Below are 57,671 nucleotides of genomic sequence, written 5' to 3'. Positions count from 1 at the left end.
GTCGTCCCCGCGCCCGCGGGGGGGGTGGCTCGGACTTCAAGGACTGGCTGTGCCCCGCCTGCCAGTCGTCCCCGCGTCCGCGGGGGTTGCTCGAGATCGGCCCACTTCACGCCTCGGACAGGCTGTCGTCCCCGCGACCGCGGGGGTTGCTCCCACTACTGGGAGAACGTCTATCTCGGCCTCCCGTCGTCCCCGCGCCCGCGGGGTCCCTCCACGCAGCCGACCGCGAGCCCGAGGGCCGCGTTGGCCGCGCCCCCACTGGGATGGTCCCCGGCCACGTACCCCCAGCAAGACCCTGAGCAAGACGTCCCGTCAGAACCCGGCGCCTGCGTTCCGTGACGGTCTCAGCGACCGCCGCGTGATCGCGCCTGGATCGCCTCCCATCATGGGGGGACGCGCCTTGGTCCACCGGGTTGAGTCCTGCCTTGGCCTCACCGATAGCGACTATGCGCTTCTCACCGCGTGGCTGGGATAACCGTCCGGGGCGGGCGCCCGTCAACGGAGCGACAGGCCAACACCCCAACGGCAGCGGACCGTTCAGCGAGAACTTGGACTAGCCAGCCGGCCTTGGCTGCTTTCTCAACCAGGGCTCAGGTACAGGCCAGGCGGTTGAACCACCCCCTCAGGCGAGGAAAGCAGCATCTGATGCGGCTTCGGGCCCGGGGTTCGGTTATGCAGCCTGGAGGCCGGTGCGTGCACTGCGAAAGCTGGCCGTGCTACCCGTTCGTGGGCCTCCAGGACTGCCCGCTCTGACGGGGGCGGGCCATCAAGGTGAGGCCATCAAAATCCACAGGCATCCAGCGTTCGCGGCCGGCAGTGCGGGTGGTCCAGCCTTGTTCAGTCGTTGCGGGTTCGATCATGACTGCTTGGCCGTCATGGATTCGTTCGGCGAGGACGTTCCACAGTCTGTCGCGGATGCGGGGGTTCGGGTTTCCCACGTAAACGCCGGCGGCGACTTCGACGAGCCACCGGGTGAGGTGTCCGCGCAGGCCGGGCGGGGCTGCGACGAGGACCACCACGGTCGTGCCGGCGTTCATGCTGTCTCCTCGTTGGCGGAGGTGTCCGGTTCGGCGAGTTCCGGGAGGATGTCGAGGTGCGCTGTGGCGCTCCAGTTACGGCCGCAGCTGACGACGGTGTCACCGTCGTCCCAGAGGGCGCCTAGGTCCTCGTCGGAGATGTCGCTGCCTTGGGGTACGAGGAGCTGTTTGATGTCGGCGACGATGCGGGGCAGGAGCTTGCCCTGGACGACGGCGTCGCGCAGGGCGGTGCGGGCGTCGCGTTCCGAGGTCAAGCCCTGGGCGGCGAGGTCGAAGGCCAGCGGGATGGTGTATTCGGCCTTGTAGAGGTCGGCGATGTCCAGCACGAAGGAGAGTGCGTTGCCGGTGTGGACGAAGCCGAGCGCGGGGCTGGCACCGAGTCCGGTGATCGCGGCGTGGCTGATGCCGTAAAGGGCGGAATTGGCAGCGGACAGGAGGCGGTTGACGTCGTCGCCCGCGGCGAAAGCGTCTCCCGGCTTGTAGTCACGCTTGGTCCATGGCACGCCGGTGCGCTGTGAGTGCTGGGCGTAGAGGCGGCGGATGCGGGTGCCTTCTCGGCCCCGGAGTTGTTGCAGGGTCAGACCGGTCGTGTCTTCCCCGGGGAAGCGCATCTCGTACATGCGGCGTGCTACGGCGACGCGTTCTTTGGGGCGGGTGACCAGCCATGCCTGGCGGAGTTGGAGCTGGGATCCGCGGGCGATGCCGGTGCCGGTGGCGTAGAGGCGTACGCCGTGCTCGCCGACCCAGCACACGGCGGTGCCGGAGTCGGCGAGCAGGGTGACGGCGGGGTGGGTGATGCGGCTGCCGGGGCCTATCAGGAGGACTGCGAGCCAGGCGGCCGGGACGTGGATGGTGCGGGCCTTGTTGACCAGGACGATGGCGTTGTCATCGCGGTCGATGTGGCAGCGTTCGGCGTAGAGGCTGCTGATGCGGTCCTCGAGCCGGTGGACGTCATGTGGGCCGGTGCGCCACCACGGTTCAGCCACGGCCGGCATCCTCGGTGGGGCGGAGCGGGGCCAGGGTGAGGAGCCCCTGCCCGTAGCCCTTGGCGGGACCGATGCCGCCGAGGAGGGTGGCGCGCAGGGCGTCGGGGTCGGTGACGCGCAGCCGCCCTTCGAAGGTGGCGGTCGACAGAGTGACGCGGGGTCCGGCCTTGCCCTTGCTGAAGCGCAGGATGTCGTGGCTGACGACGGTGACCGCCGGCCCCGCCGACAGGTCCAGGTCGTCTGCGCCGGCCGGCTTCAGGCCGGGGGCGGGCGGCGTGGCGGTGGCGTCGGGGATGGCGAAGCCGTGGCGTTCGCACCGCTTGAGGAGCCACTGGAGCTGCTGGGGCACGGTGCGGTGGGCGACGCGGAAGCCGCGGGGGCGGTTGCCGTTGTCGGCGCCTTCCTTCAGGCGGGCAGCCTGCTGCTCGCTGGGCCGGGTAGGTCGGGCGACGCTTTGGACGGGGTTGGCGGTGAGGCGGAAGCCGAACTCGCGGCCGCGGGCGATGCGCTCGAGCAGGGGCGTGTAGTCGGCGATGAGTGGGTCGCCTCCGTCGGCTCCGGGCCAGCCGGCGTCGTCGACGAGGTGGGCCCAGGAGGGGCGGCTCTCGGTGAGGACGAGGACTTCGGCGCGACTGGGGTTGTTGTTCTCCAGACGCCACAGGACGCGCTCGGTGACGGGCTGGACGGCCAGTCCGGCCAGGATGGCGGCGTGCAGACGGTGGGGGCTGGAGAGCAGGGAGATGGCGGCCCGGCGGCGCGGGTTGAGGGCGATCTTCGACAGGTAGGGCATGTGGTCACCAGCCCAGAAGGGCGAACGGGTCGTGGCCGGACTGTCCGGCGCCGGAGTCCGGTGCGGGGTGGGGTGGCCGGGGGCGGCCGGTGGGCACGGTGACCCAGAGGTGGCGCACGGTACGGCGGCCGAAGGTGGTTCCGGTTTTGAGGTCGTAGGTGTCGGGGACGTCGACGGCGAGGTGGTCGCCGGCCGGGTCCTCTACGGTGGCCTCCAGGGACACGATGGTGTCCTGGACCTGGCGGCGGCGGTGGCTGCCCGCCTGCCACGGCACCTCGTTCAGCGCGAACTCCAGGGCCGTGTCGGGCCGCAGGCCGAGACTGACGGGGCCGGTGGGCGGGCAGGAGCGGCGGCCCAGGGACAGCGGGTGGACGGGATGCCGGACGGCCTCTTCCAGGCTCTCCATGAGGGTCTTCGGGCCGCGGAGGGCTGCGACGAAGACGGCGTCTTGGAGGTAGAAGCGCTGGGTGATGCCGGTGTATTTGGGGGGTGTGGTCCGGGTCTGCTGTCCCTTGGCGTTGGTCTTGGCTGACAGCAGCGGGAGCCCCCGGTAGTCGCTGTAGGTGTGGTAGTCGCGCAGGAGGGTGCCCGGCTGGTCGGCCCGGACGCCGAGCTCAAGTCCGAGCAGGTCGGCGATGGACGCCTCCCGGTCGCGTCCCTCGGCGGCGGCCAGGAGGCCGAGGACTCCGGACTTGGTGGGCTGGGGGCGGGTTTCGCGCCGGTTGTAGCGGGACGGTCCGCCCCAGGACTGCAGGGGGGCGGCCAGGCGCAGCACCAGGACCGCGTGCTCGGTGCCGGTCATCAGAGATCGGCCTCCACGCTGTTGCCAGCCTCCGCGGTCGTGGGCGGGGCCAGTTCTTTGCCGTCGAGCCAGTCGCCGACCAGGGTGGCCATGGAGTCGAGGAGGGCGGGGAAGGGCAGGGAGGAGCCGAACGCCTCGTTGATCTTGTCGTTTTCGGTGGTGTAGGTGGCCAGCGTCCGCAGCGGCCTTGTGCCCCATGTCTGGCCGACGGCCGTGAGTTCGTCGGCGAGGCGCACGACGGATTCCGCGGCCAGGCCGGTGACGCCGGTGACGGGCTCCTCGTATGCGGAGACCAGGTTGACCGGCTGGTCGGTGCGGACGGTCAGCAGTACCAGGTGCGGCAGGGTGCGGTGGGCGAAGGAGTTCTGGTGGCCGGTGGGCATGGAGCGTGCGAAGGCGTCGACGAAGCGGACGGCTGTCTCGCGGGTCTCGGCGGCGTCGGAGAGGTTGTCGCGGAGCTGGTGTACGCCCAGGACGGCGTACCGGTACAGGGTGGAGGAGTTGAACTCGACGGTGCCGATCATTCCGGCGCCGTGGTCCTCGGTGTTCTCGTCGTCGACCGCGGTGTAGTAGTCGAACTCGGTGCGCACGGCGTGGGTGGACAGGGCGTGCGCGACCTGGACGGAGGCGTCCACGTTCAGCGTGGGCAGGTCGGCGACCATGCGGCCGAACAGAGCGACCTCTGCCGGGTGTCCGGTGGACAGCGTCTGTACGACGGAGAGCTTCTTCACCTCGTCCTTCAGCTCGTCGTCGGGCAGGGCGGCCAGTGCGGCGGCACGGCCGTCGAGCTGCTTCACCAGGGCGTCGAGCTGCTTTTTGCCGAAGAACAGCAGGTACGCAGACTGGTCTTCCTTCTTCGAGGACTTGGTGATGCCGAGCGGCTCCAGCAGTGCGGCGGCCAGGCGGTCGGCCTGCTCCTCCGTAAGGCCGGCGCCGCCCTTGTCGGCAGGGCGGGCGAGGCGCTGGGCGAGCAGGGTGGAGATTCGTTTGGTGCGAGTGGCCCGGTCGGCCTCGGGCACCTGCCGGGCGTACTCGATGCGGGTCGCGCGCTTCCACGCCTGCGAGGAGACGCGGGCACGGCGGGCACCGCCGAAGACGGCTTGCTTGGGCGTGCCGGAGTCATCCCGGTTGACGTTGGACGGCGGCAGGCTCTGCAGGATGTGCACCTCGACGAACAGGTTCGGCTGGTTCATGGCCTGGCTCCTTGGGGGCAGGGGCGCCGCCGAGGCGGCACTCAGGTGTGAGGGTCGAAAGGGCGGGAGGAGAGGGGGGTTTCGGGCGGGCCGCGAACGCGGTGCGGCCGTGTGGCCGGCTGTCTTGGGCAGTGGCGTCAGGACGTCGCCGCGGTGTGGAAGTCGCGGTCCCAGCGCTGCCGGAAAAACGTGGCGGTGCCGGGGCGGCGAGGGTCGTCCCAGGTACGCAGGGCGTTGCGGAGCAGGTCATAGTCGAGTGCGACGCCGGCCTGGTTCAGCAACGGGATGAGGGATCGCAGATGCATGACGAGTTCGTCGACGTCGACGGAGGTGAGCAGGACACCGAAGCGCCTGTGCAGCGCCACGGTGGCGCTCTTGCCCGCGCCGTCGGCGGCCGCCTTCTTGGCGAGCAGGCCGGCGGCGGTGCCCGGGCTGTTGCCGGCGACGTGCATCGGGCGCACGTGCGTCTGCTGGTGACGGGCGAAGAGGGTGAGCGCTGCATGTTCGGCCGCCAGGTCCCGCGTGAGGGCTCCCTTGTCACGCAACTCGAACGTCATGCGGGTGCGATAGAACGCCCACATGGCGGCCACCGTCCCTGCCTCGCGTCCGGTGCCTGAGCCCAGCGCGGCCAGTTCCGCACCCATCTCCCCGCCGGGGCCGAACGTCGTCCAGTACGGTGCGGGCTCACGGCCCGTCCCGGCGCCATGCTCGTCCTCGTCCTCGCCGCTGCGGGGAAGGGGGATGCCCGGGTCGGTGTACTGCAGGCCCCAGGCCCGCAGGGTGCGGTTCCTTTCCGGCCCGTCCCACCGGGCCAGCTCCCAGAACAGGCGGGTGTAGTCCAGGCCGACGCCCGCCCGCGCCAGCAGCGGTACGAGCCGCTGCAGGTGCTGTGCTAATTCGTGCAGGTCCTGGGCCGTGGCGGCCGCGGTCAGCCGCCGTTCCACCGCGGACTGCGTCAGGGCTTCGCTTTGGCGCAGCCGCAGACATGCGGTGCCCAGCCCGATGCCGCTCTGGTGGACGAGTTCGGACGCGGCGTGCTGGTGCAGGCCGAACAGGGTCAGTGCGTAGTGCTCGGCGACGTAGGCGTCGTCTAGAAGGTCCGCGCCCTCGTCCGGGAGAAAGACACGGTGGAGGGTGCGCATGGACGCGGCGGTGCCGGCCTCTTGGCCCACGCCTTCACGCACGGCCCTCAGGCTGCGCGCGATGTACTCGCAGAACTCCGGGCGCCGTCGTTCAACGCGCCGCACCTGCCAGTCCCTGGCAGCCTCCTCCCAGAAGAACGGCCGCGCCCGGCCCGTCGAGAAACGCCTCGTGCGCGTGCTGGGAAGAGAGGTCATAGCGCCGCCTCCGTCGTCGTGGCGCGGCGTTCTTCAGCGGCCCGCTGCAGAATCTCGGCGAGTTGCGCCCGGAAGATGCCGATGGCCTTGCCGCTGCGGTACACGAACTCCCTCTCCCCGTTCCTGACGGTGCGGCCCACGACGGCGCGCGGCGGGGCGGCGGCGAGCAGCAGGTCGGCTTCCCTGTTCGCGGCGATCTGCACGGACTGCTCCCAGGCCAGCTGGGCGCGCTCGAGGAGGTCGCCGTCGTCCTCGCCGACAGTCCGCAGCCCGACGAGGAGGCGGCGCATGGTGCGGTCCAGGGAGTGCAGGAACTGGGCGGAGGGCCTGCTGCCTTTGTCCCTGGGCAGTGGATCGCCGCCCGCGGCGCGCCGCAGGTCGTTGTTGAGGGCGTCGAGCGCGCGGGCGACCCGGTCGGCCTGCTCGACGCATTCCAGCAGGGCTTCGCGCAGCCACTTGTCCTGGGCGAGCAGGGCGTTGACGGGCAGGGGCAGGTCGTCTCCGATGGCGTTCTCCACCACGGCGGACTGCGTGCCGTACTCAAGACCCGAGGTCTCCACACCGAGTGGGTAGCGTGGGGAGAGCACCTTCTCGGCCTGCAGATTCCCGATCTGCTGCAGCAGCAGTGACGTGTAGGGTCCGTCGCCCTGCTCGGGCAGGGTCATGGCCAGGAGGGTGCTCAGTCCCTGCCAGGGCTGCCCGGCCCGAGGTGTGCCGGCGGGGCCGTTGGTGCGGCTGGTCCTTCTTCGGTTTGGCCGTGTGCTGCCATGCGGTGTGCGGCTCGTCCTGGGGGGTGCGCGCCAGGCGGTCGCCGGCGGACACGATCACCCGGTTCACCCGCAGCCCCTGCTGCGTCTCGCAGGTGAACAGGCGCACCCTGCGCGCCTGGAAGGTCAGGAGGTCCAGCAGCCCGCTCGCCGGGCGCTCCGACCAGGTGGGGGTGGCCGGCGACGTGCAGCCGAGGCTCGCCGGACGCTCGTCCCAGGCCCACTGCGGTCGGTCACCGGGCTTGAGACCGTCGGGCAGCACCGGCGTGTTCAGCAGCAGCGTCTCGTACAGCGTCGCTCCGGTGGGGACGATGACACCGAGCTGGCCGCAAGGCCCGGTCGGGTTGCCGGTTGTCTTGCCGTTCTTCGCCTGCGGGTCGCCCTCGGCGCCGGTCTTGATTGACGCCGTGTCCCAGCAGTGCGCATGCAGCAGCCACAGTGCGGCGTCGCCGGGCGTCAGCAGCAGTTCGTCCGTCTCACACAGCGCGCTGAACAGGGGCACGTTGTTTCCGGACGCGATCGACGGCACCAACTGCGCTGCGGACTTGGTCTCGCCGTTCAGCGCTTTCAACTCTGCGACCTGTGCGAACGGGCGCACCGTGTCGAAAAGCCGGAACCTGTCCCCGTAACGGCCGGGACCCAGGTACTGGCTGATGCGCGTGAGTTCCTCCGTCGAGAACCTCCCGCGGCAAAACCGCTCCCCCCACTCCTGCCGGCTCTGTGGCACCCCGAGGGCGTCGAACATGACCGGCAGTAGCAACTGACGGAGCACCACTGGCAGCATCGTGTGCACCGGCAGCTCCAGGCGCCGGATCCTGTGTGCTTCGGATAACGCGCCCAGCAGACCGACGTGCCGAGTGGACCCATCCACATCGACCACGGTCAGCATCGCGCCGTGGACCAAGTCTCCGTTGACGTCCATGGCGGCTCCCCCCTCCATGAGGTTGGCCCCACGTCCCCCCGGACATGAGGACGGCAGTTTGATGCAATTCCCCCCGGCACGCATCGCTTTGTCGTGCATCACGGTTCCACACAACTTTCAATGCTTGCAAGCTGATTGGCCGTTCTCGTGGCGGCGAATTCTCGCCAACTCCTCAGCTGTGGCCAAAGGCTCAGTAGGCTCTTGGTGGGCGTGCGGAGCGCTCCCGCTTCCCCGCAATGCCGGGGGTGTTCCCTTTCACTGCTTCATGTGGTCCCCGCACGAGCGGGGTCGATGGATGCCGCGGGAACGCTCCGCACACTCCTCCCGCTCACCCTCGCTCGACGACCAGGCCCAGCACGTCGTCGTAGGAGACCCGGTCTGCCCCCAACAAGGCGGTGCCGCCGTCCTCCAGCACCAGCGCCAACCGGTACTTGAGCCACGGACGGTCCAACCACCCCGGCAGAGGGCGCAGCTCGGCCTGAACGGCTGCGGTGAGCCGTGCCGGAAGCCGGATGATCCCGCCCATCAGCCGGTCGGTCACCTCGTCGTCGTCCACCTCGCCGTTAACGCCGAGCCAGGTGCCGTCGTAGGCCCGGTAGCCGCCGGGAACCCGGCGGACGATCACCGCCTCGACGGTAGGGTCGCCGTCCCGGACGACGGCGTCGAGCTGTTCCTCGGTAGCGGCCCGACTGCCCGCGTAGTGCAGGCCCTCGAGGGTGGGAAAGGCCCACTCCCGCTGACGGCACAGGAGAAACTCCTCCGCCTTCGCCTGCCGCTTCAGCTCCTTCGCCTGCCACTGCTCCAGGGCTTCGGCCTCGTGCCAGCCGGCCGGGCAGATCTCATCGCTGCCGTAGGCCCGGGCCACCAGCCCTGGCACGTCGGCGGGAATGCTCCACCCCGCCCCCTGCTCCGGCCGCGGATGCGCGTTCTGCGCTTCCGCGGTGGCCGGAAGAGATCCTGCGCTCTGCGTGACGAGAGCCGCCGCCCGCAGCAAAGACCACCTGCCGTAGATCGCCTCCGAGGCTTGGAGAAACCGCGGGACGCCGTCCCCGCCTGCCGCCACACCGGTGACCACAACCCGCGGCACCCTGTGGGCGTCGGGGCGGCGCGTGCCGCTGTGACGGTGCAGCCGGCCGATGCGCTGCAAGAGCAGATCGGTGGGAGCCAGGTCGGTGATCAGAACGTCAGCGTCCACGTCGAAGGACTGCTCCGCGAGCTGCGTGGCAATCACCACCATGCGCTCCGGCCGCTCCGCACCGGCCTGCGGCCCCATCAGACGCAGACACTGCGCCGTCCGCTCGGCACGGTGCGCGGCACACAGTCGTGCATGCAGCAGATGCAGTTCCCCCTCGAAGCCGCCCGCGCACAGTTCGTCGTAGACCGCCTGTGCACGGGCGACCTGATTGACCACCACCAGGGCCACACCGCCGTCGGCGACAAAGGTGCGCACCTCCTTCGCCACCCGCGCACCGGAGATCTCGACATCGGGCAGCCAGGCGAGGTTCACCGGCATCGATTCCCGCCAGGACTGCACCACCTCACGCGAGGTCTCGGCCACAGCCTGACCGGCCACGCCGTAGGCGACCGTGACGCATGGGTAGCCGGCCGGCTCCGGTACCGGCTGATGCACCTCCGCCGTCCCCAGCACGCCGGACAGGTAGGCGTCCACGAACAACTGCCGCTGAGCGGGCGGCAACGTCGCCGACAGCAGCACCACCGGAACGCGCGCCTGCCCCAGCCAGCGCAGCGCCTCCACGAGGAACTGCCGCATGTAGACGTCCGCGGCATGCACCTCGTCAACGATCACGACCTTCCCCGCCAGCCCAGCGAACCGGAGCATGACATGGCGAGTACGGGTCGCCGCATGCAGCAGATGGTCGACCGTACCGACGGCGAACGCGGTGAGCAGGCCCCGCTTGTGGCCGAGAAACCAGTGCGCAGGACCGTCCGCCCCGGAGGCTGAGCCGCCTCCCGCCAGCGGCTCAGCCAGAGCCATCCCGTAATCGGCATCCTCGTCGATGGCTCCGAAGTCATCCCCCTCCCCGGCCCCGAAGTCGCTTGCCTGGCACTCGCAGCCGTCACCATCGCCATCACTGTCGCTGTCCGGGCGCGGCTTTCCCTCCCAGATCGCCCGCCACCAGGCGTTGAACCGCCGGCGTCCATGCAGGAGCGCAACCTGCGACTCAAGCTCCGGGTCGAACGTGCGCACCCACTGCAGCACCTGCTCGTACATCGGGTCGCACGTCGCCTGCGTCGGCATCGCCACGAACACACCGTCGAGACCGAACCGAGCCGCCAGCACCTCGGCGGCCGCCAGCGCCGCCTTCGTCTTGCCCTCCCCCATGGGCGCCTCCGCGACCAGGACCCCCGGCACCGGCATCGACCACGCCCGCTCCACCAGCTCCCGCTGCGACGCCCGGGCAGTAACTCCCAGCCGGTCCGCCAGCGGGGCCAGTTGCGTCGGCGGCAGCGCAAGATCCCGCCAGCCACCACGTAAGCGCAGCCGTGCCCACTGCTCCTCCATACAGCGCCGGGCCTCGTCGAACGAGACCGCCTCCGCGTCCGCAAGTCCCCGGCCCATACGGCCGGCGCTCGCGATCCAGTCCGCCATCACGATCAGACCCGACAGTGCAAGCTGCTCCGCCTTCCTCAAATCGGCCACCGGCCGCACGTCCGCCAAGTCCTGGAAACCGACAGCACAGGTGAACACGTCCACCACCGCACGCTGCGCCTCAGCCCAAGCAGGCCCCCGGCCCTGTACCTCTCGGTGCGGCGGCTCAAGACCACCCACGGACGGAAACGCACCGTGGTGACCGGCCACCAGCGGCCATATCCATCCGGCAGCTTCCTCGCTTCCCCACTCGGCAACCAGCCGCGGCTTCAGCAACGCGGCGCCGGCGACATCGTGACGCCACCTCTTTCGCCGGTCGGTCGGCAGCCGCCCCCACGTCAGCCCCGACGCCAGCACTGGAGCAGCCTCAACCGCGTCCACGGCCTGGAACGCCGGGCACGCCTTCCCACAGTCGTGAATACCGCACACCCACATGAACCACAGCCGGCCCCGGCCCCCGCTGATCTCATCCAGCCTCTGCCTAAACGCCCGCGACAGATACTGATCCCACATCAGCCCTGCTACCGCTGCCGTGTCCAGCAGATGCCCCAGCAACAGATGGCTCCGCCCACCGTTCTTCGCCGCCGACTTCCCCCAAAGCCGCGACACCCGTTCAACAGCCTCCGGCGACAGCCCCATCGCCTCCATCAGCCGGACGACGGACCCCTCACGCTCCACCACGGACCCCCTCCACTCAGGCGCCCTGGCACACTAGACCCCGCCACTGACAACGCCCCCGAACGAAGACACAGACGCGGAATGCAGGTAAACGAAAACCAGCCCCCTCGCTAGCATCACCGCAGATCACAAAGAGTCGTCCCCGCGCCTGCGGGGGTTGCTCTCACCGTCTGACAGCTGCCGGCACCCAGGAGGAGTCGTCCCCGCGCCTGCGGGGGTTGCTCCCTGGTCCAGGCCCTTGGGGTCAGTGACCTTTTGTCGTCCCCGCGCCTGCGGGGGTTGCTCCGGGGACAGCTTGTTGCTGGAGCCGTTCTGCGGGTCGTCCCCGCGCCTGCGGGGGTTGCTCCCCTGAGAGCGAGAACGAATGCCAAGCCGGTTCGTCGTCCCCGCGCCTGCGGGGGTTGCTCCCTGATGAAGGTCACCGGCCTGTCGACTCCGGAGTCGTCCCCGCGCCTGCGGGGGTTGCTCGACGAACAGCGACGCCAAGCCCGCGCCCTCGGTGTCGTCCCCGCGCCTGCGGGGGTTGCTCCTCCGGCCGGGCGTGGTTCTCGGTGTTCCCGAGGTCGTCCCCGCGCCTGCGGGGGTTGCTCCGGCCGGCCCTACCCCACCCGCAACCCGGCCCCGTCGTCCCCGCGCCTGCGGGGGTTGCTCCCCGCACAACCACAAGTACACGCTGAGCCTGACGTCGTCCCCGCGCCTGCGGGGGTTGCTCTCGGTCAGATCCTGCGCGTTGACGACGTGGCGCGTCGTCCCCGCGCCTGCGGGGGTTGCTCGTGGTTGAGGGTGCGGCGTCGGCCGAGGGTGGTGTCGTCCCCGCGCCTGCGGGGGTTGCTCCTCGCCGCCATGGGCTACGGCGACCTCGCCGCCCGTCGTCCCCGCGCCTGCGGGGGTTGCTCCGACTGCCCGGAGCTGCTGGACCTCGGCCACGCGTCGTCCCCGCGCCTGCGGGGGTTGCTCCCGTCACCGCGCTGCAAGGCACCGTCACCGCCAGTCGTCCCCGCGCCTGCGGGGGTTGCTCCCCGCACTACTGGGCGGAGAAGCTCGGCGGTGGGTCGTCCCCGCGCCTGCGGGGGTTGCTCCCTCAAGACGGCCCACTTCTACTGCAACAGCGTGTCGTCCCCGCGCCTGCGGGGGTTGCTCCGGTGTGCCGGCCTCGCGCGGGGATGGCGATGGGTCGTCCCCGCGCCTGCGGGGGTTGCTCTCGAACGAGATCATCGGCAGGTCGCACGGAGGCGTCGTCCCCGCGCCTGCGGGGGTTGCTCCCCGCAGCACTCCAGCCCGCACCCTGCCGAAGCGTCGTCCCCGCGCCTGCGGGGGTTGCTCCTGGCTGAGACGGACAGTGTGGTGCACAGCGAAGTCGTCCCCGCGCCTGCGGGGGTTGCTCGCTCTGGGTCCCGCTCGACCAGCGCGTCGCGCAGTCGTCCCCGCGCCTGCGGGGGTTGCTCCGAGCACAGCAGCAGAGCGCATGGTCCCCCCCAAGTCGTCCCCGCGCCTGCGGGGGTTGCTCCGAGCTCGTCGACGCGGGCCGGTTGGAGATCGGGTCGTCCCCGCGCCTGCGGGGGTTGCTCCGCCAGCAGGCCCGTGCCCGCACCGGCGGCCGCGTCGTCCCCGCGCCTGCGGGGGTTGCTCCTCCCGGAGCCACGTCGGGTCTATCCGGACCTCGTCGTCCCCGCGCCTGCGGGGGTTGCTCCACGTCGCCAAGATGTACGGCACCCCCCGCATGGTCGTCCCCGCGCCTGCGGGGGTTGCTCGTGCTGGTAGGGATGGAGCTGGAACCTGTAGTGGTCGTCCCCGCGCCTGCGGGGGTTGCTCTCCGCAGCAGGTGTCCTACGAGACGATCGGCCCGTCGTCCCCGCGCCTGCGGGGGTTGCTCTGCGGGTGGACTCTATGAGTCCGTTTGTGGTGTGTCGTCCCCGCGCCTGCGGGGGTTGCTCGCGCGGGGTGCCGACGGAGAAGGCCGGCAAGGAGTCGTCCCCGCGCCTGCGGGGGTTGCTCCTCCGTTCCCTGGGACGAACTGACTCCCGAGGAGTCGTCCCCGCGCCTGCGGGGGTTGCTCCCAGAACAGTGGGGAGTCCGGGGACCACGGCGGGTCGTCCCCGCGCCTGCGGGGGTTGCTCCCCGCGCAGTCTGGCGGGCAGTTGTCACATGTCGTCGTCCCCGCGCCTGCGGGGGTTGCTCCCCCTACAGCTTCGGGATCGAGCACGTGGCCGCGTCGTCCCCGCGCCTGCGGGGGTTGCTCGACGAACTCCACCCGATCCCCTCTCCCCGCGCCGTCGTCCCCGCGCCTGCGGGGGTTGCTCCATCCGCTCCAAGGCGATCCCGGCGGACGTCACGTCGTCCCCGCGCCTGCGGGGGTTGCTCCGCCTCGCCGACGTCTGGCACGCCGTCGAATGGGTCGTCCCCTCGCCTGCGGGGGTTGCTCCTGATCCAGACCCGCAGCGTCCCCGTTCTCGTCGTCGTCCCCGCGCCTGCGGGGGTTGCTCCCTACTGGCGAGTCCCCGGTGGGCACACGTCATGTCGTCCCCGCGCCTGCGGGGGTTGCTCCCGCCATGACCACCACCCGCACCGCGCCCCGCAGTCGTCCCCGCGCCTGCGGGGGTTGCTCCGCGAACAGACTGCTGCCGACGGCACACGCTGGGTCGTCCCCGCGCCTGCGGGGGTTGCTCCAAGATCCCGGAGCACATCGCCCGCATGGTCGGGTCGTCCCCGCGCCTGCGGGGGTTGCTCCTCGGCTCCCCTCGTCGGGTCGTTCTCCCTGTCGTCGTCCCCGCGCCTGCGGGGGTTGCTCCGAGCCATCGGCCGGCGGGGTGTTCCTGCACGAGTCGTCCCCGCGCCTGCGGGGGTTGCTCCTCCAACATCCGGTTCTTCCTCACCACCACCGAGTCGTCCCCGCGCCTGCGGGGGTTGCTCGCTCCGTCGCGACCTGGGCGCGGTGCTCGACGCGTCGTCCCCGCGCCTGCGGGGGTTGCTCCCGCCTGACACTGGGCCACCACGCGGCGGACCGGTCGTCCCCGCGCCTGCGGGGGTTGCTCGTTCCTCAGCCAGGCCGGGATTGCCTGCGAGGGGTCGTCCCCGCGCCTGCGGGGGTTGCTCGCCTGATGGACATCGACCCCGCAGACATCGTCGGTCGTCCCCGCGCCTGCGGGGGTTGCTCCCAGAACAACGCCGTCACCGTCACTGTCCAGTCGTCGTCCCCGCGCCTGCGGGGGTTGTTCCCCCGCGCTGGCCGCCTACGAGGGGTTCGGCGCGTCGTCCCCGCGCCTGCGGGGGTTGCTCCCGCCCGACTCCTGCCGCGGCTCCTGAAGGGGCGTCGTCCCCGCGCCTGCGGGGGTTGCTCCCAGAACAACGCCGTCACCGTCACTGTCCAGTCGTCGTCCCCGCGCCTGCGGGGGTTGCTCCCCCGCGCTGGCCGCCTACGAGGGGTTCGGCGCGTCGTCCCCGCGCCTGCGGGGGTTGCTCCCGCCCGACTCCTGCCGCGGCTCCTGAAGGGGCGTCGTCCCCGCGCCTGCGGGGGTTGCTCGGCAGCCAGCATCGAGGCGGCGGCCGACACCACGTCGTCCCCGCGCCTGCGGGGGTTGCTCCCGGACGCCCTCACCACGCAGGCAACCCACGCCGTCGTCCCCGCGCCTGCGGGGGTTGCTCCGAGCTTCTTGTTCACGTCATCACCTCAGACGAGTCGTCCCCGCGCCTGCGGGGGTTGCTCGCTCAAGGAGCGCTGGAGTTGGTACCGGGGCCCGTCGTCCCCGCGCCTGCGGGGGTTGCTCGCTGGCCTGAGCCGTGCCGCTCGACGACGCGTCGTCGTCCCCGCGCCTGCGGGGGTTGCTCCTCCGGGCCCTTGGCGAGCACGTACGCGGCTTCGTCGTCCCCGCGCCTGCGGGGGTTGCTCCTGCGCGAGGGGGACGTCGTCCTCGACCAGGGCGTCGTCCCCGCGCCTGCGGGGGTTGCTCGGACAGGGCCTGATCATGACCGCCATCCTCAGCGTCGTCCCCGCGCCTGCGGGGGTTGCTCGACTCACTCAGGTGCATAGAGCATGGGCGAAACGTCGTCCCCGCGCCTGCGGGGGTTGCTCTGCTGGCTGGCCGTCAGCTGGGCCGCCGTACACGTCGTCCCCGCGCCTGCGGGGGTTGCTCGGTTTTCCTCGTCACCGGGCTGTTGGTCGGCTACGTCGTCCCCGCGCCTGCGGGGGTTGCTCCTCCAACGGGCCGGCGGCCTGACCTACATCAACGTCGTCCCCGCGCCTGCGGGGGTTGCTCGTGGTGCCCGGGTTGCGCCAAGTGCTCGTGCGTGTCGTCCCCGCGCCTGCGGGGGTTGCTCGCAGCGGCTGCCCTGCGCTGCTTGCTCCCGCAGGTCGCCCCCGCGCCTGCGGGGGTTGCTCGTCGCGGCACACAAGTACTCCGGCCTGTTCGTGGTCGTCCCCGCGCCTGCGGGGGTTGCTCGGCGGAGGAGGAGAAGGCGAAGCAGGCGGAGGTGTCGTCCCCGCGCCTGCGGGGGTTGCTCATGACCCGCGCTGACCTGAAGGTGGCGCGCGGGGTCGTCCCCGCGCCTGCGGGGGTTGCTCCTCGCCGCGCTCGGCGAGCGGGAGGACATCCGCGTCGTCCCCGCGCCTGCGGGGGTTGCTCCCTCGGCGGAGAGGTCGTCAGGGTGTACGGGCAGTCGTCCCCGCGCCTGCGGGGGTTGCTCCCCAACCCGCATGACCCGCTGCGCCCCGCCGGCGTCGTCCCCGCGCCTGCGGGGGTTGCTCCCGACATCGGATCAACTCCAGGACCTGCACGACGTCGTCCCCGCGCCTGCGGGGGTTGCTCCGCCGTTCAACTCACCCGTCTATCCGCATCTGGGTCGTCCCCGCGCCTGCGGGGGTTGCTCGTCGGCGAGCCATTCCGCGTACGTCTGCTTGTGGTCGTCCCCGCGCCTGCGGGGGTTGCTCGACGCGGCGCAGCCGGAATCCGATCAGGCCGACGTCGTCCCCGCGCCTGCGGGGGTTGCTCCCGGACCCGGGCGAGCCGTTGGGGACGTTCGTGGTCGTCCCCGCGCCTGCGGGGGTTGCTCCCGCGGCACCATCTACGACCCACGCTGTGCCTGGTCGTCCCCGCGCCTGCGGGGGTTGCTCTCCGAGACGACGACGCGCGTCTTCGCCGCCCTCGTCGTCCCCGCGCCTGCGGGGGTTGCTCGCTGGGGTCGACCTTGCCGGGCTGGACCTCTTTGTCGTCCCCGCGCCTGCGGGGGTTGCTCCGAACACCTGCATCAATCTCCTCCTCACGCCGCGTCGTCCCCGCGCCTGCGGGGGTTGCTCCCATCGACTGAGAGGACACCATGACCCGCGACCGTCGTCCCCGCGCCTGCGGGGGTTGCTCTTCAGCGATGGCCACCTCGGGGCCGGCGGGGGCGTCGTCCCCGCGCCTGCGGGGGTTGCTCGATCTGGTGGCGCCTGAGCGTGGCCAGATTCAGGTCGTCCCCGCGCCTGCGGGGATTGCTCCCCGGAAACGGCGTCTGGTTACGCTCCCCTCACGTCGTCCCCGCGCCTGCGGGGGTTGCTCGGGCAGCTGGTCACCTGGATGCCCGGCATGGACGTCGTCCCCGCGCCTGCGGGGGTTGCTCGCTGCGCCAGATCGACGCCCGAGATCGTGCCCTGTCGTCCCCGCGCCTGCGGGGGTTGCTCGAAACTCCAGCTGATCATGTACGCGGCTGTCCTGTCGTCCCCGCGCCTGCGGGGGTTGCCCGAGGCCGTGGGCAACGGTCAGGATCTGGGGCCAGTCGTCCCCGCGCCTGCGGGGGTTGCTCCGGCGGCAACAGCACCTTCGACTCGGTGCATCAGTCGTCCCCGCGCCTGCGGGGGTTGCTCGGTGTCCGGCTCGGCGGGCGGGGGCGCCACCCAGTCGTCCCCGCGCCTGCGGGGGTTGCTCCTCGGTCTCGTACTCGATGTCCGCGGGCATCGGGTCGTCCCCGCGCCTGCGGGGGTTGCTCGACGTCGAGAGTGGGGAGAAGGGCGAGCGCGTGGTCGTCCCCGCGCCTGCGGGGGTTGCTCCAGAGTCTGGACCACTCCAGCCCTCGTCCCGCTGTCGTCCCCGCGCCTGCGGGGGTTGCTCCTCCGGGTGAGGACCGGAGACGCCGGTGAGCGAGTCGTCCCCGCGCCTGCGAGGGTTGCTCGAACAGCGTGGCGACGAGCGTCATCACGCTGAGGTCGTCCCCGCGCCTGCGGGGGTTGCTCCGGCAGGCGGCGGCGCTCCTCGGTCGTCGTCCTGTCGTCCCCGCGCCTGCGGGGGTTGCTCGCTCGCCGCGGCCTATGGCCTCGATGTGTCGGCGTCGTCCCCGCACCCGCGGGGGTCTCTCCCTCGACGGGGAGCCTTGGCAGTTCGACGTGGCGCCGTCCCCGCACCTGCGGGGGTCTCTCGGTTCAGGTTCAGCAGCACGGTTGGGCCACCTCGTCGTCCCCGCACCCGCGGGGGGTCTCTCCGCAGCGTTCGGGCTCGTCTGCGGCCACGACGGGTCGTCCCCGCATCCGCGGGGGTCTCCCATGGAGTCAGACAACGGTCGAACCGTGCCCGTGGCCGTCCCCGCACCCGCGGGGGTCTCCCACGCGCTGGTGGACTACCGACCCGACCTGTAGCCGTCCCCGCGCCCGCGGGGGTTGCTCCGTCACGGCGCGCCGACAGCCTGAGTGCGCCACGTCGTCCCCGCGCCCGCGGGTATTGCTCCCTGGCCATGGTCGACCACATCGACCGCTCCGTGTCGTCCCCGCGCCCGCGGGGGTTGCTCGCGGACGGCAGAAAACGCGGTGCGCGAGGCCGCCGTCGTCCCCGCGCCCGCGGGGTTTACTCGAAGGATTACCGCGATGTGCTGATGGACCTCGAGTCGTCCCCGCGCCTGCGGGGGTTGCTCCATCGTCTACCGGCGTCTGCCCGACGAGGCCAAGTCGTCCCCGCGCCTGCAGGGGTTGCTCGCGGCCTATGAGGGGCCGGAGAACGAGCAGGCGGTCGTCCCCGCGCCTGCGGGGGTTGCTCCGTGCTGTCCGGGATCGCGAACCCGGTGGCGGGGTCGTCCCCGCGCCTGCGGGGTTGCTCCAGCGGCATCGCTACCGGGAGCAGTGCGGTGATGTCGTCCCCGCGCCTGCGGGGTTGCTCACCACCTGGTCCGCTTGTTGGTTGAATGACCACGTCGTCCCCGCGCCTGCGGGGGGTGCTCCCTGTTCCGCGGCAGTCTCGCGACCGCCATAGCGTCGTCCCCGCGCCTGCGGGGGTTGCTCGTCGTTGATAGCACCGGTACAGCCAGACCCGGCGTCGTCCCCGCGCCTGCGGGGGTTGCTCCGCCACCATCCGCCGGATTGCCGTCTCGGGCGCGTCGTCCCCGCGCCTGCGGGGGTTGCTCGACGAACACCTCGTACAAGCTCAGCGTGGCCGCGTCGTCCCCGCGCCTGCGGGGGTTGCTCCCGGGCTCGTCGGGCCCTGTCCCGTGTGCAGCTGTCGTCCCCGCGCCTGCGGGGGGTTGCTCCTGTGATGTGTCCGGTGTCAGTGACACCCGGGTGTCGTCCCCGCGCCTGCGGGGGTTGCTCGGTGGAGTCTCCCGGGTGGTGGCTTCAGCGTCTGTCGTCCCCGCGCCTGCGGGGTTGCTCTCCCTTCCCCTTCGCCCTCTCCGCACCGTCTGGGTCGTCCCCGCGCCTGCGGGGGTTGCTCGTCCGGGCCGGTGAACAGCAGACGGCCCTGCATGTCGTCCCCGCACCCGCGGGGGTTGCTCGAGTACTGCCCGAAGTCGTGGAACCCTGTGATCGTCGTCCCCGCACCCGCGGGGGTTGCTCATGACCCGCGCTGATCTGAAGGTGACGCGCGGGGTCGTCCCCGCACCCGCGGGGGTTGCTCGGCGTTGAAGCCTGGCGGAAGAGCAAGGGCCGCGTCGTCCCCGCACCCGCGGGGGTTGCTCGGTGAGCAGGGTGTCGTCGATGTCCTGCTCGGTGTCGTCCCCGCACCCGCGGGGGTTGCTCGAGGCCATCAAGGGCAGTTGCGAGGGCCTGCCGGTCGTCCCCGCACCCGCGGGGGTTGCTCCTCCTCTACGAAGGACCGGGCGCCGTCCTCGGCGTCGTCCCCGCACCCGCGGGGGTTGCTCCCAGTCCATGACCGTCAGCGCGTTGTTGTCGTTGTCGTCCCCGCACCCGCGGGGGTTGCTCGCCGATGACGGCCAGTGCGGCGGCGCAGTAGGCGTCGTCCCCGCACCCGCGGGGGTTGCTCCGTCGACGTGCACGTCGCCTGGCTCGGCGTCGGGTCGTCCCCGCGCCTGCGGGGGTTGCTCCCGTCAAATCGAGGACACTGAGCGTGCTCTCGGGTCGTCCCCGCGCCTGCGGGAGTTGCTCGGCGCAGGGGAATTGGCGGCAGGTTGGGCGCTTGTCGTCCCCGCACCTGCGGGGGTTGCTCGGTGATCTGCGGACCGTTCGTGAATCCCAGGGAGTCGTCCCCGCGCCTGCGGGGGTTGCTCTTCGTCGATGACCACGGTGATACCGGGATATTCGTCGTCCCCGCGCCTGCGGGGGTTGCTCCTCCCGCTGGCGGCCCGGCAGACAGACCGGGGGGTCGTCCCCGCGCCTGCGGGGGTTGCTCCGTGGGCGAGATGTACGGCGTGCGGTGGACGGCGGTCGTCCCCGCGCCTGCGGGGGTTCCTCGCCCGGACCGGTCACCTATGGCCGGTTCGCCAAGTCGTCCCCGCGCCTGCGGGGGTTGCTCCCACGACGCCTACCGTCTGCCCTTCGACCCGGCGTCGTCCCCGCGCCTGCGGGGGTTGCTCCCACGACGCCTACCGTCTGCCCTTCGACCCGGCGTCGTCCCCGCGCCTGCGGGGGTTGCTCCCAGTCGGCCAGTTCGTGGGTCTCGCCCTGGAGGTCGTCCCCGCGCCTGCGGGGGTTGCTCCCTCGCCGGCTACCAGGCTGGGCACACGCCGTCGTCGTCCCCGCGCCCGCGGGGGGGTGCTCGCGTCGACCGGGACTCGAACCCTGACCACTGGTGTCGCCCCCGCACCTGCGGGGTTTGCTCCGGACTCTTGGTGCCCTTGCTGTGGCTGGCGAGGTGGTCCGCGCTCCCGCGGGGGTTCCTTAGCGGCGTCAACCGGGTGATGGGATTAAGAAGATGTCTTGATTGGCAGTGGTTCGTTGTTCCGGCATGGACATAGTTGAGCGGCTCGTGCCTGACGGACTGTGGGAGATCTTCCAGGACGTGGCGCCGGAGCCGCCGGTGCGTGCGCAGGGCGGAGGGCGGCGGCGATGTGATGACCGTGCGGTGCTCGCTGCGATCGTCTTCGTTGCCACTTCTGGCTGCGCCTGGCGGCAGCTACCGCCGGTCTTCGGCGCGTCCTGGCAAACCGTGCACCGGCGCTTCACCGACTGGTCCAGGGCCCGGGTATGGGCCAAGCTGCACCGCGTCGTCCTCGACCGGCTCGGCGCGAACGGCGAGCTCGACTGGTCCCGGTGCGCGATCGACTCAGCCAGCATCCGTGCCGTCAAAGGGGGCCCCTTGACCGGACCGAATCCGACCGATCGTGGCAAGCCCGGGTCGAAGATTCACGTCATCTGCGACCGAAACGGGCTCCCGCTCTCCGTGGGTATCTCCGGCGCCAACCTGCACGACAGTCAGGCCCTGATCCCGCTGATGTGCGGCATCCCGCCGATCCGCTCCCGCTACGGTCCAAGGCGCCACCGCCCGGCCAAGCTACATGCGGACAAGGGCTACGACTTTGATCACCTGCGCAACTGGCTACGCCGCCGACAGATCGTGCCGCGAATCGCCCGCCGCGGCGTCGAGAACTCCAGCCGTCTGGGGCGACACCGCTGGGTCGTGGAACGGACCATGTCGTGGCTGAACGGATGCCGCCGCCTGCATCGCCGGTATGAACGCAAGGCCGAGCACTTCCTCGCCTTCGCCGGCATCGCCGCAACCCTCATCTGCTATCGCCGCATCACCGGGTAACTATCCAACCCCGCTACCGACATCAACGCCACTCTGGCGGAATGTTGGACAACTGCAGTTCCAGATCCCAGTCAGCCGGCCGGGCCTTGGGCTCGAACCACGGGGCCCCGTCGCCGATCCAAGATTCGCGATGCCGACGGACCGCAGCCGCAGTGCCGTCTTCAACCCCGGACTCGCAGCCGCAGCACGCGCACACCACGAACACCGACAAGCCGTCCCCGTCGAACCGCACCTCGCCGACATCCAACCCACAGATCCGGCACACCGTCTCAACTCTGCCCTCCATGAGCACAGCCTACGGATACCGCCAATCAAGACATCGTCTAAACGGTTCGGCGGTGAAAGCGTTCAGCCGACCGGTCCACAAAGGGGGCTGATCGCTCACTGGCCCGGTCGTGCACCGCTATTCCTGCCGTTGTGATCAAGAACATGCTGCGCGCTCTGCCCGCGCTCTTCCTCGTCCTTGCCCCGCTCGCTGTCCCCACGCCGGCGAATGCCTCAGCAGCAGCGCAGGCCTTCCCGCTCTCTTACGCGGTCGGACAGATCCCGGTCGCCGACGAGTCTCGCACCGGCTACTCACGCGACAAGTTCAAGCACTGGAACAGCGGCCTGGACCCGGCCGATGGCTGCAACACCCGTGCTGAAGTACTCCTGGCGGAAGCTTCTGAGGCGCCGACCGTATCGGCCGGCTGCAAGCTGAGTGGCGGCGAGTGGCTGTCCTACTACGACGAGCAGGAAGTCACTGACCCGGCCAAGCTCGACATCGACCACATGGTCCCTCTCGCCGAGGCGTGGGACTCCGGCGCCTCCACTTGGAGCGCCGCCCGCCGCGAGGCATACGCCAACGACCAGGATGCCGCCGCCAGCCTGGTCGCCGTCACCGCACGGACGAACCGTCAGAAGGCTGACCAGGACCCCAGCACGTGGATGCCGCCCGCGCCGAGCGCCACGTGCCGCTACCTCGCCGAGTGGACCGCGACCAAGCTGCGCTGGGGTCTGAGTGCTGACCAAGCCGAAATCGACACCATCAGCGTCTACGCGGGTGGGCCGTGCGAGTTGACGGTCGTCCACTACGTTCCGGCCCCCTAACACTGTCCCGGGCTGTCAGATGCGGCCGGAACCGCATCTGACAGCCCGGGCAAAACGCTCGCCCTACACCATGTCTGCAGCCGCCTCTAACGCAGTACCGACAGCAGCCGCCCCACCTACGGCGCCCGGCGCCGTGAGGCTGCTTCGTCCGCGTGCTCGCCGCTATCAGTCAGCCTTATCAGGCTGAGTACCCGATCGGTCTCCGCAGCATGAGCCCTCACTGGGGGTGTCCTCGGTCGGGTGAAGACGCCGCTGCGGGAGAACCTTGCAAGGCGTGTGCGCGTAGTGCTGTGTATGAGACCGATCAACGAGGCACAGATGGCTGAGCCTGGACTCGCCGTGGTGGAAATCGCGGCCGTGGACGAGAAGACCGCTTTCGCCGTCCAGAGCCTGCTCGCCACACAGTGCGCCATCGCACCCGCCGCCCACGCGACCCGAGAACCAGGACATCCCGGCGTACGACTGCGCTGCTTCCTCGACCTCCGCCAAGCCCCCGACTAGCGCCCCTTCGTCTCCACCTGCCATCCGGGACACCAGGTCCTGTCTCTGCAATCAGCGTCAAGTCCAGGTGAGGACACTCGCGGGGTGCAACGAGTGCGCACCCAGCCCGGACTCTTGCGGGTCACCACCGTCTCGAAGGCAGGCAGTCCCAGCGCGGGCACTTCATCTCCACCAACGAGGACAGGTCGACGCTCTCTGAGCCCCTGCGGCAGCGCTCACCCTCCATTTTCGGACCCTCCGTTCCCGACGTCGGGGCAGTCGCAGGCCTCGAGGATGGAAGACGTCGCGTGTTCAGCTAGTCCTGCTCCTGCGTCGTGGGTTTCGGGCGTCGTCTTGACGGCCTTCGGCCCGGCAGCCGGGCTGCGGCCCGGGATGTTCTCAGCGAACTGGCGGCCGACGCGGCGGCGAGCAGGACGCCGAGTTGCTCGGCGAAGTTTCCCCGGGGCAGAGGCATGTCGAAGTCGGGGTGGTCGAGGTCGAGGTAGCCCAGGGCGACGGCGCCAGGAACGTAGTGCATGACGGCGTCGGCGACCTCACTGCGGGGCCGTGGCGTGGCCTCAAGCTGGGTGAGGACACGGAGCACGGTGGGGAAGCTGTCGTCGAAGACGAGGGACTTGGGTCTGTCGTCGTGGTGGTCGATGTGGCTCTGGTGAAGCCACCAGGCTGCCGCGTCCGTGTCGCCGTGCCCGAGGTGCTGCAGGTAGAGGCAGTAGGGGGTGAGGTCGTCGCCGGCTCCGGCGGCGTATTGCCACCAGGCGCGGGCGCTGTCCTCGTCGTCTGCCAGCTGCAGGACGCAGCCCAGCACCCGGGCCGCGGGAGGTTCGGGCAGGTGCTCGGTGATGAACGCCTGCAGCAGAGCGGGGGTGGTGTGGGCGAGGACGGTCTCGCACAGGGTCTTCAACTCCTCTGCCGCACGCTCCTGTTCTGGATCCGTGGTGAGGACGGGCAGCACCGGCAGCACGGTGGCGGTCGTGGGGACGATGTCGCGGGGGACGACGGGTTGGTCGAGGAGGCGGGCGCGGGCGAGGAGTTCGTCGATGGGGGTCATGCGGGTGCGTCTCCCGGGTCGTGCTGGGGGCCAAGAACGGTGGTCAGGGATTTGCGGGCGTAGCGGTCGGTGGAGTGGACGGCGGCGATGGGGGTGCCGAGGACGTCGGCGACGGCGGCGTGGTCCAGGCCGAGGAGGTGGGTGAGGACCATGACGTCGAGCTGGGGTGCGGGCAGTCGGCTGATCGCCCTGAACAGGGCGAGGGATTCGGCGATCTGACGGAAGCGGGCGTCGTCGTCGGTGAGGTGGCTCAGCGCGAGGGTGTTGAAGGCGGCGTGCGTGAGTTCGGGGTGGCCGTCTTCGCTGTGGTAGGCGCGGTCCATGACCCGTTCGCGCAGCACGGGCCAGGCGAAGGCGACGACGTCGGAGCTGGCCAGCGCTTCGTGCCAGTGCAGCCACAGGAGGTCGAAGGTTTCCTGAACGGCTTCGAAGGCTTCCTGGTCCTCAAGGAAAACTCTGGCGTAGGCGGTGTAGGCGTCGCGGTTGAGGTCGGTGAATGCCTGGTGCTCCAGGGGCGGTTCGACGGGGCCGGTGGTCAGGGCGACTTTCTGTATGCAGCCGTCGATCCAGTCGGGCTTCTTGTGTGCTTCCAGCGCCGCGGCCATCCACAGTCGGCGCATGGGCCAGGTCGGGATCTCCAGTACCTGCAGCAGCCCGTGGGTGATCTCCCAGCGCGGGTACAGGCCGGCCCCGCGCAGCAGTTCGGAGATCTTGGACTTCGCCCAGCCGGAGCGCTCGCTGAGGTCGCTGATGGTCAGGCCGCCGGCCAGGAACCTCGTGCGTAAAGGCTCGAGCCAGGCCCGGTGGGTGGGGCCGACCCCGTCCGAGATCGGCCCGGGTTTGCGGCCCGGCCGACCGCTTTGGCCCCCGTCGGACTGTGGGGGCACTGATGGTGCGCTCACTCGGCGCGCTCCTCGTCCCCGCCCTCAGCGGCGGGCACCTCGCTCGCGGCACCGGAGGCGGTCCGGGTACGGCGCGACTCGCCACCCGCCAGGGCGACACCTACCTGTTCCACCATCAAGATCACTGAGGGGACGACGGCTGCGACCGCCGCCGTCTGCCCGAACACGGCCATCACCGCGCTCCATGCGGAGACCGTCACCAGTGCGATGACGGCCCACACCTGCCTTTTGGACATCCAAGAGCCTTTCCCACGTACCCGTTTGTGTACCTGTCCGGAACAGCTCCTCGGCGCGGTGCCGGCCGCGCTGTCGAGGAGCCGGACGCCAGCATGGAGCGCGATCAACCGGTCACGCCACGTGATCAAGGAATCGCGGAACAATGCGCCGGTAGCCCCAGGAGGGCGCACGCCGACTCCCGTGCGCCGGGGCGCACGGAGGCGTCAGGCTTTCGGGGCGAAGTTCCCGGATTCGGCTGCGCCCGGCCGCGGAGTGCTCATCATGTAAATGACGGCGCCTTCGGGTGCCGCAGCCCTTCCCGTCCGGAAGGCGTGCCCCTCGTGCCGGCGTTTCAAGAGGGGTGTGCCGCTCCCGTTCCCGCACCTCGGCGGGCCGGGAGCGGCCAGCGGCCACATCTCGCCACATCAGGAAACGAAGCCGCCGTTGGTCACGTACGCGCACAGGCTCCCGGGAACCAAGGGTGCGTCTGGGCGCGCCCACTGCCGCGCGGTGGCCTGTGGGGTTCAGGCCTGGTAGCGCTCGGGCCTGGGTGCGCGTGCCAGGAGTTGGCCGGCGGCGTCGTGGACGGTGAGCTGGCCGTTGATGACGCCGACGACGACCTCGGTGATGGGCATCTCGACGCCGTGGGCGCGGGCCAACTCGAGGATGGCCTGGCTGGACTTGACGCCCTCAGCGGTCTGGCCGGTGGCGGTGGTGGCCTCGGCGAGAGTGCGGCCGCGGCCGAGGTGTTCGCCGAAGGTGCGGTTGCGTGAGAGCGGGGAGGAGCAGGTGGCCTGGAGGTCACCGACGCCGGACAGGCCCGCGAAGGTAAGGGGGTCGGCGCCCAGGGCCATACCGAGTCGGGCCGTCTCGGCCAGGCCGCGGGTGATGAGCACCGCGCGGGCGTTGTCGCCAAGCCCCAGGCCGGTGGCGAGGCCGACGGCGAGGGCAATGACGTTCTTCACGGCGCCGCCGAGCTCGCAGCCGATGACGTCGGTGTCGGTGTAGGGGCGGAAGTACGGGGTCAGGCACGCGGCCTGCAGCGTATGCGCGGCGGTCTCGTCGGGGCAGGCGACGACGGACGCGGCCGGCTGGCGGGTGGCGATCTCGCGGGCGAGGTTGGGACCGGAGAGAACAGCGACCCGCTCGGCGGGGATACCGGCGGCCTCGGTAATGACCTGGCTCATCCGCAGCCCGGTGTGGGTTTCGATGCCCTTCATGAGGCTGACCACGACGGCATCGGCCGGGATGAGAGACGCCCAGGACACGAGGTTGGTACGCAGCGTCTGGGCAGGGATCGACACGATCACGTGCCGGGCGCCGTTCAGGGCGTCGGCCGGCTCGGTGGTGGCGCGGATCGTCGTGGGCAGAGTGATGCCGGGCAGATAGGCGGGGTTCTCGTGCCGGGTGTTGATCGCGTCGGCGATCTCACTGCGCCGGGCGTGGAGCGTGACGGCGTTGCCAGCGTCAGCCAGCACCATCGCCATGGTCGTGCCCCAGGAACCGGCGGACAGCACCGCGACCTTATTCATCTGGCGTTTCCTCTTTCCGGGTTCTCGGGTGAGCCTATGCCCTGGTGCGTCTGCGACGGCTGGTCGCCGGGCGGCGCAACGTGACGATGAGGGCTTGCCGGGTGGCGAGCCGGGGCTGCATGCGGTGGGCTTCAGCGAGCATGTTGGCGGCCTGGTCGTCGCCGAGCTCCGCGCGCAGGCGGTCTTCATGGACGATCCAAAGCTGGTAGACGCGGTGCCACAGGTCGGGTTCGTGATGCCTGACGTCGATGTGCTCGACGGTCAGTCCGACCGCGCGGGCCTGAGCTTTGATCTCGGTCCGTCCGCCGGAAGGCAGGGTGCGGGTCATCACGGCGCGTCCGCCGGGGGCAAGGACCCGGTGGAACTCGGTCAAGGCAGCAATCCGGTCGGCTGCGTTGAAGAAGGCGTCGATGCAGACCAGCCCGTGCGCACAAGCGTCAGGCAGGCCAGTGCTCTCCAGGCTGCCGACCGTGAAGTGAGCCCGTTCGTCGCCGATGAAGTCCGTGCGGCGCTCGATGGCGAGGCGCACGGCTTTGGCGGAGACGTCGATTCCGACAAGCCGCGTGTTCAGCGCACGGGCCAGCCATAAGCCCACACCGCCGGTGCCGCAGCCGATGTCCGCCAGGAGCTGGCCCGGACACAGTTTGAGCCGGCCGGTCAGGGTGCCCAGCAGGAGCCAGTCGCAGGAGCTGTAGGGGGCGACTTCAGCCGGATAGGCATCTCCCATGGCACGTGCGTACAGCTCCGAGACGAGAGGGCTTTCGGCGCGAGCGGCGTGGAAGGCGTCGTAGTGGCCGGCCTGCTCCAACTCGCGATCGGTGAGGTGGATCATCGCGGGATGTCCCTCCGGGTACGGGAGCGGGTGCCGGGTGCGACGACCTTGACGGCAGCCAGGGGGGCGTCGGGGGCGGAGAGGGTAACGGCGATGGGCTCGTAGCCGGTCGTCTTGTGCAGGCGCTCGGCCAGCGCCTGCACCAGTTCGCTGAAGGTGGTCGCGGCTGGCGGGCGGCAGGTGCTGAGCGTGCTGTGCCAAGTGGCCGGTGTCTGCCGGGGGCCTGTGGGGGCGGGCTGGGGGGCGGCGAACGCTTCGTTGTGGCTGGGCAGGTCGTCGCGGGTGCCCGAGATCGAGGTGAGGCGGGACTGGGCGGCCTCGGTGATGGCGCGGCTGAGCGCGATGTGCGGGTCACTGTGGCAGCCGGTGCCGGCGAACCAGACCGGGTAGTCCTGAGACCACAGGTAGGCCAGGCAGACGGGCAGGGCGAAGGCGTTGTCGACGACGTACAACTCGAGGCTGGCGCCGCTGGCGTGGATGCGGTCGATGAGACGGCGGTTGTAGGGGTCGTTGACGCTTGCAGGGTCGATGAGGGTGCGCAGGGTGCCGCCGGTGTTCTCGTCGACCTGGAGCGCATGCCTTTCCATCACTTCGAACAGGGCGTGCGCGATCGCTTCGTCACGGGTGTTGCCGCAGGCAAGGCCGGTGCTGGTGCACCGCCACACGGCTGGTGTCCACAGCGCCTGCGGAGCCCGGAAGACCACCCCGGCCGGAACCAGCAAGGAGCGGTACGTCAGCAAGCCAACCCCTTGTGTCCACTGTTGCGGAAGGCGGTTGAGGGCGGCGACTTCCGGCAACGTCTGGGGCGCAAGGCGCAGCGGCAGGGCCTCCAGGGGGTAGTCGACGCTCACTGCGAAGGCAGGACCGTCGAAGTCGACCTGCGGGACTTGCTCGGCATGGTGGAGTTCAACGGCCTCCATCACCGCTGAGATCGCGGCGAGGCGGTGGCTGGAACCCTTGCCTTGCGAGACCGTCAGCGTATGGGCGTCTGGGCGGTGCGCGGCCCACACGGGCAGGCCGAGATGGTCCAGCCGGGTCAGATCGGCGACGCGGGTGATCCCGTAGTCGGGCAGCCTGGGCACCAGCACACTCCAGGTCGCTTCGGGCTCGCAGGCCCGCACGGTGCCGTCGAACGCCAGCAGGTCAAGGGCGGACATCAGTGGTCGCCTCCGTGACATCAGTGACCGGCTGCTCCCAGTCACACAGAAAGCCGGCCATGAAGACCTTCATGGCCGTCACGGCCTCGGCAAGGCCCCGGAACCCCCGGGCCAAAGCCTCTTCCTCGAGACGCGTGTCCGGCCCCCTCCACACCTGCTGGAGCACACCGATCACGTGCTCGTTCCTGACCGTTTCGGGCGTGTAGAAGGGCAGTTCGCGGCGGGCGTCGTCGTTGGCCGCGAGGTAGCGGGCCACGGCCCGGCGGTCCGGATCCGTTTCGTAGGCGAGGAGCCGCTCGACGGTGCCGGAATCCCGCAGATCGATCGGCACCCTGAACGCCGTGTGGGCCGCAGGCGGGCCGGCTTCCTGGCCGGTGAGACGGAGCATCCGCTCAGCAAGCGGCATTCCCCGGCTGCCGTCGGACGGTCGGCGGGAGAGGTGGTCGAGGTGCCACTCCCACAGCGCGCGAAAGTCCGGGTCGAATAGCTGCTGGTAGGCGATGCGCAGGCCGGTCGGCAGCATCAGACCGTCGACGCACTCGGTCGCGAAAGCGTTGTACCAGCGGCGAAAATACACGCTGTCGAGGTGCAGGTCTGACGGGACGCGGCCGCACGGATCGGGTCCGTGCAGGGCGGCACGGATGGCGCTGAGCGCGTCGGAGCGTTTGATGTCACCGAAGTACGGGTCGCCGCCGCGCCGTTCGCCGAGCCAGTCGGCGAAGGCGGTAGCGTTCTGCTCGCGACAGACGGCGCGGATCGCGGCGAAGGTGCGCTGCGGATAGTAGACCGCGTGCAGGGCCTCGAGCAGCGGCGCCGTCTGGGAGCCGGTGAGGATCTGGCTGTTGACGGCGAGGTTGATGACGTAGCGGCAGTTCACCATCGGCCAGGTCAACGCCCGGCCCGTCATCGGGTCCTGGCCGACGGCGACTTCGTCGTCGCCGATGATCTCCAGGTTGCGGTAGAAACGGTAGACGTTGCCCACACCGCCCATGCCGAAGGACCACAGCTCAGCAGCCCGTAAGGCGCCCAGGCTGGCGGCGCCGATGACACGCACCCCGCGGGCCAGGACGGCAAGGATCTCCTTGTGCCGCAGAGCGGGGCTTTGGTGGTAGAGGCCGTCGATGAGGACGACGGTGTCGGTGTCCGCGATCGCCGCATCGAACAAGTCGCCATGTCGGACGGGCGGTCGGCGACGCACGCACTGGTGGACGAGCAGTGGCTCGTCCGGCGGAAGGGTGGGTCCGACGAATACGTGAATGGTCATGGCTCTCAAGGGCCCAGGGTTGAGGACGAATAGGTGGGAGGGGGAAGTGCCCCTCAACGCACGGGCGTTGAGGGGCACCGCTCGTGGCGTGGTGGCCGTCCCGGAGGGACGCAGCGTGATCCGGTGCCGGTCACTGACCGGCTCAGGACCGGATCACGTTGGTGCCACCGGCCCCGCTCAGGGGCCCTCGTCCTCGACGTCCTCGATCCGCACAGTGCCGGACGGCACGGCGATGTCGGCGAGACGCACAGTCATAGTCTGCTGGGCCGCGGCTGCGGTCTCAGACTTCGACAGGTGCTCCATGACAGTCCCTCCCTTCATTTACTCGGTATTCCGGCCCGGGCAGTTGCCCGGGCCAGTGGCGCGCACCGCACCCTGTGGGTGCGGTGGTGGTGCCCGGACCTCGCCGGTGGTGCTGGCTGAGGCCGACTTCCCGTCCGCCGGAACGGGAAGTAGGAGGCCCGGCGCCGTGCCGTGCTCCGGGGGGATGCACGCGCCGCCCGGCGCCGGGAGATCAGGTGGGTGCCGAGCCAGTCAGCGCTGGTGGTGCGTACGAGGAGCCGGCGAGGTGTCAGCCGGCTCACAGGCCCTGCAGCAGAGCGAAACCCAAGGCACCGACGGCGAGGGCGACCAGCGCCATGGTGATCGCGGTGTCGATGGTCCGGCGGCGCGGCGGTGCCTTTGGCGGCGCCTCATTCACGGTGCCTTTATCCACTGGCACAGGTCGGGGTCCGGCTCAGTGGCCAGCGGCTCCTGTGCCGAGTTCTCGGCGGCCCTCCTCAGCGGGACTTCCGCCCACACCGTCTTGCCAATGACTTCATCAGCGCTCCCCCAGCGGCCATCGCATAGCTGGTCCACGAGCAGCAGACCGCGCCCGTTATCGGCCAGGTGTTGGAGATCCGCCTGCTCGCTCGGCTCAGCACACGGCGCAAGCGGGGCCGGGTCGGCGTCACGGACTTCAATGCGGAGGTAGTTGTCCAACAGCCGGAGCGTGACGCCGACTTCGTGGCCCCTAGGCGCACAAGCGTGAATGACGGCGTTCGCCACGAGTTCGGCGAGGACGGAGGCCACGCTGTCGACTGTTCGCTGATCCGCTCCCCATCTCGCTGCTACGCCCTCGGCGCGCTTTCGGGCAATGCCGACCTGGCGGGGATGCGCAGGGTAGCGGGAGCGGTCGGTGGTCGGCTCAGGCGGTAACGGCATTCGGATGCCTCCATGGCTCCGGTGACCTGCACAAGGGCAGGCAGCTCGAAGTGATCAACCCTGCACACAGAGTTGCGAGTTGCCCCACTATCCCGCCGCGCCACCCCAAGGTGCAAGTCCCTACTTTGAATTGGCATCACCTTGCTTGTCGCGAACTGTCGTACGCAGGCACACTTACAGCAGCCAAAAGGGGAGGACTCTCGCTGTGGCCGTGAACAGGAACCCCACCGTGCGCCAGCGGCGGCTCGGCCGCATGCTGCGTGATCTCCGCGTCGCCGCCGGCAAGACGCTCGCCCAGGCCGCGGAGGAACTGGCATGCGCTGAGTCCAAGATGAGCCGTATTGAGGGAGCCCAGTCCGGCATCCGCCCCCTTGACCTACGCGTGCTCCTGGCGTTCTACGGCGTCGACGACCAAGCTCTACGAGCCCGGCTGCAGGAACTGGCTCGGCATGGACGCGAGCGCGGTTGGTGGTCCAAGTACGAGGACACCCTCAAGCCAGCGTATGCCGACTACATCGCCCTCGAATGGGACGCATCGGACCTCTACGTCGTGGAAACCGGCCTCATCCCCGGCCTCCTCCAGACAGGCGATTACACCGAGGCCGTGATCCGCGAACAGCGCCCCGACAAGGCAGACGACTTCGAATACGTTGAGGAGCAGGTGAAAGTACGCGGCCAGCGCAGGCAGGTCTTCGCCCGCCCCGCACCACTGCGCCTATGGGCGATCCTCACCGAGGCGAGCTTGCGGCACCGCATGGGCAGCCCAGATGTCATGCGCGAGCAGCTCGACTACCTCGCCACTCAGGCGAGCGAGACCAACATCCAGATCCAGGTGCTGCCCTCCGCCGCACCGATCAACTCAGCTCTGTATGGCCCCTACGGAATTCTGTCGTTCCCTGAGCCAGCAGAGACTGACGTTGTCTACGCCGACGGCCTCATCGACACCGTCTACTACGAGGAACCGGCTCAAGTGGAGATCTTCACCACGCTGTTCCGCCGCCTCAACTCGGAAGCACTCCCCGCTGAGGAATCTCTCGCCCGCATCCGCGCCGCCATACAGGAAATGGACTGACATCCGTGACACAGCACTACCCCATCGCTACCGCCACCGGCTTCGACTGGGTCAAGTCGTCCTACTCGAGCGGGGACCAAAGCTGCGTGGAGGTGGCTCACATCCCAGGCGCGGTGCCCGTACGCGACAGCAAGGATGCCCACGGTCCAGCCATCGTCTTCGCGCAGCGGGCCTGGTCTCAATTCATCGACCACGTGGCCGCTGGCGCTCCGGGCGTCTGACGTACAACACCGGGCCGCACCGCGGTTCCGGCAACCAGTGCCAGGACCCGCTCATGTCCTTCGTCGAAGGCGCGTCCTACAGTTGGACGGACCGCCCGCCGCTAGGTGTGCTGTCACGCCCTGTCGCATCGCTCCGAGAAGCGCTGGTCACGGCAAGGGTTTCGCAATTTCCGACGCCCTTGTCGTGACGCTCTATGCCGCCATCGACGTTCTGTTCAGGCGCGTGCGGACTGGCAGTGGGACAGCAAGGTCCCCGTCACCTGCGATGACGAGGGCCTTGCTGTCCCACTCCGGGGCACCGCCGACTACCTCTCTTCGGCATCCCACGATCCGACCGCGATGGGCGACCCTGGCCGGTTCTGCTCAGCCGCGAACCAAGCCGCGATCGCATCAAGAGTGTGGCGCACCGGCCTGCCCGCAAGGTGGAGTTCGTAGTTCTCCGCCTGTCCTCTGCCCGGCGGCCGGTCCGCCTGCGGCAGTTCAGAAATCGGCAGCCACACGATCTCCTCGACACGGAGCGGCGCCCTCAGCGGGGCCTGAATCCCGTCCCTGCTCTCCAGGAGCATCGGCAGCTGGTGAGTCGCGCGGTTTCGGGCGTACCGAGATCCCTTCAGGATGGACCGCCCGTACGCCTGCGTGTCCCGGTACCAGTTGTCGGGGCGCTCCAGTTGCTCGTCGAGCGTGCACGACCAGTAGATGACCTCCATCGCGGAGATGACGAGCACCTCCTCCGGCTCACCGCCGTCGAGCTGGCTGAGGTACCGCTGCCGTGCAAGGTGGAAGCCGTGCAGGGCTGTAGGCAGCATGTCGAGCTGGTCGGTCATATGACCTCCGGTGGCTTCTGGGCGCGCGGCACGAGGGCGGCCTCCTTCTCTGCGATCTTCAGGTCGACTTCCTTGAGCAAGGAGGTGTACGTGTCCGATGCCAGTTTGATCGTGGAGTGCCGCAGTGTCTCGTGGATTGCGTGCAGGTCTCCGCCGTCGGCGCGGATGAGCGTCGCTGTGCACTGCCTTAGCTCGCTCTGAAGCTCCTATAGATCGTCAAGTGACTGGAGGTGCCAGGGGTGTGCTGGTGAGGTGGCGGTAGGCCTCTCGCGCGACAAAGCACTTGAGGCACCTGAAGATGTCCTTCGCCTTGAGCCCTTCGAGCGTGCGTCGTGTGACGTAGTCGCGGGTGCGTTGGTCGTGGCGCATGCGAAGCAGCACGATGGTGTGCAGCGCGGCGGCCAGGAGAGCGTCCCGGTCTCCGACCGGTGGCTACGCCTCCAGCTGTTCCTGCGCGCGAGGGCAGGCGACAGCTCGGCCGCGTAGTCGTCGGCCAACGGCACCGCTGACCCACCCGAGACTAGATGCGCGAGTTGCTCAGCGACTGCCACACAGCGCCGGCCAACGCCCGCGTCGCCCGCGGGACCGACAGACGCTCATGCTCGCGGTACAGGGCCCAGTTGTATTGCACGAGCGACAGCTTGTTGGACGACAGCGATCCCGCCTGGTGGGCCCTGTACACAGCAAGCGGCTCAGCCAACCCCCGGGCATCAGCACCCTCCCGCAAGATCGACAGCCACAGCGCATAGTCCTGGCGCTTGCGCATCTCCGGCATCAGCCTCTTGCCCAGGACATTGCGGTCATACATGGCGGTGAGGGCACCGATGTAGTCGCGGACCAGCATCGCGCGGTAGTCCACATGCTCCCGTGCACGGACCACCCGCCCGTTCGGGACCCAGTCGGTGCTCTCGCCGTCGTAGTCGGCGTCCATCTTGTAATAGCTGGTGAACGTCAGCGGCGCATCACCTTCCGCAGCGAAGGCGAGCTGCTTCTCGGTCTTCTCCGGAAGCCACATGTCGTCGCTGTCGAGAAAGGCGATGTAGTCCCCGCGGGCCCGCTCGATCGCCAGGTTGCGGGCCCGGCCCGCCCCGCCCCGCTCGGGTGCCGACTGAGGCAGGACCCGCTCGTCCTGGGCGGCGAACTCGCGCAGCAGATCCATCGAGCCATCGGAGGACTGGTCGTCCGTGGCCAGCAGCTCCAGGTCGCTGTGGGTCTGCGTGAGGACCGAACGGACGGCCGCGCCGAGGGTGGCTGCCGAGTTGTACACGGGCATCACGACCGACACCAGAGACACAGCACTTCTCCTTGCCAGACCAGGAACGACGGTCCATTCAAGCACCGGAATCGAGTAGGAGCTGCCATGCAGATAGTTGTCGCTGGGGCAGGGCTATGTAGGGCTTCCCCTGGCCGTACGCTCGGCCGAGGTGGAACACCGTGTCGTCGGCTACGACGTGAACCCGGGCCGTGTCCGGCAGCTCGCCGCCGGCCAGTCCTACGTCGAGGACGTGGGCTCCGCACGGCTGCGCGCGGTGCTGGAGTCCGGGGCCCAGGGCACCCGGGGTTTCAGCCAAGATCGTTTTCGTCTCGATCCGGGCCGGGCAAGGGTCGTTGCATCCCCCACGTCCGGCCGCCCCAGCGCCTTGCGGAAGGCAGCGCGTCCTAAAAACGTGCGTTCGAAGAGCCCTCCGCTTCGTTGAGCCAGACGCACTCGAACTATCACGCGACATGCCCCGCACCCACCAAGCCTGTGCGCTCCGAGGACCTCCCGAGTGATCCGAAGCGTGCGTTCGTCCATCACACCCGCCCGTACCAGTTTCCTGACCTGCGAGAGGTGCTGACATGCCGCCCGCCGATCCGACATCAACGCTCTCGTGCAGATGTACCTGACGCGCCATCCCTCCGAACACGGCGCGGTGGAGCCGTTGTTGACACTGCTCGAAGGGGCACAGGAATCGACGAGCCGCGCAACGATGCCCGCGCACATCACGTGCAGTGCCGTGGTGATCGACCGGGATCGGCGTGTGCTGCACATTCATCACAGGGCGAGCGGCCTGGTCCTTGTCCCCGGCGGGCATCTCGAGCCGGAGGATCGCACGTTGCTCGCCGCGGCAGTGCGCGAAGTGGGCGAGGAAGCCGGGATCAAGGCTGGCGATCTGTGCCTCACCCCGCAGCTTCTTGGCATCCCGATCGACATTGACTTCCACGACATCGAGGCCCGCCCGGGCAAAGGAGAACCGCCGCACCGGCACTACGACGTACGGTTCGTCTTCTACCTGGTCGGGGAGCATCCCGAGCTCGTGCTGCAGGATGCGGAGGTCGCCGGAGCCGAATGGCGCCACTTCGACGCGGTCAGTTCCCCGACCCTGCGCGCCAAGCTGCTGGATTCGGGGCTCGACGGCCGGCCGGAGGCGGTGAGCGCCTCTGCGCTGATCTTCAATGATGCCGGCCGCTATCTCCTTCATCTGCGCGACGACCTGCCGGGCATTTGGGAGCCAGGGGCATTTGCCTTGCTCGGCGGCGGCAGCGAGCCGCAGGACGTGACGCTCGAAGACACGGTCCGGCGCGAACTCGGTGAGGAAGTCCCGGATCTCGTCATCCCGGACCTCGAGCCCTTCGCCGTGGAGAGGGCCACCGGCAGCGACGGACTATGCGTGCCGATCCAGGTGTTCGCCGGCCGCTGGAATGGCGATCCTGACCGTCTGCGTCTCACCGAGGGCATCTTGCTGCGCTGGTTCGCGCCCGAGATGCTGCACCGGCTGCGTCTGAGCCCGGCAACACGCACGCTGCTGCTCCGGCACGCGACACAGCGCTCCGCTCTTCTCGGCCAAGACCCCCGCTACGAGCGGCGCGACGACTCCGAGGAAGGCCCTCTCGTCGCTGACCAGGCTCACGTGGATGCCACCGTTCCGGGCGCGCGCACGGGAGGAATTCCGCGTCTGGCTGTTCCGGCCGATGCGGGCGAGATCGCCCGTCTGCGGTCCGAACTCATCTTGTCCGAGCCGCTGGACGGGGACTGGCTGTCCCTTTGCCGCGATCACCTTGCCGCGCGCCTTGTCCCGGGCGGGGACGCCCGGGCCTACGTCGTCGACGCCCCAGAGGGCGGGCTCGCCTCCTGTGCTCTTGCCCTGGTCGATGCCGTGCTCCCTGCTCCCCGGTACCCCAAGGGGCTGGCCGCGCGGATCCAAGCCGTCGCCACCGTTCCCGACCACCGCCGCCGCGGCTACGCCAAGGCCGTGCTGACCGCGCTGCTCGCGCATCTGGAAGGGGACGGTGTGACGCTCTACGAGCTGCACGCATCCGACGAGTCCGCCCCGCTGTACGCCGCCCTCGGCTTCACCCGGGACCCGGCCCTGATGCGGATGACCCGGATCCCGTCCGCAGCTCACACAGCCGCCCACGCGACCTGACCGGCACCGAATCCGAGCACCACAGCTACAGCGACAGCCGATCAACGCACCACACGACGAGGAGCAGCTACGTGGCTTATGTCCGCCGGGACCAGTGGGACCAGCACTATGCGCAGGACCGGGGCTTTCGCCGGGTCGGTGAGACGGAAAGAGCCCTGCTGGCCGAGCACGTTCCCGCGCCGATGGGCGGCCGGGCGCTGGACGCGGGTTGCGGGACGGGGGAATTGGCCGCCTACCTGGGCGAACTCGGCTACCTCGTCGATGCCGTCGACTTCGCCGGCAGCGCTCTGGTCCGGGCCCGGGCCGAGCGGGCGGACGCGGTCGGCGTGCGCTGGCTGTGTCTGGACATCGCCCACGACGACCCGGTAGAGCTGAGCGGGGACGGATACGACCTGATCACCCTGCGCCTCGTCTACCCGTTCTTCCACGACCGGCAGCGGGTCGTGCACGCGCTCGCTGGGCGGCTGCGCCCGGACGGTGCGATCGTCGTGATCACTCCCCTGGCTGCCGCAACTCCGGCCGACCGGCGCGGCATCGCGCTGGACGAGGACGAGATCCGGGTGCTGACCGAGAGGTGGCAGACCGTAGAGCGGCTTGACGCCGACGGCCTGGCGGTGATCGTGCTGCGCGACGCTCTACGGGAGTTCACCGCAGTGGAGAAGGAGGGGGCCCCATCGGCTCAGGCGGTCGCCGGCGCGTGCATGGTGGTCACCGACGCCTTCGGACGGGTGCTGCTCGGCCGCTCACGGGACGGTATGTGGGAGCTCCCGGGAGGCGGCGTGGAGCCGGGCGAGTCCCTCCCCACGGCGGCCGTGCGCGAGCTGGCCGAGGAGGCCGGGCTCAGCTGTGGTGTCGAGGACGCCCATCTGGTCGCGGTCCTCCAGGACGACCGGGATCTGCTGCGGCGGCTGTCCGGTGTGGTGCGCGCCGTCGCCTGGTCCGGTGAACCGGCCGTCGCCGACGAGGAGAGCCACCGGTTCGAGCGCTGGGAGTGGCACGATCTGCACGCACTGGCCGCACTCGGCCCGATCTTCTCGCCGTCTGCCCAGGCACTGAATCTCGTGTGGCCGGGCGTGCTGCCCGGTCTGCCGCCCGTGCATGCCTACCCGGTGGCCGGCCGACGGCCGCCGGTCGACGGCGAACCGCCGCAGGCTGCGCGGTTGCGGCGCGAGATGACCGCACAGATCCTCCGGCGCGGCTACAGCCTGTCGGCACCGGTCCTCCAAGCGCTGCAATGCGTGCCTCGCCACCGGTACGCGCCCGAGGTCCCCCTGGAGACGGCGTACGACGACGACCTCGCCGTCGTCACCCTCAGGAACAAGGAGGGCCGGGCGGTCAGTAGCGTCTCCGCCGCGTGGTTGCAGGGCATCATGATCGACGGTCTGCGCCCGCAGCCGGGGATGACGATGCTGGAGGTCGGCTCGGGCGGCTTCAACGCCGAGCTCCTCGCCCACGTCGTCGGCCGGCGCGGGCGCGTGGTCACGGTCGACCTCGACCCGTACGTGGTGCACCGCACCCAGCAGTTGACGGCCGAGGCCGGCAGCGGCCGCGTCACCGCGATCCTCGGCGACGGTGCCCTCGGCGCACCGGACCACGTCCCCGCGGACGGCTTCGACGGCATGGTGATCACCTACAACGTGTGGGACGTCTCCCCCGCGTGGCGCGAGCAGCTCGCCGAGGACCGCTACCTCGTCCTGCCGCTGGAAATGCACGGCTACACCCGTGCGATCGCCCTGCGCAAGCGAGGCAGCGTGCTGGAGGCGGGCCCCGGCGACTGGACGTTCTGCGGGTTCATCCGCGACCGGGGATCCGCCGCCCACACCACCCCCACCGTCGATCTGCCCGGCGGCCTCCAACTGCGATTCGAGGACGGACTCCCCGCAGACACTGCCGGCCTGGACCAGTCGGTGCGAGGGACTCGCCACGAACTCGCCACGGGTGTTTGTGTAACTGGCGGCGAGTCGTTCGAGACCCTACAACTGCTCCTGGCCACCACGCTGGACGGCTTCTGCCGACTCGCACTGGACGGCGAGCACGACGGCGGCCTGGCGTCCGTGCCGCGCGGCGCGGACGCGGCCGCCCTGGTGAGTAAGGAGTCTCTGGCCTACCTGACTCACATGCTGGTCAAGGACGGTGACACCCCTGCCGAGCAGCGCAGCGAGTTCATCGTCCACGCCTTCGGCCCCGCTGCCGAGGGCCTCGCCCAGCAGATGCTCGCTCGGGTCCGCGATTGGGACAACACCGTTCGTGCCGCGGGCTACCCCCACCTCACCGTGCACCCAGCCAGCACCGCGGACCAGGAGCTGCCCGAGGGCCATGTGCTGGATAAGGCGGAGTCCCGGCTCGTCTTCCGCTGGCCCACCCTGGACAGCAACGCCCCGGTCACGACAACAGCGGGGAACCCGGCGGGCGCCGCAGATTGCCGGTGACCGTGTGGATCACCCGCATGCGGCCACGCACGGCCTCCACGCCAACGGCCACGCCATCAGCACCACGGGTCTTCCCCGCGAACAGCCCTCGCCGCCGTACTCAACCGATTCGGCGCTCTGCCCCCTACTCCCTGAAGGAGACACCACACCGTGCACGGCACTGTCTGGGACACCATCCACCAACTCGCCCGCCGCTTCAACGAACACGACGCCGCGCTAGGCCTGGACCAAGACGAGCAGTGGAGTCTGCAGGTACTCAAGATTGCTGAAGAGACCGGGGAAGCCTCCCAGGCAGTCATCGGCGCCCGCGGCACCAACCCCCGCAAGGGGACCGCTCCCTGGGAGGACGCTCATGCGGAAGTTGCAGATGTGGCCATCACGGCCCTGGTCGCCTTGGCCCGCATGCGCCCCGACGATGCCGCGGAGTACCTCGAGCGGCATCTGGCTGCCAAGTCGGCGAAGTTCCTTCTGTCCGCTCCCGTATCAGTCCTGGCCCCGGCGGATCCGGCATGAGCACCTACGGGAGCAGAGGTCGGGGAGCAGGTCACGGGAGCCCTGCAGGGATCGTCGGGGGTGGCGGTCGCGGGCGGCCTGCGCGTGTGCCCAGATTGACTGACCAGGAGGGGTAGAAGCAGCAGATCGTGCGCCGAGGCAGCACGAGTTCGGTGCGCTACCGGCGGGCGATGATGATGCCGGCCTCGGCCGAAGTTCCGGCAGGCGTGTAGGCCTTCACCGTCGAGCTGGTTGGCCTCGCGGGCGAAGGTCCGGACGCTGGCCCACTACCCGCCTCTCGCCCGTGTCTGTGGGCCCGATGCAACCCCAGCGATGCGCCATCACCCGCTCTCTCACATTGCTACCGAGGCGGTCCGGCGTGGCCGAGCAGGCCTTCGCCAGGCCACAGGTCGCGTTCGGCCACGAGAGCGGCAAGGAACTTCTCAACGTCGGCCAACACGACAGCCCGCTCCGCGGCCCCGTAGACCACGGTCTGGCCCGATGCGGCGTCGATGGCGCGCACATCGCTGTGCGGGCCAGCGCAGAGCAGGGCGCGGGCGAGGTCGGGCAGACCGAGGCTGAGGGCATCGCAGTCCCCCTGCCGGACGAGGTGAACCAGGTCGGCAGTGACGCGCTCCCAGTCGCCAACGCCCGGCCAGCCGGCGCCACCGTCCAGTTCGTGCGTGAGGGTGGACAACGGGATGATCTCCCCGGGCCGACGCCCGTGGATGAGTAGGTCGTGGATGCGGGCGCCATCGGGCTGCCGCACACAGTGGTGCAGCAGTGTGCCAGCCGCTACGACGGTCGTGTTGATCTCCGTGGTGCCGGGGCCGGGGTAGTAGGGCTCGTGCGCAAAGAGCAGATACACCGTGCGGGCGCGTGTCTGGTCATCGGAGTGAGTCTGCGTCATCAGTGGTGTCCCTTCAGCAGTGTCGTGCCGGGTCGGGCGAGCTGTTGGCCGTTCACCGGGGTGGCCGACCGTGCGTAGATGTGGTTGCTGCGGGCAGGGGCTGCGCGGCCTTGGCCGTGAGCCAGGCGCGTGATGCCGTCACCAGCTGGCTCCTTCGAGTTGAGGGGTGGTGGCGGAGGCGCAGGTGGTGCACCGGCCGTCGCTGTCCGGGTGGGCGCGGCGGGGGGTTGGGCCGGGGCAGGTGGCGCAGGGCGGCCAGCCCAGGCAGGTGGGACAGAGGTCCTCGCCGTCAGCGGTGCCCGGGCGTCCGCAGCCGGTGCACTCGACCAGGGCCCGGTAGGTCAGTGCCTCGGTAACGGTGCGGGCGGCGGATGGTGTGCAGGCCCGCGCGACCCCCTGCGGCTCTTGCCCCGCCTCCCCGGGGGTGTGGTGACTGGTCACGGTGTGGGGCGGTGGGTAGGCCTGGGCGGCCTGCAGGCGCGCCGCGACGATGGCGGCGACGGAGGTGCGTACCGGGTGCGGGAGCGGCCTGCTGGTGATGGCGTGGCGCAGCAGTTCGGGACTCCAGCCGCGCTCCAGCATCACCGTCACCACCCGGCCCTGGTCGGTGAGCGCCTTGCCGGTCAGCAGGAACTCGGGGCAGCTGGTTGCGATGTCGAGCAGCAGGCGGATCCCGGGATGCAGCTCGTCGGCAGGCGGTGCGAGCGGGTTTCCGTCCGGGTGTCGCATCCCGCGGGGTGCGTGTGCGCCGGGGTGCGGGCACGGAGGGAGGGGGCTGGTGTTCTGCTTGTTGGTCTTCTGAACGATGGTGTTCTTAGTGGGCCGGTCAGCCGACGTCGGCTCATCCACCAGTGGAAAACCCGGCTCCGGATGCGACCTGCACGGTCGCGCATCCGGCTGGTCGGTGATGACGTACACGCCCCCGCGAAGGGTGCCGTCGTCTTGGCGGGTGCGTTCCCGCAGCACAAAGCCGTGGTGTTCAAGCTCTTTGAGGCCGCTCTTCACCGCCCCCTCGCCGTCGCGGCTGTGGCGTGCCAGGTCGGCGACGGTGATGCGCCAGCCGTCGCGGTGCGTGCTGATCAGCCCGAACAGCCCCTTCGCCTTCCACGTCAGCCGGGCATCGCGGAAGAGACGGTTGGCGATCTGGGTGAATTGGTCGGCCGCCATCGCGCCTCGCCGGATTCCGGCCCCGGCGAGGAGGCCGGCCGCCGAGGCGGGGACAGATGCCACCGCACCGCTCTGTGGAGGGCTGGTGGCACCGGCTGCGGGAACATCCGTGAGGCTGTAGGCGATCTCGGCGAGGGTGCCGTCGGCGCGCCGCAGTTGGGTCCGTACGAGGTAGCCGCCCTCCTGCAGTTCGCGCAGGCCCGCCCGGACGGCATCCCGCCCGTCCGGACCGGCCTGCACCAGGTCGGACAGGGTGATCTCCCAGCCTGCGCGGTGGGTGCTGAGGTAGCCGAAGAGTCCCTTCGCCCGGAACGACAGCTGAGGATCGCGCAGCAGGCCGTTGGCGATCTGGGTGAACTGATCTGCCGCCATCACCCCCCGGCGCAGCCCCGCCCCACGGCCGCTCACCGCGCCCTCCCACGCGCCGTCGCCCCAGGCTCACTGACGTGGCTCGGCGTGCCGCAAACGTAGATGTGGTCTGGGTTGTTTTGTGCACGCGCGCGGGCGAGATCCATGCCCGCCAGCTCAGCGAGCTGCCCTGACCAGACCATCGACCAGGTCAGGCCGACCACGGTCACAGTTCGAGCACCATTCACGCTGGTCAGGCCTGGTGGGGGCACGGTCAGGCCGACCACGCCCTGACCACAGCACGCCCGCAGCCCGTCCCGCCCGGCTGCGCAACCGGGCTGCGCAGCATCGCGCAGACCCGATACACAATGAGGTCTGCGCAACCGTGACGGGTGCGCAACGACACGGCTGCGCCGATGCGCAGCCCCGGAGGAATCGCCGTCCGGGTCGGATGCGCAAGACTGCGCAGCCTGTTGCGCACACCCCCTTGTTGCGCACGTCCGCCCGTCGACTGCACACCCCGGCATGGGCTCGGTACCGCGTCTGCGCACTGGCCGTTGCGCAGGCGCGCAGCGGTGTGCCTTCACCCGCCGTGCAGCCGCCCATGGTCAGGGCGTGGTCAGGCTGACCGTGCCCTGACCACGTCGTTTGTGTCCTCATCGTGACCCTGGTCGGCCTGACCTGGTCGATGGTCTGGTCAGGGTCGTCCGATGTGCTCACCGGCAACATCCGTTCAGACCCAGGAGGTTGACCATGCCTCACCGAAGGCATGCCTCGCCCACAGAGGGTGCTGCCGTCATGGCGGCAGGCGCCCGCCTGGAGGCGATGCGGCGCCGGGTGCGCTTGTCGAGGGCGGCAGTGTGGACACTCATCGCAGCCGGCCCTGTCGCCCTGGTCTTCGTGATCGCCTCCTCCCCGACCGCACCGGTGGCCGCGCCGCAAGACCGCGCGAGCACTGCGCAGGCCGTCACGGCGGTGGCCGCCGACCCGGCCGGCTATGCGCAGGTGTTCATGACCGCATGGCTGCGCAGCAGCGCCGACGACACGGCGACCGCTCAGGCACGGCTTGCGCAATCTATGGCACCGGACGTCGAACTGCCCGACCCCGCACCGGATGCGCAGCCTGCGCCGGCTTCCGTCATCCCGGTGCGCAGTGCACGCACCGGCACCGGCGCGGGCGCCTGGTCGGTGACGGTGGCTGCGCAGTACGCGCAGGGCACCGTGCGCTACTTCGCCGTGCCCGTGACCACCAACACCACAGGCACCTCGTTCGCGGTGACCGCCGCCCCGGCCGTGGTCGCCGGCCCCGGCCGGGCCGAGCCATCCGAATCTCCGTACACCGTCCCCGTCCCCGACGGTGAACTGAGCAGCACAGTGGGCGAGTTCCTCGCCGCCTATCTGACGGGTGCCGGTGAGGTCGACCGCTATCTGGCTCCCGGTGTGCGTCTCACCGCGGTCTCGCCCGCCCTGTTCTCGGCGGTCACGGTGCGGCAGATCTCCGCGATCGAGGAGGCCGCGGCCGGAAATACGGTTCCGGGTGACGGCACCCGGGTGCGCATCCAGGCGACAGCCACGGCCCAGGACACCAGCGGGCGGTGGCCGCTGGTCTATGAGCTCAGCCTCACTGCTCGCTCCGGGCGGTGGGAAGTCGCTGCGCTCAGCTCCGCGACGGATCAGGGCGGAGGTGACCGCATATGAACGCGGACACGAGTGTGCTGGCGGGACAGCTGGACGATGTCGGCGAAGCGTGGATCAACATGTTCCACCGCTGGGGCGACCTCGGCCTGCAGGCGGGCCTGACCTGCCTGGTCTTCATCACCATGGTCCAGAAGGTCAGCGTGCGCGCCGGGATCGGCGCCCTGCTGCTGATGATCGTGGCGCTGGGGTTGTACAACTCGCGCGAGGACCTGGCGAACATGTTCGAGGACGAGGTGAAAAACCCCGCCCAGGGCGCACCCGCCGTCCCCGGCATCCTCTCCCCGCCACCCACCGCACGGGAGCACACGCCCTCGGAAGGGAGCATGCTGTGAGCGCGGCGGGCGCGGTGAGCGCGCCTCGGGTGGGCCGCTACTACACCGCGGCCCGGCGTCACCCCTGGGTGCTGGGCAAGGTCGCCGACTGGAAGATTCCCCTCGGCCCCTACACACCGGCGCAGCTGGCGGTCGCTGTCGGCGGCGGCTTCGTGCTGTTCAAGACCGTCCACTGGTGGTCGTGGCTGGGCCCGCTACCGGTGGTGACCTGGCTCCTGGCCGTCTGGGCGGTACGCCGTCAGAAATTCCGCGGCCGAGCCCCGCTGCCGGCCGCGCTCGGTCTCGTGCTGCTGGGCTGCCAGCCTCACGGCGGGCGCATCGGCGGGCGCGCCGCCCGCGACCGCCGACCCCGCACCCTCACCGCGGGCTTCACCATCGAGGGCGCGCGCGGACCGCGGCCCGCCTCCCACCGGGCCCCGTCCCGCACCGCCCGGCGACGCACCACTGCGGCCTCGAGGCCCGCGCCGGGCCCGGCCCGTGCTGCCCGATCCTCCACGCGTCCTCCCCGGCACACGGCTGGAGGTGGGCCGGTGGTGGGCCCGGCGTCGAGTGTGCAACAGCTCCTGCTCGCGACCGACGCGACGGTCGGGGGTGCGTGATGAGGGTGCCGATCCGGCACATCGCCGGGCACCTGCTGTGGTCGGTGCAGGGCAGCGTGTGGGCGATCTACCGCCTGCATCCCGGCCCTGACGGCCCCGACAGCGGCGGGCAGGCCGAGGAGAGAGTGCAGGGCACGTATGTGCCCGCCGCGGTCCGCGACGAACAGCTCGCCAAAATCACCCACTTGGTGCGCTCGCTGTCCGGGGCACCGCGCCTGTTCGGGCTGTGCGCGCAGGTCGATCCCGGTGAGATCGCGCTGAAGATGATCGAGGGTATCGAGCCCGCCGCGCAGGATCCCGGTACCGCATCGCATCCGTGGGTGGAGAACGTCGAGGCCGCACTGGAGTTGCTGGACGAGCAGGAGATGCACCGGCGCACGCTGTGGCTGGCCGTACCGCTCACGACCGAGTCCCGCGGCCAGCAACTGTCCGCCCAGGTGGGTGCGGTGTGGTCGGAGTTCGCGCCGCTGCTCGGCCTGCGGGCGGCGCCCGTTTCCCTGCGGGAGGTGAACGCCTACCGCGAGCAGGCCGCCAAGGTCCAGGCGGCGCTCACCGGCGGCATCACGTTCCGGCCGGCCCGGCCGGCGGAGATCGTGTGGATGATCCAGCACGCCCTGCACCGCGGCCTGCCCGAACCCCTGCTGGCGGAGGCCGAGAGCAGCAACCTGTTCGACAGCACACTCCACCACGGGGTGCTGCGTTCCCCCAGCTACGCCGACCTCGGCCAAGTCCGCCTGCAGGAAGGCGGCATCGATGCCGGCATCGACCCCGCCGACGGCCGTCAAGGCAGCGAGCGGGTCGCGCGGTCGGGGCGTGCGGCGTGGTGGCGGCAGGCGGGCTCGCCGCTGGCGCGGCGTTGGCTGCAGGTGGAATCCGACACCGGTACCGGCTACCAGGCGCAGCTGGTGCTGGCCGAGTGTCCGCCTGCCGTCAGCCAGAGCGCGGCGGATTTGTTCGCGCAGCTGGAGAGTCTGGATTTTCCCGTCGACTACACGATCGACCTCACCCTGGTGGGCGCGGAGAAGGCGCGCGCTCAGGTGCAGCGCAAGAAGAACGAACTCATCGACCAGGCCGACCAGTACGACGCCCGCCCCACCGGTATGCCCGCCTCGCTGGCCGAGGCCGCCCGTGATCTGGGCGAGCTGGATGCGCGGCTGTCGCGCACCGGGGTGGAGGTGGAGGTCCAGTCGGTGACCGTGCTGACGGTGTGGGGTCTGACCGCAGTCGTCTGCGATGCCCGCGCCCGCGCTCTTGGCGCGCTGCTGGCCGGCGCCGACTACCGCGCCGTGCGCCCGACGGGCCTGCAGGAAGCCCTGTTCACGTTGGGCCTGCCCGGCACCGTGCGCCCGGGCACGGTACGGGAGTTCACCCAGCACCAGGTTTCCGAGGACTGGGCGCTGTCCGGCGCCTTCACCAGCGCTGAGGTGGGTGATCCGAACGGCATGTTCCTCGGCATCGATCTGGACTGCGGCACCACCCGCCCCGTCATGATCAACGTGGCGGACGCGCCGAAGCAGGACGCGTCCGCCTCGATGGGCATCGTCGGCGATCTCGGCGCCGGCAAGAGCGTGCTGCAGAAACTGATCGCGGAGGCGGTGTGGGCGCGCGGCGGCTGCGCGATCTGCATCGACCGCACCCCGGTGCGCGAATGGGCCACCTTCGCCCGCGCCGCCGCCGGCAACCGGGTGCAAATCATCGACGCCGCCCGCGCCGAAGTCTCCATCGACCCGCTGCGCATGTTCGACGGCCCCGAGGGCCACCACTACGCCCTGTCCTACCTCACCCTGCAGCTGGGCATCGGACCGATGAGCACCCACGGCGAAGTCCTCCACCACGCCGTCGAACAGGCCGCCACCAGCGACACACCGTCCATGCGGCGGGTGGTGGAAGTCCTGGAGCAGATGGCCCAGGGGCAGCCGGGGCGGCGCCAGGACGCGGCCGCCACCCTCGCCGGGCTCCTGCACGTCGTCGCCGACAACCCCCTGGCGGCGATGGTCTTCGATGCCGCCCTGCCCCCGGTGCGGCTGGATGCCTCCAGCGCCTGCGACATGATCGTGATCACGACGGCCGGGCTGAAGCTGCCGCCCAAGGCAGCCTTCGCCAACCCCGAGATCCTCCACCAGCAGCCCCTGGAAGCTCTGATCGGCCGCGCGGTGCTGTATCTGATCGCCGCGCTCGCCCGGCAGAACGCCTTCGAAGATCCTGGCCGGTTCACCGCCGTCGTCCTGGACGAGCTGTACTGGCTGACCTCCTCGGCCGAGGGCACCGCCCTCGTGCACGAGATCCTCCACGACGGCCGCAAACACGGCGCCGGCCTCATCGCCGGATCCCACGACGCCGACGAACTCGGCCCCGACCGCGGCCTGATGGCCTACCGGGCCCTGGCCCGCACCACCGACCGCGAACGCGCCCGCCGCGGCCTGGAGTTCATCGGCCTCGACCCCAACGACACCGAACTGCTGCGGCTGGTGACCACCGGCCTGTCCCCCGTCGGCCACAAGGGCCGGGCCGGCGAGTTCCTCCTCACCTGCCCGCGGCAGAACACCGGCCGCATCAAGGCGATCATCCCGCGCATCGCGCGGATCGCCACCTCCATCACCACCACACCAGGCCCCGCACGCCCCCTCCCCCACCAGCCGCCGAGACCGGCCCCGCAGCCGACGTGGCGCTGACCAAGGAGCACACGCGATGAGCCTGCGTCCTTGCCTGCCTGCGCCGCGCTCACCGTTCGTCTCCCGGGCCCGGCACCTGGCCGCCGCGGCCGGCATCATCGGCATGCTGTCCGTCCTGGCCGTCCTCCTCGCCCTCCTCATCACCGCGGGCCGGCCCGAGCCCTGGTGGCCGCGGAACAACGTCCCCTCCCCCACCGACACCCCCACCTCGCCCGCTCCCGCACTACGGCGCGAGGAATGTGATCTGATCGCGGGCCCGGCCCGCACCTACTGCGAGCACGACACCCACACCACCCCCCTCTCGCCCCGTCCGCTCACCCCCAGCGGACACGACGTTGCGCGGGCCGTATGGCGGCTGGTGCCGATCGGCTCAACCCTGACCGCGCTGATCATCTGGCGCCGGTGCAGGGCGCATGCGCGAGGTGAGTACTGAATGGCCCGCCTTGCCCATCCCCTGCTCCGCCCGGCCGTCACGGTCGTGGTCCTCGCCTGCGTCTTCGTCGTCGTCAACACGCAGGTCGTGTACGCGGCCGGCAGCGACGGCGGCACGGGTGATCTGCTGTCCCCGCTGAACATCACCTCCAGCGAGGGCATCCCGATCGACGGCTACGAACTCGGCGCCCAGGGCGGCTCGATCTTCAGTTTCCAGTCGCAGTCCCTGGCGTTCGCCCTGTCCGGGCTGTTCACCGTGATCCGGCTGCTGGTCGGCCTGGCCGGGTGGGCAATCGAACTCGCCTTCCGCTTCCCCCTGCTGGCCCTCCTCACCAAGCCCGCTCAGCGGGTCGCCGACGCCTACAACACCGTCGTCGTCGAGCGCCTCGGGCTGAAGGGGCTGCTGCTGGCGTGGGCGTTCATCTTCGCCGCCTTCATGATCGTGCGGGGGCGGGTCGGCCGCGGACTGGGCGAAATCTTCCTCACCCTGGCCATCGCCGCCCTCGCCGCGTCCGCCTTCGTCCGCCCCGACTACCTGCTCACCCCAAACGGTCCGCTCGGACAGACGCAGCAGGTGGCCGCCGAGGTCGCCGAGGAGAGCGTCAACTCCTACGACTGGGGCGGAAAGCTCGCCAGCCTCAGCCCGTGCGACCGGATGGCCGGCCAGCAGGAGGCCAAGTGCCTGCAAGAGGAGGCCGCGGCGCCCGTCGCGGCCACCGAGGTGGCCCGCCCGCTGCAGGACTCGATCACCAACGCGCTGATTGTCAAGCCGTACATGCTGCTGGAGTACGGGCGCATCCTCGACCCCGCCAAACCTGCTGACCGCAAGGCCTACGCCGTCCACCTCAAATGGATCACCGGCGGCTACAAAGCGGGCAGCGGCCCAGTCAGTGAAGAGCGCAAGGACTACTGCCGCAAGATCAAGGGCCCGGCTAAAGAGTACTGCGAACGCGGTGCCACCGACGCTGAACAGGACATCCCCGAGGGTGCCGATGATGTCGGGCTCGCGCCGGGCCAGTCGCTGACCGACATCGACAGCGCCGCCTTCAGCGACGAGGCACGGCAGTTCGCCGCCTTCCTCGACGACCTGAAGAACTCCGGCGAGGTGGGCAAGGCGTGCGCCGCCTACGCCGAGAAGCCCACCTGGTGGCGGGTGGGAGGGGCGTTCCTGCTGCTTGTTGCGGCGTTTTTCATCTGCGGCATGCTGCTGTCCAGCGCGATCGTGCTGCTGGGCACCCAGGGCATCGGCGCCGCGGCCGCGGCCGGCGGCGCGATGACGTTCATCGCGGCCATGCTGCCCGGCCCGCCCCGCCAGTCGGTGTGGAAGTGGCTGTCGATCTGGGGCATCGCCGTCCTCGCCATGGTCGGCATCTGCGCCTTCGTGCCGTTCTTCGGTATCGCCGTGGACGCCACCATCACCAACGGCCCCGACCTGATGGTCGAACGCATCCTCCTCATCGACGTGCTGGCCATCGCCGGGGCGGCCGGGCACCGTCGCCTGCTGACCGGGATCAGCTCCTTCGGGCGGCGCATGGCCATGCGGATGCGCTACTCGAAGATCGGTGGCACCCACCTGCCGGGCGACACCTCCGAACTCGGCGCCGCCCTCGCCATGAACTCCCCCACCGCGCTCGGGGGTTACGGCGGCGGTCTGCGCGCCTTCGGCGGCGGGGGCCGGTTCGCGTTGCTGGGCACCCGCCAGCGACTGCTGGGGGCACTGTCCTCGCTGTTCGACGGGGCGGGCATGCCCGTCGACACCGGCCGCATCCTTGCCGACGCCTCCGCCGAAGCCGGCCGCGGGCTCGCGCCGGTCACCGCAGCCGCCGCCGCGGGCCAACTCGGCGCCCGTCTCGGCCTGGGCGGGGCGCGGCTGGGGGCGCGCGGCGCGTACTGGCTGCTGATCGGCCGCCGCCCCGACCGGGACAAACTCGCCCAGTGGCGAAAGCCCACCGCCGACGGCGACCCGAACACCGGCCCGTACGGCGGCCCGGGCGCGGGGCCTGATGGTGGGGGGCCGCGGCGGCCGGGAGGGCCCCCGGACCGCTACCGAGACGACGACGGACAGATCACCGACCGGCACACCGGCGAGGTCCTGCACGACCAACACCGGGACCGCACGCTGCTGTCCACCCGCGCGCACAACCGGCTCGTGCGCTACCGCGGCTACCGGATCCTCCACCGCGGCGGCCGCCTCCTGTACGGAGCCACCCTCGGCCTGCCGGCCAACGTCGACCGCACCCGGCACAGCGGCTCCCGCTATGCCCAAGACGCCCGCCAGCAGGTGCGGGTGTGGGCCAATACCGGCCGCGAGGACGGCCATGCCTGGGGCGACGTGCGCCGGCACACCTCTCAGGTCCTGCGCGACCACCTCGACGACCGCGGCGGCCCCGGCCCCTTCCCCCACAGCCGCCGCCTGCCCACCCTCACGGCAGCCGACACAGCTGGCACTCGTGCGGCCCGCTCGTCGCCTCTGGAGCCTTCCGGCAGCACGGTGGCGGGAGAAGCCGTCCCGTTGTCTCGGGAAGAGGCCCGACGCTGGGCCGAAGGCCTCGGGCCGTCTGGGGCAGCGGGCCAGCCTCCTGTGGAACGGCCCGTGCCGGGGCCGCCCGAGCCTTCGATCCGGCCAGCGGCCGGGCGTGGGCGCCGAGACGGCTGGCCGCCTGCTAGTGGTGCGTCGAGCCCTCCGGCACCGTCGCCCGACCCGGCAGGCCCGCCGCCTGCGTCGCCTCGAACGCGTCCCGGCCGCGCGTCCGGGCCCTCGATGCAGCCCGATGCCACGGGGCCCGCATCACGGGAGCAGGCACGGGAGATGATCCGGCGGATCATGCGGCGCAACGAAGAGCGCGCCCGCCGTGAGCGGGAAGGCGGTGAGCCGCAGTGAGGCCCCGCCGACGCCGCTTGGGTCGGTGGGCATGCCTGGTGGCGCTGTTGCTGTCTGCCGCAGTCTGCTGCGCCGCCCCCGTCTCCAGCGCGATCAGCGCCTACGCCGCCCTGCAAGCCGGCACCGATAGCCAGGAGAGCATTGCCGACGGCGGCAGCGCGGCGGACATTCCGCCCCGGATGCTCACCGCGTACACGAAGGCCGTGCAGCAGGTCGGCCGGCATGTGCCGACGTGCCGGGGCATGCGGTGGCCGATCCTCGCCGCAATCGCCAAGGTGGAGTCCAACCACGCCACCGGTCACACCATCACCGCGAGCGGCGACATCCGCCCTCGGATCTACGGGGTGCTCCTCAACGGGTCCGGGGCCGGCGGCAACACCACCTCCTTCCCGGACACCGACGGTGGCCACTTCGACGGCACCGCCCTCGGGGAGCGTGCGGTGGGCCCCTTCCAGTTCCTGCCTTCCACCTGGAACACCGTCGGCGCGGACGCGAACGGCGACCAGGTGGCTGATCCGCACAACGCCGACGACGCCGCACTCGGTGCTGCGATCTACCTGTGCGGCAAGGGCCGAAACCTGACCCAACGGACCCAGCTGAAGGCGGCGATCTACCAGTACAACCACTCCACCGCGTACGTCGTGAACGTCCTCGGATGGATCGACACGTACACCGCCGCCGCCAACGACACGGACCTGAATGGCGTTTCGGGGACGGTCCGCACTGTCATCGAGGCGGCACTCTCCCAGCAAGGCATGCCCTACTCCTGGGGCGGCGGCAGCATCCAGGGCCCCTCCTACGGGACCTGCTGCTCACCCAGCGGCAAAAGCGGTGCCCACATCAAGGGCTTCGACTGCTCAGGCCTGACCCTGTACGCCTACGCCCGGGCGGGCATCCGCCTGCCGCGCACCGCCGCCGCACAGGCCGCAATCGGCCGGCGCATCCCCGCCCGTCTCGGCACCGGCGCCCTCCAGCCGGGTGATCTCGTCTTCTACGCCCACTCCCCCGGCCACGATTCGACGATCCATCACGTCGGCCTCTACCTGGGCCACGGGCAAATGATCAACGCTGCCCGGCCCGGCACCGTCGTCCGCCTCGACTCAGTCAACGCCATGTCCGGCTACGCGGGAGGTGCCCGCCTGCTGTGACCGCCACCCCGCATGAAGATCCGCAACGAAGAGACAGAGGTGCCCAGGTGATGGGTCGTCATGGTGTCAATACCCGGCCGGACGCGCTGATGCGGCCTGGCCGGCGAGCAAAGCCGCCTCACGCGGCACAGGCTTTCGTCACAGCGCACCGCACTGCACCGCGCTGCCGGCCACCCGGACCGGACCTGGCAGCGGCCGAAACCCTCTCGCGCATCCGAACCGCGCTCCCCGCCTGCATCGTTGGTGTCGAGCACACTCCTGGCCATCGGTGGCATCGCCCTGCTGGCTGCGGCGGACGCACAGCAGCCGCTGCCTGCGAGGCCGGAGTCTTCACCCGCATCGACGGAAGTGCCGCCCGCACCCGCAGCCACGGATGCATCCGGGACCGGGACAGCTCTGTCCGCTGCTGGCCTGCCGGCTGCGGCCGCGCGTCCGTCGGCGGTGACGGTTTCGCCTGCCGCCAGCCCGTCTGCCACCGCGAACCCCGCCACCACGCGCACAGCGGTGCCTGCGACCCGCACCGCATCGGGTCTGATACCGCACGGCGAGGGGCCGGTCGGCCACCGGCCCATCCAGGGCGCGCTCGAGGACACCTGACCCGCCGGCTACCCGGCCGACCAGCAAGAAGAGCTGCTCGCCTCGGTCTCCGCACGTTGCTGCGGGCGGACGCCACCCGGATCGGCCGCACCCGGCGGCACACGGTCTTCCCCGGCACCTCCCAAGTGCGCGCGATAGGGCAACTGAGGTGGGCGGGCGCCGATCTGCGCATCCGTGGCTGGCACGTCACCCGCACCCACACGAAGGGAGCACCCGAATGGGCCCAGCAATAACCCCGCACCCGGCCGACCCCGCCCGTTGGTCAACGGCTGCGGCCAGCCGAGCACGTGGCCTGCTCACTGGCGTGATCGACGCCGCTGGCTGGCTGTTCGAGCACTGGTGGGTGCCGATGCTCGCCATGGCCGGTATTTGGGCCCCGGCCGAGTGGCTCCTCCGGCGGCTCGCCGCACGCGCGTCCGCAGAACGCATGGCCCTGGAACTCGTCCCCACCCGCCACTTCGACCCCGGCCTGGAGGAGATCTTCCGCCGCGGCGTCCAGCTCGCCCGTGCCTCCACGTCCATGCCGTGGTGGGTGCCGCGGCGGGCCAAGGCGGTGCAGATCCGGCTGCGCGCCGACGGCACCACGCCGCTGCGGTACCGCATCGAGGGCCCCGCCGGCGGACAACGGCTGCTGTCCATCACCCCGTTCGGACCGGCCGTCACCGTCCAGCGAGCCCGCCCCATCCACGACACCCCGCGCACGCACACGGTGCGGGCGGAGTTCGTCTTGCGCGGCACCCCCACCGCACCCTTGCGCGAGGTACCGCTGGACCCGGACCCGCTCCAGCCACTCATCGACGCGGTCTCGGACCTGCGCGGCGAGCTCGGCGACCTCGCGGAACTCCGCCTCGACCTCCAGCGCGCCCCCAAATGGGCCCTGCGCGTCCGCCGCGCCCAGCTGATGGGTGCCGCCCGCCGTACCGAGCACCGTGAAGCACAGCGGGCCGCTCGCTGGCTGCGCCACGACAGCGCCGGCCTGGAAGACTCCCTCACCGCCCAACTCCGCCAGCTCATCACCGGCCGCGACACCGGACCGGGCCGGCGGCTGGTGATGCCGCCCGTGCCGCGGCGGGTAGATCGGGAGGAGGCGTTGGGCAAACTCGCCGCCGACGATCACCTCGTGCGCGTCCAGCTGCTGGTGATGTGCGCCTCCAACACCCAAGGGCGCGCCCAGGCCCGCCTCGCCCAACTCCAGGCCGCACTCGATGTGTTCGGAGGCCGTTCACGGTGGGCGATGCGCGGGCTGCGGCTGGGCCCCTGGCGTCTGGGCGCCGATCACTGGCCCACCCGCCGCGGCTTCGAACGGCGCTGGGATCAGGGCCTGTGCCGGCCACCCCGGGCGAACTGGGTACGCCTGGAAGAACTCGTCGGACTGCTCAAACCCCCCACCATCCACTGCCGCCTGCCGCTCCTCCCTGCAGAGCTGCCCACCTTCCGCTTCGGCGACCCCGCACTGCTTCTGCAGGGCATCTACCAGCACCCCGACGGGCGCCGTCGCCTGGTCGCCACCCACACGGCGGAGACCTTGTTCGAGTGCGCGGTCGGCAAGGCCGGCGGCGGCAAGACCGAACGTGCCCTCGCCCAGGCCATCGCCTACGCCCACGCCGACGGCGCGCTGATGTTCCTCGACCCGCACCGCGACTCCTGGCCCCGCGCCGCGCCCTTCCTCGCCCACCCCCACTTGATGGGACGGATCGCGCTGATCGACCTCAACACCACCGGCCCGCAGCCGCAGCTCAGTTCGTGGAACCCGCTGGCCCTGCAGCACGGGCAGGCCCCGCACGAAGTGGTGGAGGCAGTCGCGGACGCCTTCGCCACCGTCCTGGGCTGGGACGATGCCACCGCGCCCCGCGCGCTGACCATCCTGACCGCCGCCCTCACCGTCCTGACGGCCATCAACCAGAGTGCCTGCCAGGCCGGCCGGCTGGAGGACCAGGCCACCCTCTTCCAGATCCGGCCCCTGCTCACCGACCCCGACTTCCGCGCCGCAGCCCTAGCCGCCACCACCGGCCTCCTCGACGCGGACACCCGGTCGTGGTGGCAGACCGTGTTCCCCCACCTGCCCGCGGACGCCTTCGCCGTAGTCCTCAACCCCCTCGCCCGGCTCGCCGCCCACCCCGTCACCCGCGCCTTCCTCGGCCAGCCGGCCGGCGTCTACAACAGCCGCGCCGCCATGGACAACGGCCTCATCGTGTGGATCTGCCCCGCCGGAACCGGCCCCACCGACCGGCTGCTGATCGCACTCATCGCCCGCGACCTGCTGCGCGCCGTCCGCTCCCGCCGCGACACCCCCGCCCACCAACGCCGACCGTTCCGGCTGTACTTCGACGAACTCATCACCCTCACCGGCGCCGCCCCGGAAACCATCGCCGCCATGTTCGAGGACTTCCGCAAATACCAGGTCAGCGTCCACGGCATGACCCAACTCCTGGCACGCCTGCCCGCCCCGGTGCGGCAGTCACTCACCCAAAACGCCTCCACTCTGTCCACCACAACCGGCTCCACCACCGCCATCGCCCCCATCACCGCCGAATGGGGCGATGCCCCCAGCCCGCGGGAAGTCGCAGCCCTCGACCGCTACGAGCACTACACCTCCCTGACCGTCAACGGACGCCGCATCGGCCCCGTCCGTCTCACCGGCTGCCACCTCGACGACGTCTTCACCGACCAAGCCCGCCCTCGCCAGGTCGCCGCCTTGAATGCCGCCGCGCACACCACCGCCCGCGCCCAACCCCTGACCCGCCTGACAGCCACCGCCGCGGCCCAGCAAGCCCGCGTCCAGGCCTTCCTCACCCACCTCACCACCGCCACCCCCATACGCCTGACCAAAGACGACAGGGGATACCGATACCAATGACCCGCCCTCAACCCGCTCCTGGAGCCCTCAACCGGCGCCGCTCACGCGGCTTGGCCCCCTGCGGACAGCGCGCCACGCGCTACCGCTCTCCCGACAGCCGCCCCCTCCGGTGGCCGCCTGCGCCGTGAAGTCCCTCGTAGCGCAATAGTGCTGGAGGACCCCGATGCCCTCGGGTCACGTCGCGTACAGGCGAGCCCGGCAGAACCGGCCAACGGTACGCAGGCGCCGTGCAGCCCCGAGGGCGTCACCGCCAAAGACGGCCCTCCCCGACGAGCGGCACAGGTGGGCGGGGCTATGACACCGGCCGGGGCAAGGCTGTCGAATGTCGCAGGTTTGTAACCCACCCCAAACCACTTGAACTTTGCGCCAGTGAACAATAGATTCACTTCTGCCACTCAATGCACAGTCGCGCATCGCGCATGCCACAAGCCGCACTTGAGGGAGCAACGCATGCATCAGCCCACACGCCACATTCGCAATACAGAAGCATTGAATATCGGCGCTGGCGAAGCCGCAGGCCCGGAACTGTGGCCGCCGGCCACCCGGGCCGTCACCCGCATCGGCCGGGCCTGCGTCATCGAAGGCCTCACCGACTTCGGCCCCGACGACCTCCGCCTGGTCCGCGACCGCTTCCCCCACCAGCACGTCACCCTCGACGGCGACGTCATCACCGTCTGGCCCGCCCTCCTGCCTCACCCCTGACCGCACGGCCCACTCACCGCCGACAGCCGGCCCGCCCACGGCCCAAGCCCCCACTTCAGCCGAGGCCCCTCCCTGTCGAAAGGACACGCGTTCTCATGACCAGCCTGGGCACCACCAGGTTCACCCGGCGCCTGTTAGCCGTGACGATCACAGCAGGTCTGACCCTCACCACAGCCAACTGCGCCAGCTCCCCACCCAGCCCCCGACCAGATCACACCGACCCCGCCTCCACACCCACCGCTCAGGCCAGCAGCAGTGCACCGCGCACGCAGACCGGTCGGGCGACGACGGTGCTCGCCGAACTCGACGGCCCGGCCGGTCTCACGCTGACCCTCACCGCAGCCGAACGCGACCAGAGCGGCTACCTCACCCTGCGCGGCACCCTGCACAACACCTCCAACGTTCTAGTCACGGTGCCCGCCCAGCTACGCGGCACTGAAGACGACATCGTGAGAACCAGCCCCTCGCTGGCCGGCGCCACTCTCATCGACTTCACCCACCACAAGCGCTACTACGTGCTGCGCGACACCGACGGCAACCCCCTGACCACCATCGGCCTGACCCGCCTCAAACCCCACCAAAAGGCCGACGTGTTCATGCAGTTCCCCGCCCCACCCGCCACCACCCGCCACATCGGCTTCCAGATGCCCCTGTTCGACACCACCAGCATCACCATCACTGGATAAGGCGCGCCGGCATGCCCTCCATCCGAGCCCACCGCACCACCCTCCGCCTGCCCCAGGCGCTCGCGCTCGCGCTGATCCTCGTCCTGGTCGCGGCCAACGCCACCGGTGGAAACAGAGGCCTCACACGTACCGCAACCACCGCCCACGAGGACATTGCATCTGACGCCCCGTCGCCGTCACCGTCACCGTCCCTGGCCCTGCGCCCAGGCGCACACCTCGCGCCCAACCGAGTCCTGGACATCTACTCCACCCCGCTGGCCTTGAGTTACGTCATCACCGACCAAGACGCTGCCTCCCGCACACCGGACCACCACGGCGCCCCACAGCCGGGCACCGCGTCCGCCCGCCCCTCCGCGGGCTCTTCTCTCACCAACACTGCTACGGCAACGGCACCGGCCGTGCCGTCCATTGCCCCCTCCGGCACTCAATCGTCGGCCCCGTCCGAGGCCGGCCACAGGGTGAGCCTGTACAGCCTGCTCGCCGCTGCCCTCCTGGCAGCCGCCGCAATCGCTGCCCTCGCCCTGCGCAGACTCCGACGGCACCCGAAAACCGGCCGCAGGACCGGCACGGGCATGAACGCCGCACAGCCCACGGACGCGCCGACTACGGCGAGCAAAACGGACAGGCCGGAGGGCGTCATGCTCCTGGATGCCGCCCTGCGCACCATGGCCCACCACCACGCCCAACTGCCCGACCCAGCACATCTGCCAGTGGCACGAGGCGCCCGCATCGGCACCACAACCGTGCAGGTCCTGCCCGAAGACCCCGCCATCGAGCCGCCCGCGCCCTTTACGGCCGGTACCGACGGCTTCTGGGTGCTGCCGCACGACGCCCGCCTGCTGGCCACAGACGCCGCGGCCCGGGTCCCCGCGCCCTACCCCGGCCTGGCCACTCTCGGCACCACCAGCGACGGCGAACTGCTCCTGCTCAACCTCGCCTCCCTGCCCGCTCTGCTCCTGGACGGCGAACCCGCACGCATCAACGAGGTCTGCACCGCACTGGCCGTCGAACTCGCCACCAGCCCATGGGCAGATGGCCTCGAACTCATCACCGTGGGCTGCGGTGAAGGCCTCGATCACCTGTTGCCCGGCCCGACCATCACCCCTCTGCCCGACAGCCCGAGAGCCGTACGCGAAGCCACCGAACGGCTCCTGGAAGCACACCAGTCAGCCGACACAGACCGGCAACCACTGGTAGTGCTGTGTGCCGAGCCGCCCACCGCGGACACTGCCTGGCACTTCGCCGACCTCACCACCACCCCCGCCCCACGCCCTCTCACCCTCATCGCACCCGCCCACACCACCGCACCCCACTTCCCCGACGCACCCATCCTCGACACGGCGGACAACCGCGCGCAGTACCTGGAACACCTGGACACGTGGGTCACCC

Annotated in this window: 41 protein-coding genes, 3 pseudogenes and 3 CRISPR repeat arrays; of the genes and pseudogenes, 21 read left to right on the top strand and 23 right to left on the bottom strand. The window is 70.5% G+C overall.

What is annotated here, in order from left to right:
* Positions 1 to 716 precede the first annotated feature (716 nt).
* From cas2e to CRP56_RS45910, 9 genes and pseudogenes are all read right to left on the bottom strand, one after another.
* The gene (gene cas2e, locus CRP56_RS45945; RefSeq protein ID WP_097276147.1) at positions 717 to 1,037 is read right to left on the bottom strand and encodes a type I-E CRISPR-associated endoribonuclease Cas2e; all 321 of its coding nucleotides are present in this window, start codon (positions 1,035 to 1,037) and stop codon (positions 717 to 719) included.
* Positions 1,034 to 2,023, bottom strand: coding sequence for a type I-E CRISPR-associated endonuclease Cas1e (gene cas1e, locus CRP56_RS45940; protein ID WP_218878154.1), 990 nt, complete (start codon positions 2,021 to 2,023; stop codon positions 1,034 to 1,036). The genes cas2e and cas1e overlap by 4 nt, the downstream gene beginning before the upstream one ends.
* Positions 2,016 to 2,813, bottom strand: coding sequence for a type I-E CRISPR-associated protein Cas6/Cse3/CasE (gene cas6e / locus CRP56_RS45935; RefSeq protein WP_097276144.1), 798 nt, complete (start codon positions 2,811 to 2,813; stop codon positions 2,016 to 2,018). Before cas6e ends, cas1e begins: the two co-directional genes overlap by 8 nt.
* 4 nt (positions 2,814 to 2,817) lie before the next feature.
* The gene (gene cas5e / locus CRP56_RS45930) at positions 2,818 to 3,615 is read right to left on the bottom strand and encodes a type I-E CRISPR-associated protein Cas5/CasD (protein WP_097276141.1); all 798 of its coding nucleotides are present in this window, start codon (positions 3,613 to 3,615) and stop codon (positions 2,818 to 2,820) included.
* Positions 3,615 to 4,808 carry a type I-E CRISPR-associated protein Cas7/Cse4/CasC gene (gene cas7e / locus CRP56_RS45925; RefSeq protein ID WP_097276139.1) on the bottom strand — a complete coding sequence of 398 codons (1,194 nt, stop codon included), beginning with the start codon at positions 4,806 to 4,808 and terminating at the stop codon, positions 3,615 to 3,617. The genes cas5e and cas7e overlap by 1 nt, the downstream gene beginning before the upstream one ends.
* A gap of 137 nt (positions 4,809 to 4,945) precedes the next feature.
* Positions 4,946 to 6,145, bottom strand: a complete 1,200-nt coding sequence (gene casB / locus CRP56_RS45920) for a type I-E CRISPR-associated protein Cse2/CasB (RefSeq protein ID WP_097276137.1) — start codon at positions 6,143 to 6,145, stop codon at positions 4,946 to 4,948.
* Positions 6,142 to 6,834 (bottom strand): annotated as a pseudogene (locus tag CRP56_RS48990) (type I-E CRISPR-associated protein Cse1/CasA); the annotation flags it as partial. The pseudogene CRP56_RS48990 and the gene casB, both read right to left, overlap by 4 nt.
* A 67-nt stretch (positions 6,835 to 6,901) precedes the next feature.
* A pseudogene (gene casA / locus CRP56_RS45915) lies at positions 6,902 to 7,801 on the bottom strand (type I-E CRISPR-associated protein Cse1/CasA); the annotation flags it as partial.
* Between the two features lie 361 nt (positions 7,802 to 8,162).
* Positions 8,163 to 11,123, bottom strand: a complete 2,961-nt coding sequence (locus CRP56_RS45910; protein WP_097276185.1) for a CRISPR-associated helicase/endonuclease Cas3 — start codon at positions 11,121 to 11,123, stop codon at positions 8,163 to 8,165.
* A gap of 135 nt (positions 11,124 to 11,258) precedes the next feature.
* Positions 11,259 to 17,511: a CRISPR direct-repeat array (repeat unit 28 nt; unit sequence GTCGTCCCCGCGCCTGCGGGGGTTGCTC).
* 762 nt (positions 17,512 to 18,273) lie between these two features.
* Positions 18,274 to 18,669: direct repeats of the CRISPR family, unit length 28 nt; unit sequence GTCGTCCCCGCGCCTGCGGGGGTTGCTC.
* Between the two features lie 92 nt (positions 18,670 to 18,761).
* Positions 18,762 to 20,011: direct repeats of the CRISPR family, unit length 28 nt; unit sequence GTCGTCCCCGCGCCTGCGGGGGTTGCTC.
* Positions 20,012 to 20,266: 255 nt separating this feature from the next.
* Here CRP56_RS45910 and CRP56_RS45905 point away from each other — a divergent pair.
* A complete protein-coding gene (locus CRP56_RS45905) occupies positions 20,267 to 21,064 on the top strand; it encodes an IS5 family transposase (protein ID WP_218878156.1) in 798 nt (265 codons plus the stop codon).
* A gap of 22 nt (positions 21,065 to 21,086) precedes the next feature.
* On the opposite strand, the gene CRP56_RS45900 is transcribed toward CRP56_RS45905, so the two are convergent.
* Entirely contained in the window at positions 21,087 to 21,350 is a 264-nt protein-coding gene (locus CRP56_RS45900) for a hypothetical protein (protein WP_097276183.1), read from the bottom strand.
* 131 nt (positions 21,351 to 21,481) lie between these two features.
* On the opposite strand from CRP56_RS45900, the gene CRP56_RS45895 reads away from it, so the two are divergent.
* The gene (locus CRP56_RS45895; RefSeq protein ID WP_097276132.1) at positions 21,482 to 22,153 is read left to right on the top strand and encodes an HNH endonuclease family protein; all 672 of its coding nucleotides are present in this window, start codon (positions 21,482 to 21,484) and stop codon (positions 22,151 to 22,153) included.
* A 294-nt stretch (positions 22,154 to 22,447) separates the two neighbouring features.
* Positions 22,448 to 22,654 (top strand): DUF6207 family protein, encoded by a 207-nt coding sequence (locus tag CRP56_RS45890; RefSeq protein ID WP_097276129.1) that lies wholly within the window; start codon positions 22,448 to 22,450, stop codon positions 22,652 to 22,654.
* 295 nt (positions 22,655 to 22,949) lie between these two features.
* Here CRP56_RS45890 and CRP56_RS45885 read toward each other — a convergent pair whose 3' ends face one another.
* From CRP56_RS45885 to CRP56_RS45850, 9 genes are all read right to left on the bottom strand, one after another.
* A complete protein-coding gene (locus CRP56_RS45885; RefSeq protein WP_097276127.1) occupies positions 22,950 to 23,702 on the bottom strand; it encodes a hypothetical protein in 753 nt (250 codons plus the stop codon).
* Complete coding sequence (locus tag CRP56_RS45880; RefSeq protein WP_097276124.1) at positions 23,699 to 24,604, bottom strand: sigma factor-like helix-turn-helix DNA-binding protein; 906 nt, start codon at positions 24,602 to 24,604, stop codon at positions 23,699 to 23,701. The genes CRP56_RS45885 and CRP56_RS45880 overlap by 4 nt, the downstream gene beginning before the upstream one ends.
* Positions 24,601 to 24,840 (bottom strand): hypothetical protein, encoded by a 240-nt coding sequence (locus CRP56_RS45875; protein ID WP_097276122.1) that lies wholly within the window; start codon positions 24,838 to 24,840, stop codon positions 24,601 to 24,603. Before CRP56_RS45875 ends, CRP56_RS45880 begins: the two co-directional genes overlap by 4 nt.
* A gap of 504 nt (positions 24,841 to 25,344) precedes the next feature.
* Complete coding sequence (locus CRP56_RS45870) at positions 25,345 to 26,352, bottom strand: NAD(P)H-dependent glycerol-3-phosphate dehydrogenase (protein WP_097276119.1); 1,008 nt, start codon at positions 26,350 to 26,352, stop codon at positions 25,345 to 25,347.
* Positions 26,353 to 26,386: 34 nt separating this feature from the next.
* Positions 26,387 to 27,184 (bottom strand): class I SAM-dependent methyltransferase, encoded by a 798-nt coding sequence (locus CRP56_RS45865; RefSeq protein WP_097276117.1) that lies wholly within the window; start codon positions 27,182 to 27,184, stop codon positions 26,387 to 26,389.
* Entirely contained in the window at positions 27,181 to 28,341 is a 1,161-nt protein-coding gene (locus CRP56_RS45860; protein WP_097276114.1) for a YcaO-like family protein, read from the bottom strand. Before CRP56_RS45860 ends, CRP56_RS45865 begins: the two co-directional genes overlap by 4 nt.
* Positions 28,328 to 29,605: a TfuA-like protein gene (locus CRP56_RS45855; RefSeq protein ID WP_097276111.1), complete on the bottom strand. Its 1,278-nt coding sequence runs from the start codon at positions 29,603 to 29,605 to the stop codon at positions 28,328 to 28,330. The genes CRP56_RS45860 and CRP56_RS45855 overlap by 14 nt, the downstream gene beginning before the upstream one ends.
* A 177-nt stretch (positions 29,606 to 29,782) precedes the next feature.
* Positions 29,783 to 29,908 (bottom strand): hypothetical protein, encoded by a 126-nt coding sequence (locus CRP56_RS48985; RefSeq protein ID WP_257042424.1) that lies wholly within the window; start codon positions 29,906 to 29,908, stop codon positions 29,783 to 29,785.
* A gap of 393 nt (positions 29,909 to 30,301) precedes the next feature.
* Positions 30,302 to 30,808: an ATP-binding protein gene (locus CRP56_RS45850; protein WP_097276109.1), complete on the bottom strand. Its 507-nt coding sequence runs from the start codon at positions 30,806 to 30,808 to the stop codon at positions 30,302 to 30,304.
* 205 nt (positions 30,809 to 31,013) lie between these two features.
* Here CRP56_RS45850 and CRP56_RS45845 point away from each other — a divergent pair, with 205 nt between their 5' ends.
* Entirely contained in the window at positions 31,014 to 31,880 is an 867-nt protein-coding gene (locus CRP56_RS45845; protein ID WP_097276107.1) for a helix-turn-helix domain-containing protein, read from the top strand.
* A 5-nt stretch (positions 31,881 to 31,885) separates the two neighbouring features.
* Entirely contained in the window at positions 31,886 to 32,101 is a 216-nt protein-coding gene (locus tag CRP56_RS45840) for a DUF397 domain-containing protein (protein ID WP_306459486.1), read from the top strand.
* 305 nt (positions 32,102 to 32,406) lie between these two features.
* Here the strand turns inward: CRP56_RS45840 and CRP56_RS45835 are convergent, their stop codons facing one another.
* On the bottom strand, positions 32,407 to 32,925 hold the full coding sequence (locus tag CRP56_RS45835; RefSeq protein ID WP_097276105.1) for a hypothetical protein: 519 nt from the start codon (positions 32,923 to 32,925) through the stop codon (positions 32,407 to 32,409).
* Positions 32,926 to 33,285: 360 nt separating this feature from the next.
* Between CRP56_RS45835 and CRP56_RS48980 the strand changes: the two genes are divergently transcribed.
* Positions 33,286 to 33,411, top strand: a complete 126-nt coding sequence (locus CRP56_RS48980; protein WP_257042420.1) for a hypothetical protein — start codon at positions 33,286 to 33,288, stop codon at positions 33,409 to 33,411.
* Positions 33,412 to 33,445: 34 nt separating this feature from the next.
* On the opposite strand, the gene CRP56_RS45820 is transcribed toward CRP56_RS48980, so the two are convergent.
* Positions 33,446 to 34,219 carry a glycosyltransferase family 2 protein gene (locus tag CRP56_RS45820; RefSeq protein WP_097276103.1) on the bottom strand — a complete coding sequence of 258 codons (774 nt, stop codon included), beginning with the start codon at positions 34,217 to 34,219 and terminating at the stop codon, positions 33,446 to 33,448.
* A 130-nt stretch (positions 34,220 to 34,349) separates the two neighbouring features.
* Between CRP56_RS45820 and CRP56_RS49205 the strand changes: the two genes are divergently transcribed.
* The 4 genes from CRP56_RS49205 to CRP56_RS45795 all read left to right on the top strand — a co-directional run bounded on the left by CRP56_RS49205 (position 34,350) and on the right by CRP56_RS45795 (position 39,274).
* Positions 34,350 to 34,622, top strand: coding sequence for a hypothetical protein (locus tag CRP56_RS49205; RefSeq protein ID WP_373559795.1), 273 nt, complete (start codon positions 34,350 to 34,352; stop codon positions 34,620 to 34,622).
* A 180-nt stretch (positions 34,623 to 34,802) separates the two neighbouring features.
* The gene (locus CRP56_RS45810) at positions 34,803 to 36,332 is read left to right on the top strand and encodes a bifunctional NUDIX hydrolase family protein/GNAT family N-acetyltransferase (RefSeq protein ID WP_257042442.1); all 1,530 of its coding nucleotides are present in this window, start codon (positions 34,803 to 34,805) and stop codon (positions 36,330 to 36,332) included.
* 71 nt (positions 36,333 to 36,403) lie between these two features.
* Positions 36,404 to 38,761: a methyltransferase, FxLD system gene (fxlM, locus tag CRP56_RS45800; protein WP_097276101.1), complete on the top strand. Its 2,358-nt coding sequence runs from the start codon at positions 36,404 to 36,406 to the stop codon at positions 38,759 to 38,761.
* Between the two features lie 150 nt (positions 38,762 to 38,911).
* Positions 38,912 to 39,274: a MazG-like family protein gene (locus tag CRP56_RS45795; RefSeq protein WP_097276098.1), complete on the top strand. Its 363-nt coding sequence runs from the start codon at positions 38,912 to 38,914 to the stop codon at positions 39,272 to 39,274.
* A gap of 340 nt (positions 39,275 to 39,614) precedes the next feature.
* Here CRP56_RS45795 and CRP56_RS45785 read toward each other — a convergent pair whose 3' ends face one another.
* Together CRP56_RS45785 and CRP56_RS45780 are read right to left on the bottom strand one after the other, a co-directional pair.
* On the bottom strand, positions 39,615 to 40,163 hold the full coding sequence (locus CRP56_RS45785) for a hypothetical protein (protein WP_097276096.1): 549 nt from the start codon (positions 40,161 to 40,163) through the stop codon (positions 39,615 to 39,617).
* A gap of 138 nt (positions 40,164 to 40,301) precedes the next feature.
* On the bottom strand, positions 40,302 to 41,738 hold the full coding sequence (locus tag CRP56_RS45780) for a hypothetical protein (RefSeq protein ID WP_097276094.1): 1,437 nt from the start codon (positions 41,736 to 41,738) through the stop codon (positions 40,302 to 40,304).
* A 738-nt stretch (positions 41,739 to 42,476) separates the two neighbouring features.
* Between CRP56_RS45780 and CRP56_RS45775 the strand changes: the two genes are divergently transcribed.
* The 11 genes and pseudogenes from CRP56_RS45775 to CRP56_RS47385 all read left to right on the top strand — a co-directional run.
* Positions 42,477 to 43,376 (top strand): conjugal transfer protein, encoded by a 900-nt coding sequence (locus CRP56_RS45775; RefSeq protein ID WP_257042418.1) that lies wholly within the window; start codon positions 42,477 to 42,479, stop codon positions 43,374 to 43,376.
* The gene (locus tag CRP56_RS45770; RefSeq protein ID WP_097276090.1) at positions 43,373 to 43,708 is read left to right on the top strand and encodes a hypothetical protein; all 336 of its coding nucleotides are present in this window, start codon (positions 43,373 to 43,375) and stop codon (positions 43,706 to 43,708) included. Before CRP56_RS45775 ends, CRP56_RS45770 begins: the two co-directional genes overlap by 4 nt.
* Complete coding sequence (locus CRP56_RS45765; RefSeq protein ID WP_257042416.1) at positions 43,705 to 44,307, top strand: hypothetical protein; 603 nt, start codon at positions 43,705 to 43,707, stop codon at positions 44,305 to 44,307. The genes CRP56_RS45770 and CRP56_RS45765 overlap by 4 nt, the downstream gene beginning before the upstream one ends.
* Positions 44,307 to 46,979, top strand: a complete 2,673-nt coding sequence (locus CRP56_RS45760; protein WP_097276088.1) for an ATP-binding protein — start codon at positions 44,307 to 44,309, stop codon at positions 46,977 to 46,979. The genes CRP56_RS45765 and CRP56_RS45760 overlap by 1 nt, the downstream gene beginning before the upstream one ends.
* Before the next feature lie 16 nt (positions 46,980 to 46,995).
* Entirely contained in the window at positions 46,996 to 47,412 is a 417-nt protein-coding gene (locus CRP56_RS45755) for a hypothetical protein (RefSeq protein WP_097276086.1), read from the top strand.
* Entirely contained in the window at positions 47,413 to 50,292 is a 2,880-nt protein-coding gene (locus tag CRP56_RS45750) for a hypothetical protein (RefSeq protein WP_257042413.1), read from the top strand. It abuts the gene before it with no gap.
* A 38-nt stretch (positions 50,293 to 50,330) separates the two neighbouring features.
* Positions 50,331 to 51,440: a C40 family peptidase gene (locus tag CRP56_RS45745; RefSeq protein ID WP_257042412.1), complete on the top strand. Its 1,110-nt coding sequence runs from the start codon at positions 50,331 to 50,333 to the stop codon at positions 51,438 to 51,440.
* 946 nt (positions 51,441 to 52,386) lie between these two features.
* Positions 52,387 to 54,894 carry an ATP/GTP-binding protein gene (locus CRP56_RS45740; protein WP_257042440.1) on the top strand — a complete coding sequence of 836 codons (2,508 nt, stop codon included), beginning with the start codon at positions 52,387 to 52,389 and terminating at the stop codon, positions 54,892 to 54,894.
* A 489-nt stretch (positions 54,895 to 55,383) separates the two neighbouring features.
* Positions 55,384 to 55,596 (top strand): hypothetical protein, encoded by a 213-nt coding sequence (locus CRP56_RS45735; RefSeq protein ID WP_097276082.1) that lies wholly within the window; start codon positions 55,384 to 55,386, stop codon positions 55,594 to 55,596.
* A 95-nt stretch (positions 55,597 to 55,691) separates the two neighbouring features.
* Complete coding sequence (locus CRP56_RS47965; RefSeq protein ID WP_097276080.1) at positions 55,692 to 56,282, top strand: hypothetical protein; 591 nt, start codon at positions 55,692 to 55,694, stop codon at positions 56,280 to 56,282.
* A gap of 11 nt (positions 56,283 to 56,293) precedes the next feature.
* A pseudogene (locus CRP56_RS47385) lies at positions 56,294 to 57,671 on the top strand (hypothetical protein); the annotation flags it as partial.

The organism is Streptomyces sp. TLI_55 (genome assembly GCF_900206255.1).
GTDB lineage: Bacteria > Actinomycetota > Actinomycetes > Streptomycetales > Streptomycetaceae > Streptomyces > Streptomyces aquilus.
This window is presented reverse-complemented; position numbering and strand designations above follow the sequence as displayed.

What these genes read in the sequence shown, in the direction of transcription:
- cas2e (WP_097276147.1), bottom strand. Translation starts at nt 1,037, where the DNA reads ATGAACGCCGGCACGACCGTGGTGGTCCTCGTCGCAGCCCCGCCCGGC.
- cas6e (WP_097276144.1), bottom strand. Translation starts at nt 2,813, where the DNA reads ATGCCCTACCTGTCGAAGATCGCCCTCAACCCGCGCCGCCGGGCCGCC.
- cas5e (WP_097276141.1), bottom strand. Translation starts at nt 3,615, where the DNA reads ATGACCGGCACCGAGCACGCGGTCCTGGTGCTGCGCCTGGCCGCCCCC.
- cas7e (WP_097276139.1), bottom strand. Translation starts at nt 4,808, where the DNA reads ATGAACCAGCCGAACCTGTTCGTCGAGGTGCACATCCTGCAGAGCCTG.
- casB (WP_097276137.1), bottom strand. Translation starts at nt 6,145, where the DNA reads ATGACCTCTCTTCCCAGCACGCGCACGAGGCGTTTCTCGACGGGCCGG.
- CRP56_RS45900 (WP_097276183.1), bottom strand. Translation starts at nt 21,350, where the DNA reads ATGGAGGGCAGAGTTGAGACGGTGTGCCGGATCTGTGGGTTGGATGTC.
- CRP56_RS45890 (WP_097276129.1), top strand. Translation starts at nt 22,448, where the DNA reads ATGAGACCGATCAACGAGGCACAGATGGCTGAGCCTGGACTCGCCGTG.
- CRP56_RS45885 (WP_097276127.1), bottom strand. Translation starts at nt 23,702, where the DNA reads ATGACCCCCATCGACGAACTCCTCGCCCGCGCCCGCCTCCTCGACCAA.
- CRP56_RS45875 (WP_097276122.1), bottom strand. Translation starts at nt 24,840, where the DNA reads ATGTCCAAAAGGCAGGTGTGGGCCGTCATCGCACTGGTGACGGTCTCC.
- CRP56_RS45870 (WP_097276119.1), bottom strand. Translation starts at nt 26,352, where the DNA reads ATGAATAAGGTCGCGGTGCTGTCCGCCGGTTCCTGGGGCACGACCATG.
- CRP56_RS45865 (WP_097276117.1), bottom strand. Translation starts at nt 27,184, where the DNA reads ATGATCCACCTCACCGATCGCGAGTTGGAGCAGGCCGGCCACTACGAC.
- CRP56_RS45860 (WP_097276114.1), bottom strand. Translation starts at nt 28,341, where the DNA reads ATGTCCGCCCTTGACCTGCTGGCGTTCGACGGCACCGTGCGGGCCTGC.
- CRP56_RS45855 (WP_097276111.1), bottom strand. Translation starts at nt 29,605, where the DNA reads ATGACCATTCACGTATTCGTCGGACCCACCCTTCCGCCGGACGAGCCA.
- CRP56_RS48985 (WP_257042424.1), bottom strand. Translation starts at nt 29,908, where the DNA reads ATGGAGCACCTGTCGAAGTCTGAGACCGCAGCCGCGGCCCAGCAGACT.
- CRP56_RS45850 (WP_097276109.1), bottom strand. Translation starts at nt 30,808, where the DNA reads ATGCCGTTACCGCCTGAGCCGACCACCGACCGCTCCCGCTACCCTGCG.
- CRP56_RS45835 (WP_097276105.1), bottom strand. Translation starts at nt 32,925, where the DNA reads ATGACCGACCAGCTCGACATGCTGCCTACAGCCCTGCACGGCTTCCAC.
- CRP56_RS45810 (WP_257042442.1), top strand. Translation starts at nt 34,803, where the DNA reads ATGTACCTGACGCGCCATCCCTCCGAACACGGCGCGGTGGAGCCGTTG.
- CRP56_RS45785 (WP_097276096.1), bottom strand. Translation starts at nt 40,163, where the DNA reads ATGACGCAGACTCACTCCGATGACCAGACACGCGCCCGCACGGTGTAT.
- CRP56_RS45775 (WP_257042418.1), top strand. Translation starts at nt 42,477, where the DNA reads ATGGCGGCAGGCGCCCGCCTGGAGGCGATGCGGCGCCGGGTGCGCTTG.
- CRP56_RS45770 (WP_097276090.1), top strand. Translation starts at nt 43,373, where the DNA reads ATGAACGCGGACACGAGTGTGCTGGCGGGACAGCTGGACGATGTCGGC.
- CRP56_RS45760 (WP_097276088.1), top strand. Translation starts at nt 44,307, where the DNA reads ATGAGGGTGCCGATCCGGCACATCGCCGGGCACCTGCTGTGGTCGGTG.
- CRP56_RS45755 (WP_097276086.1), top strand. Translation starts at nt 46,996, where the DNA reads ATGAGCCTGCGTCCTTGCCTGCCTGCGCCGCGCTCACCGTTCGTCTCC.
- CRP56_RS45750 (WP_257042413.1), top strand. Translation starts at nt 47,413, where the DNA reads ATGGCCCGCCTTGCCCATCCCCTGCTCCGCCCGGCCGTCACGGTCGTG.
- CRP56_RS45740 (WP_257042440.1), top strand. Translation starts at nt 52,387, where the DNA reads ATGCTCGCCATGGCCGGTATTTGGGCCCCGGCCGAGTGGCTCCTCCGG.
- CRP56_RS47965 (WP_097276080.1), top strand. Translation starts at nt 55,692, where the DNA reads ATGACCAGCCTGGGCACCACCAGGTTCACCCGGCGCCTGTTAGCCGTG.